Consider the following 55,327-nt stretch of genomic DNA (forward strand, 5'->3'; position numbering starts at 1 on the left):
CTTGGCCGCCAGGGCCGTGGCCTGGGCATCGTCGAAGCCGTCCAGCGCCTCCAGCACCATCTCGCGCAGGTCGGCGTGGCGGGCGGCGCGGCGCAGGGCCACCAGGCCATCGGCGTCCACACCGACATGATCCATGACCGAGGCCAGGGCCGCCACCGTCTCCCGCGTCGGCGCCGCCGTCACCAGCTGCGCCAGGTCGGCGCGCACGGTGGGGCGCCCCAGCCGGCCCAGGGCGCAGACCGCGCCGGTGGCCACCGCCCGGTCGGGATCGGCCCGCAGCCTTTCCAGCGCGTCGATGACCGGGAATTCCGCCTGCCGCACGCAGCGGCAGGCGGCCGCGCGCGCCGCGGCGTCGGCCGTGCCCAGCAGGCGCAGCAGCACCTTGCGATCCAGCGCCACCTCCAGCCGCACGGCGGCGGTCAAGGCCGCCACCTCCACGGGGCCGGCCAGACCCACGCCACCCAGCAAGCCGGCGACGATGGCCGTCGCCTGCGGCCCACCAATGGCGGCCAGCGCCTCCAGCACCGCCACCGGTTCCCGGCCGCTGAGGCCATAGCCGGCCAGCCGCCGCAGACGCAGGCCCAGCAAGGGCACGGCGGCGGTCAGGCGACGGCGCCCAGCCTCCGTGATCAGGGGCAGGGCCTTGCTGAGCGGCGCGTCGGGCAGCCGGGCCAGCAGGGCGGCGTCATCCAGGTCGGCCGGCGCCGGTTCGGCGGGCGGACGCGGGCGCAGGGGCGTGGGCGCATTCACGGCCGCCACCGGACCCAGGACCTGGGCCGGCGCGCCGAACAGATCCATCTGGTTCAGGGCCGTCTCGGCCATCCCCCCGGGTTTGCGCGCCTTCGCCATGGTTCCCTCTCGCCCGACAAGAACAATTCGCGAACACACTAAGCCCGTTCGGGTCCCCCCGTCAATCCGGTCACGATCCGTTCTGGCCTTTCGGCAGATGACTCTCGCGCGACTTAGCGCCCTCCCCCGGTCGTGATAAGAGGGTGGACCTGCAATGTATGGGAGCGCACCGTGGTCGGCCTATCCTGGATCAGCATGGTTACGGGCGCTTGGCGCCCACGTCTGGCGGGTGCCGCCACCCTCATTGGCCTGACCCTGGGCCTGGCGCTGCATCCCGGCGCGGTTCGCGCCGCCAACTGCGACCGCCCGGCCTCGGATGAGGAAACGGTGCAGTGTCTGGGCGCCGACCTGCGCCGCACCGACGCCGAGATCAACCGCGTCTATAACGAGGTACGCGGCAAGTTGGACGATGCCGGCAAGCTGGCCCTGCGGAACGAGCAGCGCGCTTGGTTGAAGCGGCGGGACGAGACCTGCGGCCTGGACAACAAGGAAAGCGACCGGGAGAAGTGGTTCCAGGCCATCCTGACCAACCGCGCCAAGACCGTGTGCGTCGTCCGCTTCACCAACGAGCGCTCGGCCCAGCTGGCGGCGGAACAGGCCGGCCAAGCCCCGGCGCCGGACGCCGCTGCCTCTGGCGACCTTTATGAGATCTGGGCCCGGCCACCCGTCAGCACCGGCAAGTGGTATGTCGAGGCCACCATTGACATGGGCGCCGTGGCCAAGCGGGCGGAAACCGCCCTGTTCTTCGGCGCGGAAAACCGGGAAGCCAGCTTTGGCCCCCTGATCCAGCTGCGCCATGACCGCGCCGGCGAACCCAAGCACGTGTTGGGCTTGGCGGTGGACTTGGATACCGGCTGGCTGTACATGCGCGTGGACGGCGCCTGGAAGGGCGCCGCCCCGGGCCAGACGGGGGGAATGCAGATCCCGGCCCGGCTGCCCACGGTCATGGGCCTGACCTCCAGCGTCACCATGGCCGCCCTGGTCAAGGACGGGTTGATCAGCGTGAACTTCGGCGAGCGGCCCTTCGTCTACGCCGTGCCGGATGGGTACAAGCCGTTGAAATAAGGGTCAGGCCTTCGGCCGCTTCTCCGCGAAGGTGTGTTCGGGCCCGGGGAAGCGGCGGGCCCGGACATCCTCGGCATAGGCCTGGGCGGCGGCGGAAACCTGGCCGGCGAGGTCGGCGTAGCGTTTGACGAACTTGGGCGTGAAGTCGGCGAACAGGCCCAGCATGTCATCCGACACCAGCACCTGGCCGTCGCACGCGGCGCTGGCGCCGATGCCGATGGTGACCACGGGCACCAGTTCCGTCACCTGGCGGGCCAGCGGCTCCACCACCCCTTCGATCACCAGGGAGAAGGCGCCGGCCTCGGCCACGGCCCGGGCATCGCCCAGGATCTTGGCCTGCTCCGCCTCCCCCCGCCCGCGGGCGCGGTAGCCGCCCAGCACGTTCACCGCCTGTGGCGTAAGCCCGACGTGGCCCATGACGGGAATGCCCCGGCGCACCAGGAAGTCGATGGTGGGCGCCATCTCCTCCCCCCTTCCAGCTTCACGGCGCTGGCGCCGGTCTCGGCCAGGATGCGGGCGGCGACGCGGAAGGCTTGCTCCGGGCTTTCCTGGTAGCTGCCGAAGGGCAGGTCCACCACCACGGCGGCCTGGGCGGAACCGCGCACCACGGCGGCGCCATGGGCCACCATCATGTCGACCGTGACGCCCAGGGTGCTGGGCAGGCCGTACAGAACCATGCCCAGGCTATCCCCCACCAGCAGCACGTCGCAGTGCGGGTCCAGCAGGCCGGCCATGGGGGCGGTGTAGGCCGTGAGGCACACCACGGGGGTAGCCCCTTTGCGGGCGGAAATGTCGGGCACGCTCAGGCGTTTCACGGCGGTGGTGGCGCTCATCCCGGTGGCGATCCTCAAGGAAAGGGCGTTTTGCGCCGCATCCCTACACCAAAGCGTCGCGCCGCGCCAATGAATGGCGACGCGTCGCAGCCAGCGCACCACTGCCGCCCTCGTTCCGTTAGCAGAACTTCGCTATGTTAATCTTTTGGCCCGCCGATGATGGCGGGCCCGGACAGAGCCAGGACCAGAAAAGGCGGCGCATGCAGTCGGCGGTGGACGCGAGCAAGGACAAATGGCCCGGCCCCTCGGCGGAGCCCACGGCCGGCGTACCCGTCTCCGGCGGCTTCTGGCGCAAGCTGCTGGCCTTTTCCGGTCCCGGCTACCTGGTGGCCGTGGGCTATATGGACCCCGGCAACTGGGCGACCGACATCGCCGGCGGCTCCCGCTTCGGCTACGCGCTGTTGTCCGTGGTGCTGCTGTCCAGCCTGATGGCCATGCTGCTGCAGGCCCTGTCGGTGCGCCTGGGCGTCGCCAGCGGCCGCGACCTGGCCCAGCTATGCCGGGAACGGTATGGCCCCCGCACCGCCGTCCTGCTGTGGATATTGTGCGAGATCGCCATCATCGCCTGCGACATCGCGGAGGTCATCGGCTCCGCCATCGCGCTGAAGCTGCTGTTCGGCCTGCCCTTGATCGTGGGCGCCTTGATCACCGCCTTCGACAGCCTGCTGATCCTGGCCCTGCAGAACCGGGGCGTGCGCCGGCTGGAGGCCTTCATCCTGGGCCTCATCACCCTGATCGGCCTCTGCTTCCTGGCGGAGGTGGCGTTGAGCCGGCCGGACGTGGGAGCGGTGCTGGCCGGCTTCCTACCCACGGCCGACCTGCTGAGCGACCCGGCCAAGCTGTACGTGGCGGTGGGCATCCTGGGCGCCACCGTCATGCCGCACAATCTCTACCTGCATTCCGCCGTGGTGCGCACCCGCGCCTTTCCCCGGGACGAGGAAGGCCGGCGCGAGGCCATCCGCTTCGCCACGCTGGACAGCACGGTGGCCCTGTTCATCGCCTTCTTCATCAACGCTGGCATCCTGATCCTGGCGGCGGCGGCCTTCCACGGCCAGGCGCTGGTGGAGGATATCGAGGAAGCCTACCGCCTGCTGGCCCCCATGCTGGGCGCGCCGCTGGCCAGCCTGCTGTTCGCGGTGGCGTTGCTGGCGGCGGGCCAGAACTCCACCGTCACCGCCACCCTGGCCGGCCAGGTGGTGATGGAGGGCTTTGTCTCCCTGCGGCTGAAACCGGTGTGGCGCCGGCTGATCACCCGCCTGCTGGCGCTGGTGCCCACCCTGCTGGTGCTGGCCATCGCCGGCGACGCGGCGGCCACCACGCTGCTGATCTTCACCCAGGTGGTGCTGAGCCTGCAGCTGCCCTTCGCCGTCATCCCCCTGGTCCGCTTCTGCGGCGACCGGGGCGTCATGGGACGCCTGGCGGCGCCCCGCTGGCTGCTGGCCCCCGCCTGGGCGGTGGCCGGCATCATCGTCATCCTGAACGGCGTGCTGATCGTTCAAACCGTTACTGGATAAAAGACTAGAACCCGAACAGGCGGCGGAACGCCCCGTCCTGCGCCGCCGGCACGCTGTGCCGGGCCGCCAGCTCGGCCAAGGCCGCGGCCATGGCCGCCATCGGGCTGGACCAATCGTTCATGCGGGTTTGCCGGAACAGCCGGGCGGTGGGATACCAGGGGCTGTCCGCCCGGTCGCGCATCCACCGCCAATCCGGCCGGTTGGAAATGAGCAGCCAAACCGGCTTGCCCAAGGCGCCCGCCAAATGGGCGACCGAGGTATCGACGGCAATCACCAGATCCAGGTTGGCGATGGCCGCCGCGGTCTCGCCGTAGTCGGTCAGGCGTGCGGACAGGTCCGTCACCCGCCCGGCCGGCATTTGCCCCACATCCCCGGCGCGCGGGCCCACCTGCAGGCTGTACCAGCGCACGCCCGGCACCGCCCACAGCGGGTCCAGCGCCGCCAGCTGGTGGATGGACCGATGGCGGTCGCCCCTGTGGCCGGGATTGCCGGCCCAGACCAGCCCCACCCGGGGGCCGGGCGCGCGGATGCCCGCGTCCTCCGCCGCGAACCAGGCGCGCCAGCGGGCCAGGGCGGCGGGCGGCGGCGTCATATAGGGGACCGCCGCCGGCACCGTCGCCAGCGTGGTGCCCAGCATGTAGGGCAGGCTGAGCAAGGGGGCATGCACGTCACAGATCGTCGGCACCTCGTCATCCACCAGCAGCGCGTCGACGCCCGGCACGCTTGCCACCAGATCCGCCAGGCTGCGCGGCGTGCGCAGCACGATGCGGGCCGGCGGGCCAGAGCGCCCCGGTCCGCCCCACCATCGCCGATCGGCATAGCGGCTGAACTGGATCAGGTCGCCCATGCCCTGCTCGGTGTGCAGCGTCAAGGTGCGGCCGGTCAGGTCCTGGCCCGGGCGCCAGGCGCGCTCGGGCATCACGTCCCACAGCCGGGTCTCGTGCCCATCCCGCAGGCGCCACTCATATTCCACCCAGCCTTCCTCCAGCTGGCCCAGCTGCAGGCAGGCCATGCCCAAATTGACATGGGCGGTGACGAAGTTGGGCTTGAGGGCGATGGCCCGGCGCAGCGCGGCCTGTGCCTCCGACACCCGCCCGGCGTCCAGCAGCACGATTCCCAAGGTGTTGTGCATGTCCGCGTTGCTGGGCGCCACCGCCAGCCCACGAACCGCGGCGGCGAGCGCCTCCCCACTGCGGTCCAGCCCGTGCAGGGCGGCGGCCATCACACCCAGCGCCAGCTCGCTGTCAGGCTGCAGCACCAGCGCCTGCCGCGCCATGTCCACCGCCTCCTCCAGGCGGTTCTGGCCCTGCAAGGCGACCGCCAGGCAAACGCGGGCGTCGATCGACTGCGAATCGCGGGCCAGCGCGTCACGCCCCAGCGCCTCCACCTCCTCCCAGCGCTGTCGTTCCACCAGGCAGCCCGATAGGGCGTGGATGGCGTCGGACAGCCCAGGGTCCAGCGCCACGGCCCGCCGGAGGGACTCGATGGCGGCGTCCAGTTCCTTCATGTCGCGCAAGGCCACGCCCAGGCAGGTGTGCGCCAGGGCCAAGTCTGGCTGCAAGCCAAGGGCCCGGCGCGCCATGTCCGCCGCCTCCGCCACCGCGCCATCAGCCTGTAGCGCGATGCCGAGGTTGCACCAGTGCCCGGCGTCCTGGGGCGCCAGTTCCACCGCGCGCCGATAGGCGGTGATGGCGTCCCCCAGCCGCCCAAGGCCGCGCAGGGCGTTCCCCAAATTGCCCTGCGCATCGGCATAATCGGGCGAGAGGCCCAGGGCCTGGGCATAGGCATCCAGCGCCGCCTGGGCATGGCCGGCCGCGAGGTGGGCGTTGCCGATGGCGTTCAGCTCGATGGCCTTGTCCCGCCGCCCGTCCGCCATCGGCGGGCGGGGCGCCATCTCGGCCAGCGGCGGGGCCGGCTGCAATTCCGCGGCCCGGCGGTGGATGGCCATGGCCTCGTCCTGGCGTCCCGCATCGGCCAGGGCGTTCCCCAGATTGGCCAACAGTTGGGCATTGTCCGGCTGGGCCGCCACGGCGGCGCAGTAGGCCTCGATGGCCTCGACCAGCTGGCCCTGGCGATGCAAGGCCGCGCCCAGGTTGGCCAACGCAGGTATGAAATCCGCCCGCGCGGCCAAGGCCCGCCGGAAAGCGTCCACCGCCGCCTCGGCGTAGCCCAGCTGCAGCAGCGCCACGCCCAGGTGGGTCCAAGCCGCCGCGTCATCCGGCGCCGCCGTCACGACGGTGTTGTAATAGGCCGCCGCGTCGGCCCACTGGCCGTCCAGCAGCAATTTCCGGCCGTCGTCGCCCACATCCAGCCCCATTCTCTCAACGCGCCCCAACTTGATGGCATCCTAGAACGAAAAAGGGCGCCGATGTCACCACCGACGCCCCCTTACCCTCGAACGGATAGCGCCCGCACCCAGGCAGGATCAGTCGAACGCCTCGTCCCAGCTGCCGCCGGTGGCGGCCTTACTGTATTCGGTGGCGCGATTTTCGAAGAAGTTGGCGTGTTCCACGCCGTTCAGCATGACGTCCATCCAGGGCAGCGGGTTCTTTTCCACGCGATAGATGGGCTGCAGTTCCAGCTGCACCAGGCGGCGGTCGGCGATCCAGCGGATGTACTGCTTCACGTCCTCGGCCGTCAGGCCCTGCACGCCGCCCATCTCGAACGCCAGGTCGATGAAGGCGTCCTCATGCGCCACGATGGTGGAACAGGCGACGTAGAGTTCCTTCTGGAACGACTCCGTCCAGATGTCCGGGTTCTCGGCGACGAAGGTGCGGAACAGGCGGATGGCGGACTGGGTGTGCAGCGTCTCGTCGCGCACCGACCAGGTCACGATCTGCCCCATGCCCTTCATCTTGTTGAAGCGCGGGAAGTTCATGAGGATGGCGAAGGAGGCGAACAGCTGCAGGCCTTCGGTGAAGGCGCCGAACACCGCCAGGGTCTTGGCGATGTTGGCGGGGTTGTCCACCGTGAATTCCTGCATGTAGTCGTACTTGTCCTTCATCTCCTTGTAATGGAGGAAGGCGGAGTACTCGACCTCGGGCATGCCGATGGTGTCCAGCAGGTGGCTGTAGGCCGCGATGTGGATGGTCTCGATGTTGGAGAAAGCCGAGAGCATCATCTGCACCTCGGTCGGCTGGAACACCGCCGCGTACTTCTTCATGTAGCAGTTGTTCACCTCGACGTCGGCCTGGGTGAAGAACCGGAAAATCTGGGTCAGCAGGTTGCGCTCGCCGTCCGACAGCTTCTGGCGCCAATCCTTCACGTCGTCGGCCAGCGGCACCTCCTCCGGCATCCAGTGCAGGCGCTGCTGCGTCAGCCAGGCCTCATAGGCCCACGGATAACGGAAGGGCTTGTAGACGGGGTTCGGGGTCAAAAGCTGGCTGGGCACGGGCGAAATCCGTTCGTCTATACGTCGTTGGTGAAATAGTCAGAACCAGCCTGACGACTTCGTCAGCGCCTCGAAGGGCGCCATCATCGCCGCCAGGAATTCATCGGCGGTCACTTTGCCGTCGTGGTCGGTGTCCCACTTGTCGAACTTGCGCAGCGACTGGGCGCGCAACTCCTCGCGGGTCACCCGGAAATCGCTGTCGGTGTCGGCCGACATCACCGGATCCAGGCCCACCTGCAGGCGCACGCGGGAGCCCTGGTAGCTCGCGCCGTCGGGCAGCGCCTCCACCGAATCCGGCTGCACCGCGCGCTCCTGGGCACCCAGCAGGGGCGTCACCGGATGCGACCGCGCCCGGAAGGGCTGGCTCAGGCGGTACTTCTCCAGTTCGGCCGAGGTGATGCTGCCATCGTGGTCCAGGTCGAACAGGTCGAAACTCCGGTCCGCGTCGGCGATGACCTCATCCCGGGTCAGCACGCCGTCGTGGTTGGTGTCCGTCTGGTGGAACCAGAGCATCAGCACCGCCTTGTATTGCAGCTGGCTGCCCGAGGGCGGCCCCAGGATCTGCCCCGACGGGCTGACCGGCACCAGTTGCAGGAAGGGATTCACCGGCAGGTCATGCCCCCCGCACCCCGCCAAGCCGAACCCCAGGGCGCCCGCCAAGGCCACCCTGGCCAGTGCCTTCACAACCCGCATGCGACTTCCCCGCCAGCATCAATGGACCGATCCCGGAAGACCGGCCCCTGGAGCCATTGATCGTGGATCAAGGGCTCACTGGCAAGCCAGGCATTCCTCGTAGTTGTTGGTTTCCACGGCCGCCGGGGCGCTGGCTTTCGCTTCCGTCTTCTTGGCCACGACGGCGCCGATGTCGGCCTCCGCGCGCTGGATGGACATGGAGCGAAGATAGTAGAGGCTCTTCACGCCCTTCTTCCAGGCTTGGAAGTGGATCTGGTGCAGGTCGCGCTTATGCACGTCGGCCGGCAGGAAGATGTTCAGGCTCTGCGACTGGCAGATGAAGGGCGTGCGGTCGGCCGCATGCTCGATCAGCCAGCGCTGGTCCAGTTCGAACGCCGTCTTGAAGACGTCGCGCTCCAGATCCGTCAGGAAGTCCAGGTGCTGGACGGAACCGCCGTTCAGCGTGATGGACGACCAGGTGTCCTCGTCGTTGCGACCATAGGTCGCGAGCACCTGCTCCAGGTGCTTGTTACGCACCGAGAACGATCCGGAGAGCGTCTTGTGGTTGAAGGCGTTGGCAGCCGCCGGCTCGATGCCCGGCGAGGCACCGCCGCAGATGATGGAGATGCTGGCGGTGGGCGCGATGGCGATCTTGTTGGAGAAGCGCTCCTCCGAGCCATAGTCGGCGGCGTCCGGGCACGGCCCGCGCTCGCGCCCCAGCTTCAACGACGCCTCGTCGGCCTGACGCTTGATGTGGGCGAACATGCGCTTGTTCCACACCTTGGCCATCACGCCCTCAAGCGGAAGGCCCTGGCTTTGCAGGAAGCTGTGGAAGCCCATGACACCCAGCCCCACCGAGCGCTCGCGCATGGCGGAATAGCGGGCGCGCTCCATGTCGTCCGGCGCCTTGGCGATGAAGTCGCTCATGACGTTGTCGAGGAAGCGCAGCGTGTCCTCGATGAAGGTGGGATGGTCCTGCCACTCCAGGAAATATTCCAGGTTCAGGGACGACAGGCAGCAGACGGCCGTCCGCTCGTTGCCCAGCTGGTCCAGCCCCGTGGGCAGCGTGATCTCGCTGCACAGGTTGGACATCTTCACCGACAAACCCGCCAGCTTGTGGTGTTCCGGCATGGCGCGGTTCACGTGGTCGATGAACAGCAGGTAGGGCTCGCCCGTCTCGATGCGGGCGGTCAGGATGCGGATCCACAAGGACCGGGCGGAAATGCGGCGGATGACCGAGCCGTCCTTGGGGCTGGTCAGCGCCCATTCCTCATCAGCCTCGACCGCGCGCATGAAAGCGTCGGGGATGACCACGCCGTGGTGCAGGTTCAGCGCCTTGCGGTTCGGATCGCCGCCGGTGGGACGGCGCATCTCGATGAATTCCTCGATCTCGGGGTGGGAGACCGGCAGGTAGGTCGCGGCTGAACCGCGGCGCAGGCTGCCCTGGCTGATGGCCAGGGTCAGGCTGTCCATGACGCGGATGAAAGGCACCACGCCGGAGGTCTTGCCGTTGCCGCCGACCTTCTCACCGATGGAGCGCAGGTTGCCCCAGTAGCTGCCGATGCCGCCACCGCGCGAGGCCAGCCAGACGTTCTCATTCCAGAGGTCGACGATGCCCTTCAGGCTGTCGTTGCACTCGTTGAGGAAGCAGCTGATGGGCAGGCCGCGCGAGGTGCCGCCGTTGGACAGCACGGGCGTGGCCGGCATGAACCACAGCTTGGAGATATAGTCGTACAGCCGCTGGGCATGGGCCGCGTCGTCGGCGTAATAGCTGGCCACGCGCGCGAACAGATCCTGGAAGCTTTCACCGGGCAGCAGGTAGCGGTCGGTCAAGGTGGCCTTGCCGAACGCCGTCAACAGATCGTCACGGGAATGATCCACAACGACCGCCGGACGGTTAGCAACTTGAATCCTGCCGAAAACGTCTCCGTCCCGCATGACTTATCCCCAGGCTGTGTATGAATTGCGCTGTGGATAACCGAGGACCGGATACCACATCTAGCGGCAACGAGCGCTGATCCTACCAAATCGTGACAGTACGCCAACGGATTTTTTGTACCTCAGAAGGGCATTTTTCCATTGCGTCGGAAAAGCCCAGGGATACTGCGGCCAGCATGGGGTATCCTGCCCGCCAGCCATGGTTAATGAGGGTGCGGAACCTGCCCGAAAGGGGGCCGCCCGTTGCCCTGGAGGGTCGCCTGATGTTCATCGCGTGCTCCAACCTCATCGTTCCCAACCCCCCTATATCTTGTGCCGGCATCGCGGTGGGGGACATAGATGGTGATGGACGCTTTGATTTCGTCGTCACCTGCGCCGACGCGCCCAACCGCGTGCTGAGCTGGGACGGCGGCGCCTTGGTGGAGCATCCGGCGGGCCCCCTGGCCGACGCCAGCGCCTGCGCCCGGGCGGCCCTGTTCGCCGACATGGATGGCGACGGCCGGGAAGAGCTCTACATCTTGAACGAACCCGTCGCGGCCGGCGCGCTGCCCACGCCGGACCGGCTGTTCGCCTGCTTCGGCAACCGCTGGGTCGACCTGGCCGCGCTGCCGGAAAATTTCGCCGCCGCCAACCGCGCCGCCGGCACGTCGCTGGCCTGCCTGGACCGCCACGGCACCGGCCGTTACAGCATCGTGGTCGGTGGCGAGGGCGTGCCCCTGCAGCTGTTCGAGCTGGACCGCCGCGGCCGCCTGCACGAGGTGGCGGAGGAGGCGGGGCTGGACATCGAGGCTGACGCCCGGCTGCTGCTGGGCTCCTGCCTCACCGGCTCCCTGCCCGACCTGTTCGTCGGCTGCGCCAACGGCCCCAACCTGTTGTTCCGCAACCTTGGCGGCGGCCAGTATGAGGAGATCGCGGACGAGGTGGGGCTGGACGACCCCTTCGCCAACGCCAGCGCCGCCACCATCCTGGACGCCGACGGCGACGGGCTGGTCGACCTGCTGCTGGGCAACATCCAGGGACCGCAGCGCCTGTTCCAGCATCGCGCCGGCGGCGGCTTCGTCGACGTGGCGCCGGCGGAGATGGCGCAGCCGGGTCCGGTGCGCGCCGTCATCGCCGCCGATTTCGACAATGACGGCTATGAGGAGCTGTTCTTCAACATGCACGGCCAGCCCAACCGCCTGTTCGCCTGGCGGGAGGATCGCTGGGTGTCCATCGACGTGGGCGATGCCGCCGAGCCGGAGGGCCTGGGCACCGCCGCCGTGGTGGCCGACATCGACGGCGACGGCCAGCTGGAACTGCTGCTGGGCCATGGCGATGGCGAGGCCCAGCCCCTGTCGCTGTTCCTGGCCTCCCCCACCGGCAACAACTGGCTACGCGTCCTGCCCCTGACAGCCGGCGGCGCGCCGGCGCGCGGCGCCACCGTCTGCCTGACCGCCGGCGGCCGGCGGCAGCTGCGCAGCATCACCAGCGGGTCCGGCGGCCCCTACCAGCGCGAGCCCGTGGCCCATTTCGGCCTGGGTGAGCTGACAGTGGTCGACCTGCTCGACATCACTTGGCCGGACGGCGCCACCCTGCGGGTGGAACAGCCCGACCTCTGCCGCCTGATGGTGGTCCACCATCCCAGCCTGGGGCAGCAGCCGACGTGCTGAACCCTTGGCCTGGCCGTCGTCAGGACGGCGCCACGGCTGGCGCCTGGCGGCGGGTGCGCCCCAGGGTCAGGCCATAGAAACGGGCGAGCATGACGGCATAGGCGCCCCAACCCACGCCATACAGGCCGACGCTGACGGCGTAGCTGGCGGCGATCTCGACCGGATCGGTCAGCCGGCTGAACAGGGGGGTAACGAAGGCGGGCAGCACCGTCAGCAGGCTGAGCGCCGTCAGTCGCACGGACAGGCCGCGGGTGGCGATCCAACCCAGGCGGAAAGAGGCCGCACCGCCCACCGCCAGGGGCACCACCCCCACCATCAGGCGGCCGAAGATGCCCATCATGATCAGCACCAGCGGCAGAGCCACCAGCACGAACAGGCCGCCCGCCACCGATTCCGGCATCTCCATGCCCAACGCCACCAGGGCGCCGTCGAGCAGGCGCAAGGAGGGCAGCAGGAAGACCAGCACCGGCAGGGCGCTGACGATGGCCGCCAGCATCCACCCCAGGTAAGCCAGTTCCCGCCGGCCCAGGCTGGGGCTGAGGAAGCCCACCCCGTCATCCGCCTGCAACACCCAGCGCGCCCACCAGACCTGCATGCGGATGAAGAACCAGGCGTTGAAGATCATGGGCACGAGGTGGAAAGGCAGAACCTCCGCCTCCCACGCCTCCTCCAGCGCGGGGTCCACCGGCCGGGGGTGGGTCAGCGCCAGGATGACATAGAGGACCATCATCACCAGGGCCGGCATGCCGGCGAAACGCACGGTGCGCCCGGGATCGGACAGCACCTCGCGGAACGCGGCCGCCGCCTCATGCCACACCATCGGCTTGCGCCGCACGTCCTCCATAACCACCCAACCCTCGACTACCGTCCCGCCGCCCCGGAGAATGCCGGATCGCGCCGGTCGTGGCGAAGCGTTATGTTGCCGCGCCCCGCCGGTGGCGGCGCCTTTTCCCCAAGGTCTATCCCAATGCCCTCTTCGCTGACCGTCCGCGCCGAGACCTTCCCCATCCGCGGCACCTTCCGCATCTCACGCGGCGCCAAGACCGAGGCGCATGTGGTGGTGGCGGAGGTGACGGATACGGGTGCCACAGGCCGGGGTGAATCCGTGCCCTATGCCCGCTATGGCGAAACGGTGGCCAGTGTGGTGGCGGATCTGGAGGCGATGGCGCCCGCCGTGGCCGACGGCCTGACCCGCGCCGATCTGCAGCGCCAGATGCCGCCGGGGGCGGCGCGCAACGCCCTGGACTGCGCCCTGTGGGACCTGGAGGCCAAGCGGACGGGCGTCCCCGCCTGGCGCCTGGCCGGCCTGGCGTCGGCCCCGGCGCCGCTCGCCACCGCCTTCACCCTGTCGGTGGACACGCCGGCGGCCATGGGCGCCGCCGCCCGCGCCGCCGCCCACTGCCCCCTGCTGAAGCTGAAGCTGACCGGCGAGGGCGACCTGGACCGGGTGGCGGCGGTTCGGGAGAACGCGCCCCACGCCCGCCTGATGGTGGACGCCAACGAGGGCTGGAGCCTGGAGCAGCTGGACCGCTACGCCCCGGCGCTGGCGGCCCTGGGGGTGGAACTGCTGGAACAGCCCCTGCCGGCCGGCCGCGACGCCGACCTCGCGGGGTATCAATGCCCCATCCCCCTGGGCGCCGATGAATTGGTGCACGGGCTGGACAGCCTGAGCGCCCTGATCGGCCGCTACCAGGTGGCCAACATCAAGCTGGACAAGACCGGCGGCCTGACGGAGGCGCTGGCCATGAAGGCGGCCTGCGAGGCGGCGGGCCTTCGTGTCATGGTGGGCTGCATGGTGGCGACCTCGCTGTCCATGGCGCCGGCCCATCTGCTGGCCCAGGGCGCCGCCTTCATCGACCTGGACGGCCCCCTGCTTCTGGCCCGCGACCGAATGCCCGGCATCCGATACGAGGGCGCTGTCGCCGCCCCGCCGCCCCCTGCCTTATGGGGATAGGGAAATCGATGCGCACCAATGGCTTATGAAGGGATACCCTCCCCTTTGGCGTCCTCTGGGCGCCTCTGTCGAACGGCCTCCCCCTGGGGGCCTACGCCCAAGGGCGCACTTCGCTTTTGGCCTAAAAGAGGATTAACTCGGGGCCTGCCAAGTAAAACGTCTGGTTGGGGCCATGTTAAATCGAATTCTGGGCCGGGAACAGGGAGAGCAGCGGGAAGAATTGGCCCGTCTGCGCGCGGAAAACGCCGCCCTGAAAGCGGAAAACGCCTTGCTGAACCGCTTGTCGGCCCCGTCCCCCCTGCTGGCGTTCGTGCAGGATGGTGATCTGCGCTACGTCTGGGCCAAGGGACCCGTCGCGGCCTTCGGCCCCGGCGTGCTGGGCCTGACCGACCTGGACATCCGCAATGGCCGCGGCAAGAACGCCGAGGGTTTCACCACCCTGCACGCCATCAAGGGCCGCATCCTGGAAACCGGCCGGGGCGAGCGGCACATGTTCCGCCTGGAAATCCCGGGGGAGACGGAAAGCCGGCTGTACGACCTGGTGCTGGAACCCCACCGCGAGCCGGATGGCAGCATCACCGGCATCGTCGGCCTGGGCCTGGACATCACGGTGGAAACGGCGCGCCGGGGCGCCGTGGCCTTGGCCGAGGCGCAGGCGGTGAAGGCGGAAGCGGAACGGGCGAACCGCGCCAAGTCGCGCTTCCTGGCCGCCGCCAGCCACGACCTGCGCCAGCCCTTCCAGGCCATGCGCCTGTTCCTGCACCTGCTGGAAACCCGTCTGACCGACGATCCCCAGCGCGACCTGGCGACCAAGCTGACGGAGTCGCTGGACGCCACCGAGGATCTGCTGAACGCCCTGGTCCAGATCTCCGCGCTGGAGGCCGCGACCGTCACGCCCACGCCCACGCGCTTCGCCCTGTCCACGGTCATGGAACGGCTGGCGGGTGAGTTCAGGCCCCTGGCCGCCGCCAACGGCGTCAACCTGCGCTACATCCCCACCACCGCCCAGGTCAACAGCGACCCCGTCCTGCTGGACCGTATGGTGCGCAACCTGATCGTCAATGCCGTGCGCCACACCCGCAAGGGCGGCATTCTCATCGGCTGCCGGCGCCGGGGCACGACGGTGCGGTTGCAGGTATGGGACACCGGCTGCGGCATTCCGGCCGACCAATTGCCCTTCATCTTCGATGAGTTCTATCGCGGCGAGACCGTCGCCGGCACGCCGACGGCCCAAGGCGGGCAAGCCAAGCGCGACGCGCAGCATGGCCTGGGCCTGGGCCTGGCCATCGTCAAGAAGACCGCCACCCTGTTGGGCCTGACGGTCACCGTCATCTCCACCCCCAACCGGGGGTCCGGCTTCACCATCACCTTGCCGCTGGCCGAGCCGGTGCGGGCGCCCGCCCCCCGCCCTGTCCTGGTGGCCGAGGCCCGGCCGGCCGCCGCCACGGCGACCGAGCCGGTCAAGGAACCCCCGCCCGGCACTGTCCCCCGCCCGGTGCAGGATCCGGAGGTGAAGGAGCCTGGAACCGTGGAGCCGCCGGTGAAGGAGCCGTCGAAGGACCAGCCGCCCAGCGGCGTGCTGCCCAGTGGCGTGCTGGTCGCCCTGCTGGAGGATGACCCGCTGCAGTTGGTGGCGCTGGAGGCCATGGTGGAGGATTGGGGCTGTGTGCCCCTGGCCGCGTCCACGCCCGAGGCGCTGTTCGAGGGGCTGAACAAGACGGACGCGGTCCCGCGCCTGGTCATTTCGGACAATCGCCTGCCCGGCAACCGGCGCGGCATGGACGTCATCGCCGAGATCCGCAAGCGCTACGGCGGGGATGTCGGCGGCATGCTGGTGACGGGCGACACCGATCCCCAGTTGATGGAGCAAGCCACCGCCGCCGGCGTCGTGGTCGTGCACAAGCCCATCGCCCCGCCCCGCCTGCAGCGCCTGGTGGTGGACGCCCTGCAGAACGGCACCGGGCAGAACGGCACCGGGCAAGACGGCACGGGCGCCGGCCAAGGCCGCGCGCCCGTGGCGCCCCCTTCCGGGGTCAGTCCCGGAAGTTCTCGTATTGCAGCGGCTGCTCGATCTTGAGGCCTTTCACCAGGCGGATGGCGTCCTGAAGGTCGTCGATCTTCTTGCCGGTGACACGCAGCTCGTCACCCTGGATGGCCGCCTGGACCTTCATCTTGCTGTCCTTGATGGCCTTGACGATGGTCTTGGCCAGTTCCTTGTCGATGCCCTGCTTCACCTTGACCTCCTGGCGGCGGGCGTCGCCGGCGGCGCGCTGGTCGTCGCCCCAGTCCAGGCAGCCCACGTCCAGCTTGCGCCGGGTGAGGTGCACCTTCAGCATTTCCTGCATCTGGGACAGCTTGGGCGCGTCATCGGCCACGATGGTGATGACGTCGTCCTTGTGCTCAATGGTGCACTTGGCGCCCTTGAAATCGAAGCGCTGGCCCAGTTCCCGCACCACGCCCGCCACGGCGTTGTCCACCTCGGCTTTGTCGGTCTTGGAAACGATGTCGAAGGACGGCATGGCAGTCAGGCTCCCGCATGAACGATGATGGAACGGCGCCGCAACGGCGGCGCGCCTACCCCGGTTCTAGCACGCCCCTTTGACGGGGCACACCCCCAGGGCGGCGGCGGGGGCATGCGGCGGCCCGGGGTTCGCCTGGCGCTGGCCAGGGCCGTCATCCGCCCGCAACACCTGCCCATGTTTCTCGAGTCTCCCCCCAAGATTTTGTTGCGATACGGCATGGTGCGGGTCAAACATACCGCATGCGGAAAGGTCCGGGCTTTCCGGGCGCCGCCGCATGCATCGCATGGTTGCGCCGCAGAACGGCGCCGCACGCCAAAGCACGATTCTCAAGCAGTTCATTCGGGCGGATTTAGTCTCATGGATCGCAGGGCCATCCTCCGGCTTGCCGTCGGAATACCGTTCCTGGGCGTCGGCGGCCTTGTCCGCCCGGGACAGGCCGAGCATCTGATCAACGTGGCCGCGCGCCCCATCGCGCCGCGCGTGCCCCGGCTGGTGATGATCGACCCCGGCCACGGCGGCAAGGACCCCGGCGCCATCGGCCATGAAGGCACCTATGAGAAGGACGTGACGCTGGACCTGGCCAAGGAACTGGCCCTGCAGCTGCGCAAGACCCAGGGCCTGAACGCCGGCCTGACGCGGGAAGACGATCATTTCCTGGAGTTGGGGGAGCGGGTGGACGTGGCGCGCGAGGCCAAGGCCGACCTGTTCCTGTCCATCCATGCCGACAGCGCCCCCAACGCCAACGCGCGCGGCCTGTCGGCCTACACCCTGTCGGAAAAAGCGTCGGACGCCTTCTCCCAAGCGCTGGCCGACAAGGAAAACTACGCGGACCGCCTGGGCCTGGACCTGAAGCACACCAAGCCGGTGGTGGCCGACATCCTGATGGATCTGGCCACCCGCCGCACCAAGGCGGCGTCCCTGGCGGCGCGCCAGGGCATCGTGCACGGGGCCGGGCGCGACCTGCGCCTGCTGGAAAACCCCATGCGCTCCGCCAACTTCGTGGTGCTGAAGGCGCCGGACATCCCGTCCGTGCTGGTGGAGACCGGATTCCTGTCCAACCGCCAGGACGAGGCGCTGCTGCGCGACCCCGCGCAGCGCAAACGCATCGCCGGCATCCTCGCGCGGGAATTGGCGACGCTGCTCGCCTCCCCCACTTTCGCCTGATTTCCGCTTTAGCCTGCCGCCGAGAATTTCCGAAAAACAGGGACCAGGGCATCGCTCATGACCTCCGCGACCATCACCGGCCAGCGCCGCCCCGTCACCGGCCCCGTCGTTCTGCTGCTGGCGGGCATGGGCGCGCTTCTGGCCGGGTGCCAGTCCCCGGGCCGCGAATCACCGGAGCTGGCGCGCCAGCGGGCGGAAGCGGCCGCCGAGGCGCCGCCTGTGCCCGACGGCCAGATCGATGAGCAGATTCACCGGCTTTGGAAGGAAAAAAGCCCGGAGATGAACAGCCGCCTGAACGTCACGGTCGACCGGGGCGAGGTGCTGCTGACCGGCAACGCCCGCGACCCTGATATGCGGGTGGACGCGGTGCGCCTGGCCTGGCAGGCCGACGGCGTGCGCAAAGTTTTGAATGAAATCAAGATCGCGGACGAAAGCAGCCTGTCCGACAGCGCCACCGACGCCTGGATCAACACCAAGCTGTGGGCGGCCCTGCTGCTGGATGGGCAGGTCAGGTCCAGCAACTACAGCATCGAAACCGTCAACCAGGTGGTCTACATCATGGGCGTCGCCCGTAGTGGGGTGGAGCTTGAGGCCGTGCTGCAGCACGCTCGCGAGCTGCCCCGCGTCCGCCAGGTTGTGAATTATGTCCGTCGTTGAGCGTGTTGCCGTGGGTGCTGTCCGTCCCTTGGGTCGTTTCCTGGCTCCTCCCGTCCTGGCCCTGACGCTGGCCCTGGCCCCCGCGGCGCCGGCCAGTGCCCAGCCCATTCCCGGGCTGGCCGGCAACCAGACGCTGCCCGACGCCCAGGCCATGGCCAACCGCCAGTTCGTCCAGGCGATGGAAGCCATCAAGAGGGCCGACCAGAGCTATGATTTGCAGGAGCAGACCAAGCTGCTGCTGCAGGCGGACAAGCTGCTGTCCAACATCCTGGTGCAAAGCCCGGAAAGCCCGCTGGCGGTGCAGCTGTCCACCAACCAGTTCGTGGGTGACTTCGACTACAACGACTTCAAGTCGCGCATCCGCAGCCTGGCCTGCAACGACGCACAGTCCACGGGCTGCTTCCTCTACCGTATCGAGGGGCTGATCCAGCCGGTGGACTATCCCATCACCGCCCCGCGCTGGGATTGGCTGTCGCTGGCGGTCGCCCACTACCATCTGGGCGACAAGGATCGCACCAAGCAGATCATCGCCCCCTTCATCGCCGCCTTCCGCCGCGCCCCGCCGGTGACGGACACGGGCCGCGACCTGTTCCTGGGCCGCGCCCTGTCGCTGACGGGCGAGGTGGACATGGCCCTGGACATCACCCGGCGCATCAACGACTGCTCCACCCGCATCTACAACCTGACCGACATCAGCCAGGCGCTGATCTGGAAGGGCGACAAGGGCCAGGCGGGCAAGCTGGTGGAAGAGGCGGCGGAATACGCCCAGGCCAACAACTGCGCCTGGGAACTGGGCCTGGTGGCCGAGGGCTTCTACAAGGCCGGCAACGAGGCCCGCGCCCACACCATGTTCCTGAACACGGTGGAAGAGCAGTTCAGCCGCTTCAAGGACCGCAAGGGCAATTGCTGCGCGCCGGAGCTGGCCGTGGCCGCCGGCGACCTGGGCGACCCCAACCTGGCGCTGGGCCTGCTGCGCACCGTGCAGCAGGAAAGCCCGTGGACCATCCCCGCCGTGCTCGGCCGCCTGGGAGCCCGGGGCGAGATGCAGCTGGCCACCACCTACGCCGAGCAGGTGCAGGACACCGACATCAAGGCGGAAACCTTCGTCCAGCTGATGGCCGACGCGCTGAAGACCGGCGACCGCAAGCAGGCGGAGGCCCTGTCCGGCCGCATCGACAAGCTGCTGTCCGCCGGCACCGACCCCAAGCCCTTGATCCTGGCCCAGCGCGCCCGCGCCGACAAACTGCTGTTCAAGGATCAGCGCTGGCGCAACACCTACCTGGCCGGCCTGTCGGCGGCGGAGCGCAGCAACAGCGGCGACACCCAGCGCAAGGATATCGCCGTGCCCATGCTGGCCGCCCTGGTGGAGATCGAGACCGGCACGCCCATGCTGCAGTGATGATAAAGGCCCCGGCTCTCGCACGGGGCCTTTTCATTTCCCACCAGTCGGAAGGGCGCCCCGCTCACGGGGCCGCGCGCCGCGCCTCGTAAGCTCGCAGATGGGTGGCGGCGAGGGTCAGCAGGGGAAGGTCCAAGCCCAGATCGCGGCCCCGGCGCAGCATGTCACCCACAATGTGCTCACCCTCCGTGGGGCCGCCCTTCTCGATGTCGCGCATCATCGAGGCTGACAGGCCGCTGTCCTCCTTGGTCAGGTGATAGCGGGATTCGGCGTCGCGCTCGGCACTGGGCGGATGGCCGGCGGCGGTGGCGACCCGGGTGCATTCATCCAGCAGGCCGGTGATGAAGGCCAGGCCGTCCGGCGCCTTCAGGATGGCGCCGATGGGGGCCCGCATCAGGGTGGTGCTGCCCGCCAGCGTCGCCAAGAAATAGAACTTTTCCCACATGTCGTGGACGATGTCCGGGCTGTTGACCACGGTGATGGGGCACTTGGCATAGGCCTCGGCCAGCGCCGCCGCCAAGGGCGCCTGGACCGGATGGCGGGCGCCGAAGGTCAGACGGTTGAACGCGTGCAGGTGGCGGATGGTGCCATCCGGGTCCATGGTGATGGTCAGGTGGCATAGGCCCCCCATCACCCGCTCCGCCCCGAAGGCGGCGTCCAGCCGGTCCAGGTGGTTCAGGCCGTTCAGCACCGGCAGGATGCGCGTCTCCGGCCCCACGGCCGGGCGTATGGTCTCGATGGCCGCGTCCAGGTCGTATGCCTTGCACGACAGCAGCACGAGGTCGAAGGGCTTGGTCACGCGGGTTACCGCCTGCACCGGGCTGATGATGTTGCCCTGGGGGCTGACCACCACCAGGCCGTTTTCCATCAGCTGGGCATGGCGCTTGGGCCGCACCAGGAAGGTGACGTTCTCCCCCGCCTGCATCAGGTGGCCGCCGTAGAAGCCGCCGGTGGCGCCGGCGCCCAGGACCAGGACACGCATGGTCATCGCTATCATCCCTTCTCGTTCCCCGGCCTTCGCCGGGCCTACTCTCACTCCGCCAGCCAGCCGGCCGCCCTCAGGCGCGGCAGGGCGGTGCGGCTGACCGGCACCACCATTCCGTCGCTGAGGCGCAGCTGCGCCGCCTGGCCGCGCACCGTGGCCTCCGCCACCGCCGCCCGCGCCACCCAGAAGGAGCGGTGGACCTGCATCCCCAACCCCTCCCCCAGTTCGGCGATGGCGTCGCGCAGGCGCATCAGCACGAGGTCCGAGCCGTCATCGGTGTGGATCCGCAGATAGTGATCCTCCGCCTCCAGCGCCAGAAGCCGGGCCTCGCGCAGGCGCGGGCAGGCGCGGGCCAGGAAGGCCGCCGCCAAGTCGGGGGCCAAGTCGGGGGCCGATTCCACCACCTCCGCATCCGGCGGAGACGCGACCCGGCCGGGCTCGGGCGCCGACGCCGTGGCCGGGGGTCCCTCCGGGTCCCGCCGGCCCAGGATGACGGCGAAGACCATGCTGGTGACGATCACCTGCGGCCAGGTGCGCCAGAAGTGCAGGGTACCCCCCTGGGCGCCCCCCTGGCCGCCCCCCTGGGCGCCCAAGGTCACCTTGGCGCACAGGCTGAACAGCAGGATGATCCACAGCGTGGCGGGCAGCGAGGCGATCAGGGCCGACACCCCGCGCCGCTGCCAGGCGGGCCAGGCGGCGGCGATGGGCCAGCGGCGCAAGGCCGCATGGACCGCGCGCGTCATGGCGGCGATGCCCAGGGCCGACGCGCACCAGAAGACCACACGCGACGGGCCGTCCATGGACAGGAAGGTGCCGTAGGGGCCGAACATGGCCAGCACCAGGGACAGCGCCACGACACCACCCCAACTGCGCACCCAGTCGGGCAGGTCGAAGGCGACGATGCCGGCAAGACTGCCCGGTGGCCGCCTTCCAGCGACCCCGGCGTCCGCCCCCTGCTGCACCCCGCGTTCCGCCGCCAAGACCGGCCTCATCCGTTCGCGCTTCGTGAACGGCCTTTACCAGCCACTCACGAAATCCGTCAAGCGGGCCGCGAAGGTGCCGTTGCCGGTGGGCGGCGGCTTGAGCGAAGGCTAGGCCCATCAACCACTTGGCCACGCCGCCCGGCGCAACATCCTGGAGCCCGCCCCGTCATGGAAATCCTCTCCCGCGTCATCAGCCACACCCCCACCTGGATCTTCGCTCTGTTCGCCTTCCTGGTGTTCATGGGGGCGCGGCGCCTGCGGACCACCGTGCAGCAGACCGGCCGCGTCTGGCTGATCCCCGGCGTCTTCATCATCTGGGGCCTGTATGGCCTGGTCACCCGCCCCGGCCCCCTGGGCCCGGTGCTGCTGGAATGGGCCGTGGGCGCCGGCGTCGGGCTGGGCCTAGCCAGCCTGACGACCGTCCGGGTGGAGGTGGACCGCGAGCGTGGCCTGGTGCGCCAGCCGGGCAGTTGGATGCCCCTGGTCCGCAACCTCTTCCTGTTCGGCTCCCACTACGTCCTGAACGTCCTGGCCGCCGCCCGCCCCGACCTGCGCGACACCGCCATCGCCCTGGACATCGGCGTGTCAGGCTTCAGCGTCGGCTACTTCGCCGGCTGGTCCTGGCGCTTCATCCAGAGCTACCGCCACGCCCCCGACATGGTGCTGGCCGCCGCCTGAGCCGACGCCCAAGGAAAAAGCGGCGGGAGGAGGGCCTCCTGCCGCTTTCGGTGTTCGCGGGCGTGAGATGAAACCTTACCCCACGCTTTTTCCCGTGCAACTGGCGTACAGGGTTTCGACCACTTGGCGGCTGACATCGCGGGTGATGAAGACGATGCGGCTGCGGTGGTCGTCGCTGGGCCAGGCGTCCAGCTGCACCGGGGGGTGGAAAAGGTGCTGGACGCCGTGGATGACGATGGGCTGGTCGCTCTCCACCACGTTCAGCACGCCCTTCACCCGCAGCACGTCGGGGCCGCGCAGGCGGGCCAGCGTCTCCAGGAACCCGACCAGCTCATCCCACACCAGGGGCTGGGTGAAGGTCAGGCAGAAGGCGCCGATGGCCTCGTCATGGCGGTTGGGATCATGGTCATGGTCCTCATGCGCGCAATGGCCGTGATCGTGGTCGCAATCGGCATGGTCATGGCCATCGTGATCATGGTCGTGGTGATGGTGATCATGATGGTGCCCATGGTCGTCATAGGCCTCCGCCCGCAGCCAGCGCTGGACGTCCAGGCTCTTGGTCTCCGGATTGTAGAGGCCGGCGTCGAACAGCAGCACGGGCAGCGCCTCGTCCGTCTGGGCGTCCACCACCAGGGCGGCGGGGTTCAGCTGCTTCAGCCGTTCCTTCAGATACTCCACCGCCTCGGGCGTGGCGATGTCGGTCTTGGTCAGCACCAGCCGGTCGGCCACCGCCGCCTGCTTCAGGCTTTCCTCTTGCGCATCCAGTTGCCCCATGCCGTGGACCGCGTCCACGGTGGTCACCACGCCGTCCAGGCGAAAGCGGGCCGCCACCAGCGGATCGGTCATCAGGGTGTGCAGGATGGGCGCCGGGTCGGCCAAACCGGTGGTCTCGATCACCACCCGGTCGAACTCCGGCACCTCATCGCGCAGGCGGCGCAGGTACAGGTCGCGCAGGGTGTCGGCCAGGTCGCTGCGGATGGTGCAGCAGATGCACCCCGAATCCATCAGCACCGTGTTCTCGTCCGCCTTGGCCACCAGCAGGTGGTCCAGCCCGACCTCGCCGAACTCGTTGATGATGACGGCGGTGCGGGCCATGCGCGGGTCGCGGATGATGCGGGACAGCAGCGTGGTCTTGCCGCTGCCCAGGAAACCGGTCAGGACGGAGATGGGCAGGCGGGCGGCTGAAACAGCGGTCACGGCAGGCGTTCCTTGAAGGTCATCGATGGATCAGGCGGCCGTGGTCAGACCGCCACTTGGCAGGCCGGGCAGAGGCCCAGGACCTCCACCGTCTGGCGCACGGCGCGGAACCCCCGGGCGGCGGCGCCGTTGGTGATGGCGTCGGTCACGGCGGGGTCGTTCAATTCGGTGGCGTCGCCGCAGCGCTCGCACACCAGGAACTGGCCGGCATGGCTCTGGCCCGGCTCCGGGCAGCCGACATAGGCGTTCAGCGATTCGATGCGGTGGACCAGGCCCTGTTCCACCAGGAAGTCCAGGGCGCGATAGACGGTCAGCGGCGCCACGCGTTTGCCGTCCACCGCCATCTCTTCCAGGATGGCGTAGGCGCCCCGCGGCTTGTGGCTGGACCACACCAGTTCCAGCACCCGCTCGCGCAGGGTGGTCAGGCGGGCGCCACGCGCCTCGCACAGGCTGTGCGCCCGGGTCAGGGCATCACCGACGCAGGCCTTGTGGTCATGGGCCTTGTGGTCATGACCCTGGGACAAAGTGCCACTGTGAACATGCGGGCTAGGGCTTTGGGTAGCCACCGACATCGTTGCTAGCCTTTCTCGAACTGCCATTTCAGGCGAACCATAGCACGGAAGGAAGGGTGTCCGGTTCTTCCGCGTAAACCAAATCATGTTACCGTTCGTATCGGCCCCGGAGAATATGGCACCCGGCGGGGCCGAAGCCAGGGCACCACCGCATCGAAGGGAAGCGCGATGCCACATGACACCCTTGCTCCGATCGTCTCCAGGCGCGCGTGCCGTGCCTGCGCGGCGTTGGCCCGCGCGGCGCTGATCATCGGCGCCACCTTGATATGGGGCGGCGCGGTGGCCCGCGCCAGCACCGTGACGCCGCCCGAGCGCGAGGACGCCCCGGTCGCGATGCCGTCGACCCCCGGCACGACGGTGGAGCGGTCGCTGGACTTCACCGCCCATTACGGCCGCGACACGCCCCTGGGCCACCATCGCGTCACGGTGGCCAAGGCGGCCAACGGCGACACGGTCGTGGATGTCGATATCCGTTTCGAGGCCAAGCTGCTGATGATCACGGCCTACCGCTATCATCATGTCAGCCATGAGGTGTGGCATGAGGGCCGTCTCGCGGCGCTGGACAGCAGCACCGACGACAACGGCCAGAAGGACTGGGTGAAAGGCCACGCGGTGGAAGACGGGTTCGCGGTCGAAAGCTCGCACGGGGCGGTGACCGCGCCGGCCGACATCATCCCCACCAGCTATTGGAACCCGGCCCTACTGACGGCGTCGCGCCTGCTGGACACCATCCGGGGCGTGGTCATGGACGTGAAGGTGGATCGGGGGGACAGGAGGTGATCCAGGCCGGCGATGGCACCCTGGCCGCCACGCACTACACGCTGGGCTTCGTCACCAACCCGCCCCCCGCCACCAACAGGGTGGACTTCTGGTACGACGACTCCGGACGTTGGCTCAAGCTGGCCTTTCACGCCCGGGGCCATGACGTCGCCTACGTCCTGCAAGGGTCATCCGGCGCCAGCGCCCTGGTCGCCTCCCCCTCCGGCACGGAAACCGGCCTGCCCGCCCCAGAACGGCGGGACTGAAAGCGCTTGCCGGCTCACCCGGCCCGTCGCTAAATGCCGGGCCATGAGCACGGACACCGCCGCCATGGCCCCGCCCCCCGCCCCCGCTTTGCCCACCGTCCGCACCCCGGCGGAGTTGCGCGCCCGCGTCGCCGCCTGGCGCAAGGAGGGGCTGCGCGTCGGCCTGGTCCCCACCATGGGCGCCCTGCACGAAGGGCACCTGACCCTGGTCAAGCGCGCGCGCGACCTGGCGGACCGCGTGGTGGCCAGCGTGTTCGTGAACCCCACCCAATTCGGGCCCAACGAGGACTTCAGCCGCTATCCCCGGGATGAGGCGGGCGACGCCCGCCTGTTGGCCGGCGCCGGCTGCGACCTGCTCTACGCGCCGGGGGTGGAGGCCATCTATCCGCCGGGCTTCACCACGACGGTGGACGTCGGGCCGGTGGCCGTGCCGCTGGAGGGCCACTTCCGCCCCGGCCATTTCCAGGGCGTCGCCACGGTGGTGACCAAGCTGTTGCTGCAGGCCCTGCCCGACGTCGCCTGCTTCGGGCAGAAGGACTATCAGCAGTTGGCCGTCATCCGCCGCCTGACGGCCGACCTGGACATCCCGGTGCGCATCGAGGGCGTGCCCACGGTGCGCGAGGCCGATGGCCTGGCCCTGTCGTCCCGCAACCGCTACCTTTCGGCGGAGGAACGGCGGCAGGCCGTGACCATCAGCCGGGTGCTGAACCGGCTGCGCGACACCTTGGGCGACGGAAGCCAACCTGTGGCCCCCGCCATCGCCCAGGCGACGGAGGCGCTGACGGCCGCCGGCTTTACCCGCATCGACTATGTCGCCGTGGTCGACGCCGCGACGCTTGCGCCGCTGGAGCGGGTGGACCGCCCCGCCCGCGCCCTGGTCGCCGCCTTCCTGGGCCGTACCCGCCTGATCGACAATTTGGCGCTGGGGCCGGATATCCCTTGAGGACCCTTTATGGCGAAAGCCGACTTGTGGAGGTGGTGACCCAGCCCTCGGCGCGCATGCACGCCAGCACGGCGTCGTGGGCGCGGCCCACGTGCCAGTCGGAAATGGGATAGCCCCGGCCCGCGTCCAGGTCCGCCAGGCGCTCGGGGTCGTTGGCCGCGACGCAGGCGCGCAAGGTCTCGGGAAACCGCTGTTCCTTTTCCCGTACCAGGGCCTGTTGTTGCGCCAGCGAGGGGTGGTCACGGGTCAGCAACGCCATGTCCACGTTCCAGCGCCGGTCACCGGTGTAGGCGCAAGCGGCCAGGCACGTTCCCGTGATCACCAAGCCCATCACCACCAGCCGCCGCATCGCCATCCCCTCACATCGCCGCGATATAGCCCATCGCCAGCAGCCACACCGTGGCCAGCAGCAGGGATAGCACGGTCATGGGCACGCCGCAGCGGGCATGGTCGCGGAAGCCAAGGGTCACGCCAACCGCCGCCGCCCGCTCCACCGTGATGATGTTGGCCAGGCTGCCGGGCAGCAGCAGGTTGCCGGCCAGGGTGGAGAACAGGGCCAGGGCGTACAGCGCCCCCTCCGGCGGGTGGGCCCACACCTTCATCAGCAGCACCACCGCCGGCACGTTGCCGATGCTGTTGCTGGCCAGGACGGAGAAGGCGCCCAGGAAGGGCAGCCGGTCCAGCGCCAGGCCCGACGCCGCCAGCTGGTCCACCAGCTGGCCGGGAAGGCCGGTGTCGGCCAGGGCGCCCGTCAGGATGAACAGGCCGGCGAACAGGGCCAGCAGGTGCCAGTCAACCAGGCCCAGCATGTCGCGGCTGGCGAAGCGGCGGCTGACCAGCATGCAGCCGGCGATGCCCAGCACCGCGACGTCGCGGGGAACGGTGTGGTGAAGGCCACCAGCAGGACCACGACGCCGATCAGCCCCTTGGACAGCTGCCAGGCCCGGGGGGCGTCCGGCGGCGTGGGCGGGGACGGGGCCTGCCCGTCCGACAGCCGCCCCCGCCACATCCGCGCCACCACCCAATAGACGATGACCAGCGACAGGAAGGCGGGTACGCCGCAGGCGAACAGGAAGCGCCAGAATCCCAAGTGGCCCAGCTGGCCGATGAGGATGTTCTGCGGGTTGCCGATCACGGTGGCGGCGGACCCGGCATTGGCGGCCCCCGCCAGGGCGATGAGATAGGGCCGCGCGTCCAGCCCCCGCGCCCGCAGGCCGGCGCACAGCAGCGGCGTCATGGCGAAGACCACCACGTCGTTGGCCAGCAGGGCGGACAGGCCGCCCGCCACCGCCACCACGGCGGCCAGCAGCGCCTCCGGCTTCCACGGCACGTTGGCCAGGCGCCAGGCGCACCAGTCGTAGAAGCCCGACAGCGCGAACTGCGCCGACAGGATCATGAGCCCCAGCAGGATGAACAGGGTGGGGAAGTCGATGGCCTTGATGGCCGCCCCTTCCGTCACCGCACCCGCCACCAGCAGAACGATGGCGCCCAGCATGGCGATGCCGGTGCGGTCCACCTTCAGCCGGGGCAGGTGGCCGATGGCCATGCCCAGGTAGACGACGGCGAAGGTGATGAGGATCAGCAGAGTCATGGGGGCCAGCGCTACAGCGCGGGCGCGTGACCGGCAAGCGGGAAATAGGCCTAGGGAATCAGGTGGATGTGGTTAGGCCGCGACCACGGCGCCCTTCTTGGCCACGGCCAAGGCCGCCATGTCCACCTGCATGCCTTCGCGCGCGGCGAAGCACTGCGCCCATTCCTGCTGCGCCTCCGCCTCGATGGCCTTCATGCGAACGTCATCATGGTCGGGATCGTGGTGGAACAGGCACAGGCGGCCGACGCCGGCGGCCCGGGCCAGGCGCACGCCCTCGCGCCAGGTGGAGTGGCCCCAGCCGCGGCGGCCGGCGAATTCCTCATCGGTGTAGGAACAGTCGTATGCCACCAGATCGGCGCCCTCGATCAGGCCCAGGACATTGGCGTCCATGCAATCGGGGTCATGCTCGGTATCGGTAACGTAGCAGAAGCTGCGTCCGTCATAGTCGATGCGATAACCGGTGCCGCCGCCCGGATGGTTCAGGCGGGCGGTGTGGACGGTGATGCCGTCGCCCAGGTCCAAGGTGGCGCCGGGACGGAAATCCTCAAACACCAGCGAGGCGCGCAGCTTCTGCAGCGGCACGGGGAACAGGCAGGAATCCATGGGCTTTTCCATGACGGACTGGATGCAGTGCGCACCCTGGCAATGGCCCGCCATCACCCGCATGGAGAAGTCGGTGTTGTAGCACGGCTCGAAAAACGGGAAGCCGTTGATGTGGTCGATATGGGTGTGGGTCAGCAGCAGCGTGACATCGTTGATGCCCCGGGCGCGCAAGCTCTTGCCCAGCGACCGCAGGCCGGTGCCGGCATCCAGTACGAGCGTCCGGTCGCCCGCCGTCACCTCGATACAGCTGGTGTTGCCACCATACTCAAGATGACTGGCCATCGGACAGGGGACGGTCCCGCGGACACCCCAGAAGGTAACGGTGAAACCCATAAACCAAAGCCCCGAATTCCATCGCGGCCAAGCTAACCCCACCTTGCACGGCGGTCTGTGACGTGTCGCACAGGAAGGGTGGCGCTTGGGCACAAGTGCACAGGGATTGTCAAGTGATGTTCGCCCCGCGAACGCACAACCACACTTTAAGGGGTACCCTTCCCAGCGGGAAAGCCCCCTTGAAATTCAGGCCCCCCTCACCGTTTCACCGCCGGCGGGGCCGCAGGCGATGGTCCAGCCGCTCATCATCCAGGCCGGCCGGCTCTTGATGGATGGTGATTTCCGCGTTGGCGAAGGCGGCGCGCAGGGATGATTCGATCTCATCCGTGATGTCATGCGCCTCGGTCAGCGTCAAATGGCTGTCCAGCTCCAGATGGAACTCGATGTGCTGGCCCAAGCCGGTGGAACGCGTGCGCAGGTCATGCAGGCCGCGCGACGCCGGATGGGCGTTCACCAGGTCGACGACCCGGGTGCGGTCCACGTCCGGCAACTCCCGGTCCATCAGCACGTCCAGCGCCGTGCGCGAGATGCCGACGGCACCCCAGACCAGGAAGGCGGCGATGCCCAGGCCGAACAGGGGGTCCCAGAACGCCTGGCCCGTCCAGCGGCCCAGCAGCAGCGAGACCATGACGGCGGCGTTCAGCAGCATGTCGCCGCTGTAGTGCAGGCTGTCGGCGCCGATGGCCAGCGAGGCCGTGCGGCGGATGACCCAGCGCTGGAACAGCACCAACACGAAGGTCAGGGCGATGGCGGCGGCCATGACCCACAGGCCCACGGCGATGTCGCCCACCGGCCGCGGTTCGAACAGCCGGCCCAGCAATTCGTAGCCCAGGAACATGGCCGAGCCGACGATGAAGGCGGACTGGACGAGCGCCGCCAGCGGCTCCGCCTTGCCATGGCCGAAACGGAAGGCGGAGTCCGGCGGCTTCAGGGCCCGGGCCACGCTGATTAGGGTGATGACGGAGGCCAGCGCGTCCACGCTGCTGTCGATCAGCGAGGACAGGATGCTGACGGAATTGGTGGCGAGATAGGCGCCGAACTTGCCGGCGATGAGGATGGCGGCCACGGTGACGCTGGCATAGGTGGCGCCGCGACGCCACCTTCCGTCGGCATCGCCCTGCCCCGCGCCGGCGGGCGATTCCGGTTGCACCTTGGCCGATATGTTCATGGGTAGAGGCGTTCCGTCGTCCAGCCCTTGTCCTCAGCGTCCCGAGTATAGACCAGGCGGTCGTGCAGGCGGAACTCCCGATCCTGCCAGAACTCGATGCGCACCGGGGTGACCCGGTAGCCGGACCAGTGCGGCGGGCGGGGAATGTCGCCCTCGCCAAAACGCGCCGTCTCCTCCGCCACGCGACGCTCCAGGGTCGCCCGGCTGTCCAGCGGCTGCGACTGCGCCGACGCCCAGGCGCCGATCTGGCTGCCGCGCGGTCGGACGCTGTAATAGTCGTCGGCCTCCCGGGCCGTCACCGGGCTGACCCGGCCGTCCACCCGCACCTGGCGGCGCAGGCTTTTCCAGTGAAAGCACAGGCCGGCGACGGGATGGGCGGCCAGTTCGCGGCCCTTGCGGCTGAGGGTGTTGGTGTAGAAGACGAAGCCGCCGTCATCCAGGCCCTTCAGCAGCACGATGCGTACCGCCGGAATGCCGTCGGCGCCGATGGTGGCCAGCGACATGGCGTTGGGGTCGTTGGGTTCGGTGCGCGCCGCCTCGTCCAGCCAGGACTGGAACAGCGCGTAAGGGTCGGGTGCGACAACAAAATCCATGGTGGTAATCCGTGTCATAGATATGCCGGAATTGCCGCCCACCATACCTCACACTACATCCTTGTCCACGAAGGACGCCGCATGGACGACCCGCACGCCGTCGTGTGATTTTGGGGTTGGGTGATTGCCCCAGGTCATTGGCGACCGCCCCGTTTCGGGGTAGGCGTGGGTATGGTCGGGGATGCGAGACCGGATTGCGCAAAGCCAGGCCGCCAGGAAAGCGCGGCCACAGGAGAGGAAGAAGGACTAAGAATCATGAAGAAAGTCATCATCGCGTTGATGGCGTCCAGCGTCCTGTTGAGCGCGTGCGACACCACCGGGGGCAAGAACCAGACCGTGGGCATGCTGGGCGGTGCGGCCGCCGGCGGCCTGATCGGTTCCCAGTTCGGCCACGGCGGCGGCAAGCTGGCCATGACCGGCCTGGGCGTCCTGCTGGGCGGTCTGGCGGGCAGCTCCATCGGCAAGCGCATGGACGACGCCGACCGCGCCGCCATGGAACGCAACACGCAGATGGCCTACAGCGCCCCCGTGGGCCAGCCCATCGTCTGGAACAACCCCGACAACGGCCACCAGGTCATCGTGACCCCGGTGAAGGACGGCACGCGGCGCGACGGCGCCTACTGCCGCGAATTCCAGCAGACCATCGTGGTCGGCGGGGAGCGGCAGCAGGGCTACGGCACCGCCTGCCGCCAGCCGGACGGCAGCTGGAAGATCGTCAACGACGAGTGATCCTGGTTTCGGCTCCATGAGCCCCTGGACAAACCCCTGGCCGCGCGCCCGCGACCAGGGGTTTGTTCATAGGGGGCCAGATCTGTGGGGACCGAATCCCCGAAATAGCCGGTCCCCGCATGCTTGAAGCCGCGCGCACGTTGCGCATATTGTGGGGGCAGACCGGCAATAGATAGTGCGACCATGCGCGATCCCTACCAAATCCTTGGCGTCGGCCGCAGCGCCAGCGCTGAGGACATCAAGCAGGCGTATCGCCGCCTCGCCAAGCAGTACCACCCCGACCTGAACCCGGGCCGGGCCGATATCGAGCTGAAGTTCAAGGAAGCCAACGGCGCCTACAGCCTGTTGTCGGACCCGGACAAGCGCGCCCGCTATGACCGGGGCGAGATCGACGCGAGCGGCGCCGAGCGGCCGGACCGCTCCTTCCGCCGCGCCTATGCCGGCGCCGGGCGGTCGGGCGACTTCGATTACGAGGACGACCCCTTCGCCGACATCTTCGGCGCCGCCCGCAAGCGCGGCGGCAGCGGTGTCAAGGCCCGGGGCAGCGACGTGGCCTACTCCGTCACCGTGCCGTTCACCGAGGCCTGCCTGGGCGCCAAACGGCGCCTGAGCCTGTCCACCGGCAAGAGCATCGACATCAATATCCCCCCCGGCACGCAGGATCAGCAGAAGTTGCGCCTGAAGGGCCAGGGCCTGGCCGGCTTGGGCGGTGCCGGGGCCGGCGACGCCATCGTCGAGGTGCACGTCACCCCCCACCCCTACTTCGTTCGGCGGGAGGACGACATCCACCTGGATGTGCCCATCACCCTGCAAGAGGCGCTGCTGGGCGCCACCATCAAGGTGCCGACCCTGGATGGCGCCGTGCAGGTCAAGGTGCCCAAGCCCGCCAATTCCGGCACCACCCTGCGCCTGAAAGGCAAGGGTGTCGCCAACCCCGAGCGGGGCACCCAGGGCGACCAGTATGTGAAACTGACCGTCGTCCTGCCCGACCGGCCGGACGCCGAGTTGCAGGCCTTCATCGAGAAGTGGGGCAAGACCCACGACTACGACGTGCGACGCAAGGCGGGCCTCATATGAGGCCGGCGTAGCGCCAATAGAAGCAGCGCAACCCATATGAAAGGGCGGGGGCCTCATGGCACCCGCCCTTTTCATTTCCCCTATCGATCCACCATGGCCATGGCGCGGTCTCCATACCGGGGCCCAGCGACCTGGTAGGTCTCCAGCGCCGCGTCCAGGCGCGCCACGTCGTCCGCCGACAGCTTCAGGGCATCGGCCGCCAGGTTCTCTTCCAGATACGTGCGGCGCTTGGTGCCCGGGATGGGCACGATGTCCGGCCGCTTCTGCAGCAGCCAGGCGAGCGCCACCTGGCCCGCCGTGGCGCCATAGCCCCGGGCGACGTCGCGCACGAAGTCCGCCAGGCGCATGTTGGCGTCGAAATTGCCGCCTTGGAGCCGGGGATCGTTCTTGGAGCGGTAGTCGCTGTCCGGATACTCCTCCGCCCGCTTGGCGATGCCGGTCAGGAAGCCGCGCCCCAGGGGACTGAACGGCACCATGCCGATGTCCAGCTCCGCCAGCAGGGGCAGCACGTCCCGCTCCAGGTTCCGTTCCCACAGGGAATACTCGCTTTGCAGCGCCGTCACCGGCTGCACCGCATGCGCCCGGCGGATGGTGTCGCACCCGGCCTCCGACAGGCCGAAGTACAGCACCTTGCCCTCCTGGATCAGGTCCCGGACGGTGCCGGCCACATCCTCGATGGGCACGGCGGGATCGACGCGGTGCTGGTACAGCAGATCGATGCGGTCGGTGCGCAGGCGCTTCAGCGACGCCTCCACCACCGCGCGGATATGCGCCGGCCGGCTGTCGGTACCACTCAGCGGGCCTTTGCCCTCACCGATGACGAAGCCGAACTTGGTGGCGATCTGCACCTGGTCGCGGCGGCCCTCCAGGGCCCGGCCCAGCAGTTCCTCGTTGGTGTAGGGGCCGTAGACCTCGGCCGTGTCCAGGAAGGTGCAGCCCAGCTCGATGGCGCGGTGCAGGGTGGCGATGGATTCCGCGTCATCCGGGCTGCCGTAGGCGTGGGTCATGCCCATGCAACCCAGGCCCAGCGATGAAACCTCCAGGCCCTGCCGGCCCAGCGCGCGACGTGTCAGCATATCCAACTCCCGTTTGTCTTCTTGGCGGGCCGCCGGTCACCGGCCGGCGTTGCCCCGGAAAAGATCCAGCGTGCGCTTGCGGGCCAGCTGCGCATCCTCGAGGTTCGAGTCCGGCCGGCCGTCGTTGTTGAAGCCGTGGCCGGAGTTCTCATAGATGTGGACCGGCACATCGGGGTGCGCCTTCTGGAGTGTCTCCGCCACCTGGTCGGCCGGGATGTGCTGGTCCTTGCGGCCGAAGTGGCAGATGACCGGGCACAGGGGCGTGAGGTCCACGAGGCCGGTCACGCCGCCGCCGTAATAGCTGGACACCGCCACCAGGCCCTGGACCTGGGCGGCGGCGCGCCAGGCGACGGTGCCGCCATAGCAATAGCCCACCAGGAAGACCGGACCCTTGGCCTTCAGCGCGTCGACGCAGGCCTGGACATCCGCCACCGGGTTCTCCGCGCCGTTGGCCTGGGCGTACTGGCGGCCGACCGCGAAGCCATGCTCGTCATGCCCGGCGACGAAGCCCTTTTCCTGGCGGTCGAACATGGACGGGGCGATGACCTCGAAGCCCAGGGCGGCCCAGCGGGCCACATCCTCCGCCACGTAGGCGTCCAGGCCGAAAATCTCCTGGATGACGATGACGCCCCCCTGGCGCTCGCCCTCGGGCTCGGCATGCAGCGCGGTGAACTCGAACCCGTCGATGGCGGAGCGCAGCGTGATGGTCGTGGCCATGTCGGCCTCCTGTCTGATGGAAGGACGTGTAGGGAATTAGCGCCCCGGGGGCTGGGCCGCCACCCGCATGCGCTCTTCCGCCGCGAGCTGGGCCGGTGCCACCGGCGGCATGCCTGGCGCGGCGTCGGGGGCCAGCAGGTCGGCCAGGGGTGTTTCCATCGCGGCCCCGGCGTCGTGCCGCACCTGCTCGAAAATGCCGTGAACCTTGCGCTGCCAGGGGGCCTGCAGATGCCCCACGGACAGCAGGTCGCCCCACATACCGAAGTCCAGCGCCAGGTACAGGTCGCTGAGGGTGGCGTCGTGCAGGTCGCGGGTGGCGACCCAGGCGCCGTCGGCGGTGCGGATGGTCCAGTTGGCGGCGCAGAGCTGTTCCAGCATGCCGTCCACCGCCACGGCGCCCACCGGCACCCGGGCGATGACGTCGGCACGCTTCAGGGCGTGGCCGTCGCGGGCGGCCAGCATCAGTTCGCGCAGGATGGCCAGGGCCACCACCAGGCGCTGGGCCGGCGACAGGCCGGCGGGCCCCATCTCGGTGATGCGGCCGGAGCGCCATTCCGGCAGGGCCGCCGTCACCTCCGCCCCGAACAGGATCAGGCACCACACCAGGTACAGCCACAACAGCACGGTGGGCAGCACCGACAGCGCGCCGTAGATGGTGGTGTAGGTGTGGACCTGGCCGATGTAGAGGGCGAAGCCGACCTTCGCCACCTCCATGGCGACGCCGGCCACCACGCCGCCCACCATGGCATCCTGCCAGCGCACCGGCCGGGTGGGGATGGCGAGGTAGGTGAGGCCGAAGAAGGCCGTCTCCAGCAGGCCGGGCAGCACGCGGCGCACCAGTTCCACCACCACCGACCCCTCGGCACCCAGGTAGGAGACGGCGACCGACGACAGCGACAAACTGACGCCCAGCAGCAGGGGCGCCATGGTCAGCACCGCCCAGAAGGACAGCACCCGCACCAGCACCGAGTGCCGCTCGCGGCTGCGCCAGATGGCGTTGTACGCCCCCTCGATGGAGAAGAAGAGCAGGATGGACGTGACCGCCAGGCCCAGCACGCCCACGCCCGTCATGGTGCCGGCGTTGCTGACGAACTCATGCAGGCGGTCGTTCAGGTTCTCCCCCACCTGGGGCACCAGGTTTTCCAGCAGCAGCATCTCCGCCTCGGCCCGCAGCTTCTGGAAGGCCGGGAAGGCCTGGAAAATGGCGAAGCCCACGGTGAACAGCGGCACCACCGCCAGCAGGCTGGTGTAGGTGAGCGAGCCCACCGCCTGCAGGCAATTGTCGCGGTAGAAGCGGCGCACGGCGTAGCTGGTGACCCCGATGAAGGCCAGGACGACGTGCCGCACCGACTGTGGCAGGCGGTCGGTCAGCCGGGCCCAGGCCGTGGATTGGGTTCGCATGTCAGTCATGGGGGCCAGCCCCCACCCAGCCTTCGAAACGTGGAACTGCCAAGGGAAGACCTTTCGCGCGTGTATTCTAGCTGTGCGCAGATATAGGGCGCCCAGCCTTTGACCGCAAAACCGCTTCGTGTAGGATGCGCGCCTAATTTTCCGGAGAGAGACGGATGACCATTTCCACGGCAACCCCCGCCCCTGGGCCCGCCACTGGGACCCTGATGGCCGGCAAGCGCGGCCTGATCATGGGCGTTGCCAATGACCGGTCCATCGCCTGGGGCATCGCCAAGGCGGTCGCCGCCCAGGGGGCCGAGCTGGCCTTCACCTACATGGGCGACGCGCTGGCCAAGCGGGTGAAGCCCCTGGCCGAGCAATTGGGCGTCCCCCACGTCCTGCCCTGCGACGTCACCGACGAAGCCAGCATGGACGCGGTGTTCGCGACCCTGAAGGAACAGTGGGGTACCCTGGACTTCGTGGTGCATGCGATCGGCTTTTCCGACAAGAACGAGCTGGACGGCCTGTACCTGAACACCTCCCGGTCTAACTTCGCGTTGACCATGGATGTTTCCTGCTACTCGTTCACCGCCATCGCCCAGCGGGCGGTGCCGATGATGACCAACGGCGGCAGCCTGCTGACCCTCAGCTATTATGGCGCCGAACGGGTGATGCCGCATTACAATGTGATGGGTGTCGCCAAGGCGGCGCTGGAGGCCAGCGTGCGCTACCTGGCGGCCGACCTGGGCCCCCAGGGCATCCGCGTCAACGCCATCTCCGCCGGTCCCATCAAGACCCTGGCGGCCAGCGGCATCGGCGACTTCCGCGCCATCCTGAAGTGGAACGAGCTGAACGCGCCCCTGAAGCGCAACGTCACCATCGGCGAGGTCGGCAACTCCGCCCTTTACCTGCTGAGCGACCTGGGCAGCGGCGTCACCGGCGAAGTCCACCACGTCGACAGCGGCTACCACACGGTTGGCATGCTGGCGGTGGACAGCGCCGCCGAGACCTCGGCCCTGCTGCAGAGCCTGGTCAAGTCGGAAGGGTAAACGGTCATGGCCGGTAACGGCATCGGAACCCAGTTCCGCTTCACCACCTTCGGCGAAAGCCATGGGGTGGCGCTGGGCTGCGTGGTGGACGGCGTCCCGCCCCTGATGGACCTGGACGAGGCTTGGGTCCAGGCCTTCCTGGACCGGCGCCGGCCGGGGCAGTCGCGCTTCACCACCCAGCGGCGCGAACCGGACACGGTGCGCATCCTGTCCGGCGTGTTCGAGGGCAAGACCTCGGGCACGCCTGTCTGCCTGATGATCGAGAACGAGGACCAGCGGTCCAAGGACTACGGCGACATCAAGGACAAGTTCCGGCCGGGCCATGCCGACTACACCTACTGGGAACGCTACGGCATCCGCGACTATCGCGGCGGCGGTCGCTCCTCCGCGCGCGAGACGGCGGCCCGCGTGGCCGCCGGCGCCGTCGCCCGCCGGGTGCTGGAGGCGGTACCGGGCGGCGTGACCATCCGCGGCGCCCTGGTGCAGGTGGGGCCGCACAAGGTGGACCGCGCGCGTTGGGACTGGAACCAGGTGGACCAGAACCCGCTGTTCTGCCCCGACGCCGTGGCGGCCGAGGAATGGGCCACCTACCTGGACGGCATCCGCAAAAATGGTTCCTCCGTGGGCGCGGTGGTCGAGGTGGTGGCGTCCGGCGTGCCGGCCGGCCTGGGGGAACCCATCTACGACAAGCTGGACAGCGACCTGGCCCGGGCCATGATGACCATCAACGCGGTCAAGGGCGTGGAGATCGGCGCCGGCTTCGCCGCGGCCGAGCTGACGGGCGAGGAAAACGCCGACGAGATGCGGGCGGGTCCGGACGGCAAGCCCGCCTTCCTGTCCAACAACGCCGGCGGCATCCTGGGCGGCCTGTCCACGGGGCAGGACGTGGTCGTCCGCTTCGCCGTGAAGCCCACCAGCAGCATCCTCACCCCCCGCCGCACCCTGGACGTGCATGGGAATGAGACGGACATCCTGACCAAGGGCCGCCACGATCCCTGCGTCGGCATCCGCGCCGTGCCGGTGGGGGAGGCCATGATGGCCTGCGTGCTGGCCGACCATTGGCTACGGCTGCGGGCTTATCGCTAGATTCCCTCGATCGGCGGACGCGGGCGCGTCCCAAGGACGTTTACTGAATTGGCAACGGCCCCGCCTGGACGACAGGCGGGGCCGTTTCGCTTTGGGGCGGACCTTCGCGGGCTTACTTGCCGGCGATGGTGATGGTCAGGGTGTCACTGTAGCTGCCGGCGATCGCCTGGGCATTGGCCGGGACCGTCACGGCGACGGTGGCGGTCTTGCCGAACTGGGCGCTGGAGCGGGTGACGTTCACGGTGCCGGTGCCGGACTGGCCATCATAGATGGTGGTGTAGCTGACGGGCGGGACGGTCGGGCTAGTGCCGCGCAGGCTGCCGCCGTTGGTCGAGGCCACGGTGATGGTGTAGCCAGCGCCGTCATTGCAGGTCTCGACCACGCTGCCGACGGTGACGTTGTTGGAACCAGCCAGGATGTTTAGCTGGGTCTGGGCGTCGGTCACCGCCACGGTGCAGGTCTGGGCCACGGTGCCGCTCAGCTTGATGCTGCCCGAGGTGTCGGCCAGGGCGGGGGCGGCGAACAGGACGGCGGCGATGGCGGCGGCAGCGGCGAAGCGGATCATGACGAAGGTTCCTATCGGTTCGGCTGGGCTTGTTGCCCGTTTGCTTGGTGCTTTCGTTATAAGCAATTCGAATGCCAAGCTTTTCCGAAACACTGGGGGCATTTCATTAACGCGTTGATATTGTTTTGATATATTGGATTAATCCCAACGGGACCTTTGGTCCGCGACAGCGATTCATTGCGATCTGCAATGTTCTTTTTCCCGAATTCCCAACAGAATCAATGCATTAGTATTCGCAATACGCCAGTGTGCGGAGACGAAAAGGGCGCCCCGGCGTGGGGCGCCCTCTCCCGAACTGAGGGACCGTCGCGGCTTACTTGCCGGCGATGGTGATGGTCAGGGTGTCGGCGTAGCTGCCGGCGATCGCCTGGGCGTTGGCCGGGACCGTGACGGAGACGTTGGAGGTCTTGTTGAACTGGGCGCTGGCGCGGGTGACCGCGAAGCTGGCGCCGGAGCCGCTGGTGCCATCGTAGCTGGTGGTGTAGCTGATGGCCTGGGCGCCGGTGGCCGAGGACTTCAGCGTGCCGTTGTTGGAAGAGGCGACGGTGATGGTGTAGCCGGCGCCGTCGTTGCAGTTCTCAACCACGCTGCCGACCGCGACGTTGCTGGAGCCGGCCAGGATGTTCAGGGTGGCGCCGGCATCGGTGACGGCGACGGTGCAGGTCTGGGCGACGGAGCTGTTCAGCTGGATGGTGCCCGAGGCGCCGGCGGCGGCGAAGGCGGGGGCGGCGGCCAGGGAAGCGGCGGCGATCAGGGCGGCGGCGAAACGGATCATGGCGTGGGTTCCTATCGGTTCGGCGGGCGGCTTCAGCGGCCCGGTTGGTTCATGCCTGGTTATAAGCACCCGCCGTGCCACGGCCGGGGCCGAACCGCGTGCCAATCATCAAAACCCAGCAATTCCGGCCCTTTAAGGCAATTCTCCCCCCTTAGCGGTATTTACGCCCTTGGTCGTAAGCCTTGCGAGGTACGCCTTATTGACGCATCCCGCATCGCGCCCTTGGGATAGGGTCGTCCGCAATCATTGCATCATTATTTGCAAAATGCGTTAGGCGAGCCGCAGGGCGGCGGCGGCCGTGGCGCCGGGCCGGCCGTCACCCACCACGCGGCCATCCAGCGCCACCACCGGCCGCACCATGAGGCTGGAGGTGAGGAACACCTCCGTCGCGCGCGACAGATCGGCCGGCGCCAGGGCCCGCTCCTCCCCCCAAGGGCGGCGAGAACCGCCGCGCGCCGGGTCCCGGGAAGGGCGCCGGACGGCAGCGGCGGGGTCACCAGGGCGCCATCCACCACGGCGAACAGCGTGGCGGCCGTGGCGCAGGCCACCTGCCCGGCGGTGTTGAGCAGCACGGCGTCGTCCGCGCCGCGGGCCGACGCCTCATTACGCGCCAGGATTTGGTCCAGGTAGTTCAGGCATTTGACGCCGCTGAGGGGCGAATGCTCATTGCGGCGGGTGACGGTGGCGGTCACCACCCGGGCCGGCGGCAGCGGCGGGCCGGGGGGTGCCGCCGTCACCAGCAGGGTGGGCACCGGCGCGGCCGGGCGCGGCAGGCCACGGGCGCCCGGCCCTGCGCTGACCGTCAGCCGCAGCGAGCCGTCCTTGAGGTCGTTGGCGACGGCCGTGTCGGCCAGCGCGGCCGCCAGGACGGCCGGCGGCGGCAGGGGCAGGCCCAGGACGGTAGCCCCCTGGAACAAACGGCCCAGATGGGCGTCCAGCCGCACCACGACCCCATCCCGCCAGCGCAGGGTCTCAAACAACCCGTCACCCAGCAGGAAGCCCCGGTCGGCCACACCGATGCCGGCGGATGCCGCCGGCAGCAAGGTACCATTCAGCCAGACCAGGCCCGTCATGCCGCCTCGCTTCCCGGTGCTGCCCTGCCCGTCGCTTCAGGCGGTTCCAGGGACGGCCCCAGCGGTGGCCATGCCATGGCCGGATCCAGCGCCGTCAGCAGGGCGCGCGCCTTGACCAGGCTCTCCTCATATTCCGCCGCCGGGTCGCTGTCGGCGACGATGCCGCCGCCGGCCTGCACAACCACCTGCCCCTCCGCCATGGCCAGAGTGCGGATGATGATGCTGCTGTCCATGGCGCCATCCCACCCCAGCCACAGGACGGATCCGCAATAGGGCCCGCGCCGCGCCGGCTCCAGCTCATGAATGATCTCCATGGCGCGGATCTTGGGCGCCCCGGTGATGGAGCCACCGGGGAAGGTGGCGCGCAGCAGATCGACGGCGCCGAAGCCGGGCGCCAGCCGCGCCGTCACGACGCTGACCAGGTGGTGCACGGTGCGATAGCTTTCCAGCCCGCACAACGTGGGCACGGTGACGGAGCCGACCACCGCCGCCCGGGACAGGTCGTTGCGCATCAAATCGACGATCATCAGGTTTTCCGCCCGGTCCTTGGGCGAGGCCAGCAGTTCCGCCGCCAGCGCGGCGTCCCGGGCGGGATCGGGATCGCGCGGTCGCGTGCCCTTAATGGGCCGCGTCTCCACCCGCCCCTCCGCGTCAACCGCCAGGAAGCGTTCGGGCGACATGGACACCACGGCGCGGGCGTCCCCCCTTTTGGGCCCAGATCCAGCAGGGCGGAAAAGGGGGCCGCGGCGCGGGCGCGCAGGCGGAGGTAGAGGTCCAGCGGCGCCACGCCCGCCGCCAGCGTGCCCAGGAAGCGCTGGGTGATGTTGGCCTGGTAAATGTCGCCGGCGGCGATGTAGTCCACCGTGCGGGCCACGGCCGCCTCATGGCTTTCCCGGCTCCAGCCCGCACGCCAGCCGGGGGCGGCCAGCCACGGCCCCTCCCCCGCCGCCACGGGGGCGGCCGGTGCCGCCAGCAGGTCCCGCCATTCCCTAACCCGCTCTGGCGCGTCCGGCCCGGCCAAGCACAGGACCCAGGCGCGGCCGGCGGCGTGGTCGATGGCGACGATGCGATCATAGAAGCCCACGGCCATGTCCGGCAGGGCCACGCCCTCGGCCCGGGGGGCCGGCAGCGCCTCCAGCTGGCCGCCCAGCTCATAGCCCAGGAAGCCCACCGCCCCGCCCCGGAAGGGCGGCAGGTCGGCAGGCGGCGGCGCGTTTCCCAGCCGGTCGCGGCCGGCCTGCAGCAGGGCGGCCAGCGTGCCCAAGGCATCCGCCCCGGCCGGCTGGCCATCCACGGTGACGATGCCGTGCGCGCACTCGACCCAGGCGTGGGGATCGGCGCCGACATAACTGTAGCGGGCGCGCGTGACGTCGGCGGCACCGCCGTCGAGCAGGAAGGGGCGCGGCAAGTGCGCCAGCCGGGCGTAGACCGCCACCGGGTCGGACAGCGGGATTTCCAGCGCGACGATACCGCCGGGCGATGTCGGGTGGGGGGCGGGTTGGGGGGACATCATGAGCGCGGACCTTACCCCGCCCTCCCCCGCTTCGCCAACACCGGCATCGGCCGAAAGGCCGACGGGACGGGCATAGACATGAAGGCACAGAAGGGCATGGGTCCGCCTAAGCGGCCCCACCGCCCGGCCGCCTTGGCAAGCCTCACGCGCTGTGGTGGTATGGCAGCCGGATTTTACGGCTTCCAGGAACCGCGTTCATGCGTTTCATCGTCCGATTGTTCGCCCTCATCGGCCTGTTCGGGGTCCTGCTGACGGCGGGATTGATCCTGTTGGCCATCAAGGCGAAGGACAAGCAGCCCACCCTGCCCCAGTCCGTGGTGCTGGAGTTCAACTTCGAGCGCCCGTTGGCGGAGGCGCCGGGCGAGGATGGCTGGTCCAGCCTTCTCAACAGCCGTCGCGGCAGCGTGCGCGAGGTGATCGACGCGCTGGAACAGGCGGGCCGGGACCCCAAGGTCAAGGGCCTGGTGGCCAAGGTCGGCAACGCCAGCCAGGGCATCGGCACCACGCAGGAACTGCGCGACGCCATCGCCCGCTTCCGCGCCACCGGCCGCTTCGCCTACATCCATGCCGAAAGCTACGGCGACGCCGGCAGCGGCATGACCCCCTATTACCTCGCCAGCGCCTTCGACCAGGTGTGGCTGCAGCCGGTGGGCACGGTGGGCATCACCGGTATCGCCGTCACCCAGACCTTCTTCCGGGGCGCCCTGGACTCCATCGGGGTGCAGCCCCAGATCTCCAAGCGTGCCGACTACAAGACGGCGGCGGAGATGTTCGCCGAGAAGCAGGCCACCCCCGCCAACCGCGAGATGACGGAAAGCCTGGCCGGCGACATCTACGACCAGATGGTGCTGGGCATCGCCGACGGCCGCCACCTGAACCCCGACGCGGTGAAGGCCGCCATCGACCACGCCCCCCTGCTGGACAGCGAGGCGCTGGCGTCCAAGCTGGTGGACAAGCTGGGCTATTTCGATGAGGTCGAGACCGCCGCCAAGGAACGGGCGGGCGGCAAGGCGGCGGGCGCCGACACGGTGGACCTGCTGACCTACGGCAAGATCGCCGGCAGCGCCTTCAATCAAGGCGCCACCGTCGCCCTGATCGTGGGCGAGGGCGAGATCGTGCGCGGCGGCAAGAACGGCGGCGCCTTCAACGACGAGGCGTCGTTCGCCGCCAACCGCATCGCCGACGCCTTCGACACCGCCATCGAGCAGCCCAACGTCAAGGCCATCCTGTTCCGGGTGAACAGCCCGGGCGGCAGCCCCGTGGGCTCCGAAACCGTGCGCCACGCCGTGGACCGGGCGCGCAAGGCCGGCAAGCCCGTCGTCATCTCCATGGGCGACGTGGCGGGGTCCGGCGGCTATTGGGTCGCCATGGACGCCGACCGCATCGTGGCCCTGCCGGGCACCCTGACCGGGTCCATCGGCGTGCTGGGCGGCAAGTTCGTGGCCAAGGGCCTGGCCGACAAGCTGGGCGTGGGCGTGGACCAGGTGACGCGCGGCGCCAACGCCACGATATGGAGCCCGGCCAGCCCCTACACCGACAGCGAGGCCGCCCGCCAGGACGCCATGCTGGACGCCATCTACGCCCAGTTCACGGAGGGCGTGGCCAAGGGCCGCAAGCTGGAGATCGAGAAGGTCCGGGAACTGGCCAAGGGCCGCGTCTACACCGGCCGCCAGGCCAAGGACCTGGGCCTGGTGGATGCCCTGGGCGGCTACGACATCGCCCTGCAGCAGGTGCGGCAGGTGGCGGGCATCCCCGGCAACGCCGATTTGCACATCGTGCAGTTCCCCCGGCCCAAGAGCGGGTACGAAATGGTGCTGGACCTGTTCAACGGCAAGGCGGCGGCGGAGATGGCCAGTGTCGCCCAGGCGCGCGGGGCGGAGAAGGTGCTGGCCGATTACGGCCCCCTGCTGGACATGGTGCAGCCCATGGTCCGCGCCGCCAAGCGGCAGGAACAGGTGCTGATGATGCCGGACCTCAGCGTCAACGGCGACCTCAGCATAAACGGCGCCGCCCGCTGACCCTGACGCAAGACGACCCCCGGCCAGGGCGACCCGGCCGGGGGTTTTCTTTTGGATTGACGGGGCCCCGCTCTGGCAGATGCGACAAATCGTCCCTATCTGACAAACTCACAACGAACAGGCCCCATTGATGGACTTCCTTGCCGATCCCGGCATCTGGCTCGGGCTTTTGACCCTGGTCTCCCTCGAGGTCGTCCTCGGCATCGACAATCTGGTCTTCATCGCCATCGTCGCCGACAAGCTGCCGGCGGAGCAGCGCAACCGCGTGCGGCTGGTGGGGCTGTCGCTGGCGCTGATCATGCGCCTGCTGCTGCTGTTCTCCATCTCCTGGATCGTGACGCTGACCCAGCCGCTGTTCAGCGTGGCCGGCTTCGCCCTGTCGGGACGCGACCTGATCCTGGTGCTGGGCGGCGCCTTCCTGCTGGCCAAGGGCACCATGGAGCTGCATGAGCGGCTGGAAGGGGGTACTGGGCACCAGGCCCCCAAGTCCAGCGCCGCCGCCAACGCCTTCTGGCGGTCGGTGGTGCAAATCGTGCTGCTGGACGCGGTGTTCTCGCTGGACAGCGTCATCACCGCGGTGGGCATGGTGGATGAACTGCCCATCATGGTGGCCGCCGTCTGCATCGCCATGGCCGTCATGCTGGTGGCGTCCAAGCCGCTGATGGCCTTCATCTCCCGCCACCCCACGGTCATCATCCTGGGCCTGGGCTTCCTGCTGATGATCGGCTTCAGCCTGGTGGCGGAGGGCCTGGGCTTGCACATCCCCAAGGGCTATCTCTACGCGGCCATCGGCTTCTCCATCCTGATCGAGGCGGCCAACCAGTTGGGCCGGCGCAAGCGGGCCTTCCCCGACGCCGCCGGACGCGAGGCCCTGCTGCGGGGCTTGCGCGACACACCCGATGGAAGCGTGACGGTCACGGATGCCCAGGGCCAGGTGCGGGTCACCGCCTCAACGGCCGACGCGCTGGCGCTTCTCGATCCGCGCTGAGCGCGCCCCGGCGGCGCGCCCATTGGCGGCGCGTCAGTCGCGCCGGGCGCCGATCAGGAATTCCTTGTTGCCCTCCGGCCCCAGGATGGGGCTGGGGTCCACACCCAGGACGGTCCAGCCGGCGCGGGCGGACAGCCAGGCGACCACGGCGTCGCAGACCTCCTGGTGCAGTTCGGGTTCCCGCACCACGCCACCCTTGCCCACGCGACCCTTGCCCACCTCGAACTGCGGCTTGATCAGGGCCACCAGCCGGCCGCCGGGCCGCACCAGGTCCAAGGCCGCCGGCAGCACGGTGGCGAGGCCGATGAAGCTGGCGTCGCACACCACCATGCCGATGGGGTCGGGAATCTCCTTCGCGGTCAGATGCCGGGCATTGGTCTTTTCCATCACCACCACGCGCGGGTCGGTGCGCAGCTTCCACGCCAGCTGGCCGTGCCCGACATCCACGGCATAGACCTTGGCCGCCCCCCGCGTCAGCAGCACGTCGGTGAAGCCGCCGGTGCTGGCGCCCACGTCGATGGCGGTCACGCCCGTCGGATCGAATCCGAAATGATCCAGGCCATGCACCAGTTTCAGCCCGCCCCGCGATACCCAGGGATGGTCCTGGCCCTTCAGGGTCAGCGGCTTGTCGGCTGGAATGGTCTGGCCCGGCTTGTCGATGCGCAAGGTGTCGGCATAGACCAGGCCGGCCAGCACCAGGGCCTGGGCCCGGGCGCGGCTTTCCACCAGCCCCCGTTCCACCAGGGCCTGGTCCACACGGATCTTTCCAGGTTTTGGGCCGGACTTCTGGGCCTTCCGCGGGCTGTCTTCCGGCATCAGGCGTTGGGCGTCCGCGCCGCCGCTTGGTTCCCCAGCGCCTTGAGCACGGTGTCGACGATGCCGTTGGCGTTGAGGCCGGCCTCGTCATACTGCTTGGCCGGGTTGTCGTGTTCCTGATAGCGGTCGGGCAGCACCATGGGACGGATCTTCAGGCCGCTGTCGAACAGGCCCTCCTCCGCCAGGAACTGCATGACCTGCGCGCCGAAGCCGCCCACCGAGCCTTCCTCGATGGTGATCAGCACCTCGTGCTCAACCGCCAGCCGGCGCACCAGTTCCTTGTCGATCGGCTTGGCAAAGCGCGCGTCCGCCACCGTCGTCGACAGGCCCCGCGCCGCCAGGTCCTCCGCCGCCTTGCACGCCTCTCCCAGGCGGGTGCCCAGGCTGAGGATGGCCACCGTGTTGCCCTCACGCACGATACGGCCCTTGCCGATGGGCAGCACCGCGCCCTTCTCCGGCATCTCCACGCCCACGCCCTCGCCGCGCGGATAGCGCAGCGCGATGGGGCCGGCGTCATAGGCCACGCTGGTCGCCACCATGTGCACCAGCTCCGCCTCGTCCGCCGCCGCCATCACCACCATGTTGGGCAGGCAGCACAGGTAGGCCAGGTCGAACGCGCCCGCGTGCGTGGCGCCGTCCGCCCCCACCAGGCCCGCCCGGTCCATGGCGAAGCGCACCGGCAGATTCTGGATCGACACGTCGTGCACCAGCTGGTCGTAGCCGCGCTGCAGGAAGGTCGAGTAGATGGCCACGAAGGGCTTGTACCCCTCCGTCGCCATGCCCGCCGCGAACGTCACCGCGTGCTGCTCGGCGATGCCCACGTCGAAGGTGCGCGTGGGGAAGGCCTGGCCGAACAGGTCCAGCCCCGTACCCGACGGCATCGCCGCCGTGATCGCCACCACCTTGTCGTCGGCCTTGGCCTCCTTCATCAGGGCCTCGGCGAAAACCCGCGTGTAGGTCGGCGCGTTCGCCTTGGCCTTGGCCTGGGCGCCCGTCACCACGTCGAAGCGGCCCACCGCGTGCAGCTTGTCGGCCGAGGCCTCCGCCGGGGCGTAACCCTTGCCCTTCTGCGTCACCGCGTGGATCAGCACCGGACGGCCGTTCGGCTCATCCCGGATGTTCTCCAGGATGGGCACCAGCTGGTCCAGGTCGTGCCCGTCGATGGGGCCGACGTAGTAGAAGCCCAGCTCCTCGAACAGCGTCCCGCCCATGACCATGCCGCGGGCGTATTCCTCAACCCGACGCGCCGCGTTCTGCAGCGGCCGGGGCAGGTGTTCCGCCACCTGCCGGCCGATGTCCCGCAGGTGCCGGTACTGGCTGCTGCTGACGAGCTTGGCCAGGTAGCCCGACACCGCACCCACAGGCGGGGCGATCGACATGTCGTTGTCGTTCAGGATCACCACCAGGCGCGAGCCCAGGGCGCCCGCGTTGTTCATCGCCTCGTACGCCATGCCGGCGGAGATCGACCCGTCGCCGATCACGGCGATGACGTGGTTGTTCCCGCCCGCCAGGTCGCGCGCCACCGCCATGCCCAGGCCCGCCGAGATGGAGGTGGAGCTGTGCGCGGCGCCAAACGGGTCGTATTCGCTCTCCGACCGGCGGGTGAAGCCCGACAGGCCCCCGCCCGCGCGCAGGGTGCGGATGCGGTCGCGCCGCCCGGTCAGGATCTTGTGCGGATAGGCCTGGTGACCCACGTCCCAGATGATGCGGTCCGCCGGCGTGTCGAACACGTAGTGCAGCGCCACCGTCAATTCCACCACACCCAGGCCGGCACCCAGATGCCCGCCCGTCACCGACACCGCGTCGATGGTCTCGGACCGCAGCTCGTCCGCCACCTGCCGCAGCTGCTCAGGACGCAGCGCGCGCAGGCGCTCAGGCGTCGGACACTGGTCCAACAACGGGGTCTTCGTCGCCATTCATCGGCTCCCAATCAAACTTTCTTCTTAAGACCGCCGATCCACAACGAAGCGCGCCACCGCCTGCAACATCGACGCCCGGCCCTCGAAAATCTCCAGATGCCGCGTGGCTTGGTCGGCCAGCCGGCCGGCCTGGTCGCGGGCCCGATCCAGCCCCAGGATGGACACGAAGGTCGCCTTGCCCGCCGGCTTGTCGCGGCCCACGGACTTGCCGGTCTCAGCCTCCGTCCCTTCCACGTCCAACAGGTCGTCGGCGATCTGGAAGGCCAGTCCCAGGTCGTGGGCGTAGGCCTGCAGGGCATGGAACTGCGGCGGCGAGGCCCGGCCCAGGATGGCGCCGGCCGTGGCGGAGAAGGCGATCAGCTCGCCCGTCTTCATCCGCTGCAGCCGGGTGATGGCGCCGATGTCCAGGGCCTGGCTTTCGGCGATCAGGTCCAGCATCTGGCCGCCGACCATGCCGCGCGGTCCGGACGCCTTGGCCAGGGCCGAGACCAGGGCGCAGCGCACCCGGGGATCCTCGTGCGTCTCGGGATCGGTCATGACCTCGAACGCGGCGGTCAGCAGGGCGTCGCCCGCCAGGATGGCCGTGGCCTCGTCGAACTGGCGGTGCACCGTGGGCCGGCCGCGCCGCAGGCTGGCGTCGTCCATGGCCGGCAGGTCGTCATGGATCAGGGAATAGCAGTGGACGAATTCGACCGCCGCCGCCACGCGCAGGGCGCAGGCCGGGCTGACTCCGAACAGGCGGGCGCTTTCCATGACCAGGAAGGGCCGCAGCCGCTTGCCCCCGCCCAGGCAGCCATAGCGCATGGCCTCGTACAGCTTGGCCTCCGCCATGCTGCTGCGGGGCAGCAGGATATCGATGGCGGTTTCCACCTGTTCGACGGTGTCCGCCATGGCGGCGGTAAGGGTTTTGGGCAGGCTGGGCATCAGGGCACACTCGGGCGAAAGGGTACGGGCTTAATCGATGCGGGCCGGTTCCGTGCCCACCGTTCCGTCACCGCCCAGGGTGATGCGGTCGACCTTTTCCTGGGCCTCCCGCAGCTTCCCCTCGCAATGGCGCTTCAGCAGGGTGCCGCGTTCATAAAAACCGATGGCGTCGTCCAGCTTGGCCTTGCCGTCCTCCAACTGGCGCACGATACGCTCCAGCTCACCCAAGGCGTCCTCGAAACTCATGGCCTTGATATCGGCCGGCAGGGTCAGTTCAGTCATAGGGTGTCCACATCAACGCTTGGAACGGCAAAACGGCAACGGCGCCAGTGGCGCCGTAAATCACAGGCAGGCGACTGTAGGACCGGGCGGCACCCCGCCGCAAGCATCCTGGCCGGGAGGCTGTCCTATCACGGGTGGGGACGTGGCGTCCCGCCCCCTCAAACCTCCATCAGCGTGCCCACATGGGCGGCCACGCAGGACGCCAGCGCCGTCGGATCATAGCCCCCTTCCAGCGAGGAGACCAAGCGGCCCCGGCAATGACGGTCGGCGATGGCCGCAATCTCGGCCGTCGCCCAGGCGAAATCATCCTCGACCAAGGCGAGGTCGGCCAGCGGGTCGGCCCGGTGGGCGTCGAAACCAGCGGAAATAAAGATAAGTTCCGGGGCGAAGGCGTCCAGGGCCGGCAACAGCCGCGACGTCATCCCGGCGCGGAATTCCTCGCCAGTGGAACCCGCACGCAACAGTACGTTCACCACCGTGCCGTAATCCCCCCGGTCGCCCAGGGCCCCGGTGCCGGGGTAGAGCGGCCATTCATGGGTGGAGCCGTAGAACAGGTCGGGGTCATGTTCCGCCAGGGTCTGGCTGCCGTTACCGTGGTGCACGTCGAAATCGACGATGGCGACGCGGCGCAGGCCGTGGGCGAAGCGCGCATGCTCCGCCCCGATGCCGACGTTGTTGAACAGGCAGAACCCCATGGACTGCCCCGGCTCCGCATGGTGCCCGGGCGGACGGATGGCGCAGAAGGCGTTGCGCACCTCGCCCGCCATCACGGCGTCCACGGCGGCGCAGACGGCCCCGGCCGCATGCAGCGCCGCCTCGAACGAACCGGGGGACAGCACGGTGTCGCCGTCCAGCGACACGATGCCGGTGATGGGGGTGGCGGCCTGAAGGCGGGCCACCAGGTCGGGAGTGTGCACCCGCTCGATCTGGTCCAGGGTGGCGCGCGGCGCCTGGCGGCGGTCCAGATATTGGAAACGCTCGGCGTCCAGCGCCCGCAGCACGGCCGACAGCCGGCCGGGGTTTTCCGGATGGCCCGGCCCCGTCTCATGTTCCAGGCAGGACCAATGGGTGAACAACGCCGTCGCCATGGTGACCGTTTCCTCGTATGCCCGCTTATTATTAAGCCGGCATCATCACCGATGCGGCCGGGCGGCCGCCAGTGCCTTGCCGGCGGGCGCTCTCGAAGAATGATCCAGATCAGGCCGGACCAGCCCGGCGTATCGTGAAGGTCAGCACCCCGTCCGCCTCATCGGCGGACAGCAGGGCGTGGCCGGCCGACTGGCAGAAGGCCGGCACGTCGCGCCGGGCGGCCTGGTCGGTGGCCAGCAGCGTCAGGATGTCCCCCGGCGCCATGGCCATCAGGGCCTTGCGCGCCCGCAGGACCGGCAGGGGACAGACCAGGCCCTTGGCATCCAGGCTGCGATCCCCGCTCATCGCGGCGCCCTCACGGCGGCCGCGGCCAGGAACAGCCAGCCCAGGATGAAACTGAAGCCGCCCAAGGGCGCCACCGCCCCCAGCGCGCTGGGCCCCCACCAGCCCAGGCCATAGAGCGCCCCGCCGAAAAGGACCGCCCCCAGCAGGAACAGCCAGCCGGCCAGGGCCGCGAAGGGGCGATGCAGCAGGTGGCCGCCCAGCGCCGCCGCCACCACGACGGCCACATGCATCAGCTGGTACTGGCTGGCTGTCTGCCACAGGCCCACGGCATGGGCGTCGCGTACGGCGGTCAGGCCGTGGACGGCATAGGCGCCGGCCGACACCGCCAGCGCGCCGATGATTCCGGCGATCGCCACCCGCAGCCGGGCATCCGCAGTCAACATTCCCCCACCCCTCCGCATTCAAGACGCTGGGCAGGATATGAGACGGCGGCGCCGGAACCGCAAGCGATCCCTTAAACGCGAACGGGCCACCCCCAGGTAAGGGACGGCCCGCCGCTGAACATCGAGAACTGTCTCAGCGACATGAGGCCGGCCTCGTGTCGCTGTACGCCGCAACCGCAGCCGCCGGAAGTTTCCGGGGAGCGATGGCGGACTGGAAACTGAGGGGGCCTTTGATCAACTAAGATCAAAGGCCACTCAAAGACTTCAGCCGGCCAGCTTGGCGGCGATGCCGGCCACGTGGGCGCCCTGGAAGCGGGCGCCGGCCAGCTCGTTCTCGCTGGGCTGGCGCGAGCCGTCGCCGTTGGCGATGGTGGTGGCGCCGTAGGGGCTGCCGCCGGTCACCTGGGAATTGTCGGTCTGGCCCTGGAAGCTGTAGGGCAGGCCCACGATCACCATGCCCTGGTGCAACAGCGTGGTGTGGAAGGACAGGATGGTGCTTTCCTGGCCGCCATGCTGGGTGGCGGAGGACACGAACACGCTGCCGACCTTGCCGATCAGGGCGCCCTTGAACCAGAGGCCGCCGGTCTGGTCCAGGAAGTTGCGCATCTGCGAGGCCATCATGCCGAAGCGGGTGGGCGTGCCGAAGATGATGGCGTCGTACTGCGGCAGCTCATCCACCGTGGCGATGGGCGCCTCCTGGTCCAGCTTGATGCCGGCCTTCTGCGCGACCTCGACCGGAACCAGTTCCGGCACGCGCTTCACCACCACCTCGGTGCCGGGCACGGACTTGGCGCCCTCGGCCACCGCCTTCGCCATCGTCTCGATGTGGCCATAGCTGCTGTAGTAGAGGACGAGAACCTTGGCCATTGCCATCTCCATCAGTGGGTTTGGGCCGGCGCCTGATGCGTTTCGGACCGCGCGGCGTTGCGATGAAGGGACCATAGCCGTGTTCCGCGTTGCGGATAATCCGGGGACTGGGCATAAAATTGTTCCGCACCCCGCAACAATCCTGGCACCCGCCCCCGAGGACTGACGCATGGACCGTCTGGATGACATGGCCCTGTTCGCCCGTGTGGCGGAAACCCGCAGCTTCACGGTGGCGGCGGCCAAGCTGGGCCTGTCCCGCTCCGCCGCCAGCCGGCGCATGACGGAGCTGGAGGCGCGGCTGGGCGCCCGGCTGCTGAACCGCACCACCCGGCGCATCAGCCTGACGGAGGCGGGGGAAACCTATCTGGTCCGGGTGCAGCAGATCCTGGCCGACGTGGACGAGGCCGACCGCTCCCTCGCCAGTTTGCAGGCGGCGCCGCGCGGCGTCCTGAAGGTTGCCGCCCCCATGAGCTTCGGCATGCAGCACCTGGGGCCGGCCATCGCCGACTTCCTGTCCGCCTTCCCCGACATCGAGGTGGAGATGGACCTGAACGACCGCTTCGTCGACCTGGTGGACGAGGGCTATGATGTGGCGGTGCGCATCGGACAGCTGAAGGACAGCTCACTGGTGGCCAAGCGCATCTGCCCGGCCCGGGTGGTGCATGCCGCCAGCCCGGCCTACCTGACCCGCCGGGGCGTGCCCCGCGCGCCGGAGGATTTGGCCCAGCACGACTGCCTGATCTACACCAACATCCCGCAGGGGGCGCAGTGGCCGTTCCGCGCCACCCCGCTGACCCCCGGGGCGGCGCGCGGCGGCAACCACGACCCCGACGCCGCCACGCGGTTGGTGAAGGTCAACGCCCGCCTGCGCGCCAATAACGGCGACGTGCTGCTGGAGGCCGCCTGCGCCGGCGTCGGCATCGTGGCCCTGCCCACCTTCATCTGCGGCAAGGCCTTGGCGGAGGGGCGGGTGGTGCCCATCCTGCAGGAATGGGCGGTGACGCGCAGCGCCATCAACGCCGTCTTCCCCGCCAACCGCCACCTGTCGTCCAAGGTCCGCGTCTTCGTGGATTTCCTGGCCGACCGCTTCGGTCCCAACCCCTATTGGGACGTGGGCCTGAAGCTGGGGTAGCCTTCAAAGAAAGGCACAACGGAGCGTAGCGACAAGGACGCGACCGCGTCCGCCGGAAGTTTTGGGCCCAAGGCCCTGAACTGAGGATAAGCCAAGCGGGCGGATGCCCGCGCCCGGCGCTTGAGGGAACAATGAACCCATAATTAAAAACGGCGGATCAGGTTTGGGCCCCGGGGGGCATCCATCCTGGTCCGCCGTTTTTTCTCAGTCGGATGGGCAAAAGCCTCGAAACCGCATCCAGGGCGGCCGCTTTGCCGCGATAGATCCGACCGTGTTTCCGGACGTCCCACCATGCCGGGGGTTTCGTTCGGTTCAAAGCGCGGGCTATGCCGCCCGCCTCCTGGAAAGGAAGCGTGCGCCTATGGGCCCGTGGGGTCAAACGCCCATCGGTCATGCCGCACAGCAGCGGCCGCCCGCCCAGGACATACCGGGTTAACAGCCGCCCGACCGCCCCCTTGACCTTTCGCCTGCGGGGTACCCCAACCGCGAACCCGCTATTGCTGCAACCCGCCCATCCGGGCGGTTCATATGCCGCAAAACATCCCCGCTTGACATGGAAAGGGGAGTGGCTACTTAAAGGGTACTGATTTGGTCCGGATTGCCGGGCTGAATTTCGCAACGGGCGCAGGCCCAAGGTACAGGACCCCAAACCCCGTGATCCGGCTGAGCAAATTGACGGACTACGCCGTCGTGGTGATGACCGCGATGATGCAGGGTGATGGCGGCCCGCATACCGCCATCTCGCTGGCGGCGCGTACCGGCCTGCCGGCCCCCACCGTGTCCAAGATCCTGAAGTTGCTGGCCCGCGACGGCCTGATGGCCTCGCACCGGGGGGCGACCGGCGGGTACCGCCTGGCCCGCGCGCCGGACGCCATCAACGTCGCCCAGATCATCGCCGCCATCGACGGCCCCATCGCCCTGACCGACTGTGTCGAGGGCGCGCCCGGGGCCTGCGGGGTGGAAAGCCTGTGCCCCCGCCGGGGCAATTGGGACCGGGTGAACCGCGCCGTCCGCGGCGCGCTGGAAAGCGTCAGCCTGGCCGACATGGCCCGGCCGTCGTTCCCGGCCCCCGTCCTGCCCAAGGCGACGCCGGCCCTGCCGGCCACCGCCGACGCTATTTGATTTCGAGGAAGAGCGAAAACATGGCCGCCACCGAACAGACCGTCGAACAGGTTCGCGCCGTCACAGAGCAGAAGTACAAGTACGGCTTCACGACCGAGATCGAGTCCGACTTGGCGCCCAAGGGCCTGAACGAGGACATCGTCCGCTTCATCTCCGCCAAGAAGGGGGAGCCGGAGTGGCTGCTGGAATGGCGCCTGCAGGCCTACCGCCATTGGCTGACGATGGAAGAACCGACCTGGGCCATGGTCGATTTCCCCAAGATCGACTACCAGGACAGCCATTATTACGCGGCGCCCAAGGCCGCCAAGGACAAGCCCAAGTCCCTGGACGAGGTCGATCCCGAGCTGCTGGCCACCTATGAGAAGCTGGGCATTCCGCTGAAGGAACAGGCTATCCTGGCGGGTGTCGAGGGTGCGGGCGAGATGCCGGCCGTGGCGGTGGACGCCGTGTTCGACAGCGTGTCGGTCGCCACCACCTTCAAGAAGAAGCTGGAGGAGAAGGGCATCATCTTCTGCTCCATCTCCGAAGCCATCCGCGAGCATCCGGAGCTGGTGCGCAAGTACATGGGCTCGGTCGTGCCCTACTCCGACAACTACTACGCCACGCTGAACTGCGCCGTGTTCACCGACGGGTCGTTCGTCTACATCCCCAAGGGCGTGCGCTGCCCCATGGAGCTGTCGACCTACTTCCGCATCAACGCCTCCAACACCGGGCAGTTCGAGCGCACGCTGATCATCGCCGACGAGGGCAGCTACGTCAGCTATCTGGAGGGCTGCACCGCCCCCATGCGCGACGAGAACCAGCTGCACGCCGCCGTGGTGGAGCTGGTGGCCATGGATGACGCCACCATCAAGTATTCCACCGTCCAGAACTGGTACCCCGGCGATGAGAACGGCAAGGGCGGCATCTACAACTTCGTGACCAAGCGCGGCGCCTGCCGGGGCCGGAACTCCAAGATCAGCTGGACGCAGGTGGAGACGGGCTCCGCCATCACCTGGAAGTACCCCAGCTGCATCCTGCAGGGCGACAATTCGGTGGGCGAGTTCTACTCGGTCGCCATCACCAACAACTACCAGCAGGCCGACACCGGCACGAAGATGATCCACATCGGGAAGAACACCCGGTCGACCATCGTGGCCAAGGGCATTTCCGCCGGCAAGGCGCAAAGCACCTATCGCGGCCTGGTGCGCATCCTGCCCAAGGCCGAGGGCGCCCGTAACTACACCCAATGCGACAGCCTGCTTATCGGCGACAAGTGCGGGGCCCACACCGTGCCCTACATCGAGAGCCGCAACCGCACCGCCCGGGTGGAGCATGAGGCCACCACCGCCAAGATCAGCGAGGACCAGCTGTTCTACTGCCGCGCCCGCGGCCTATCCGAAGAGGACGCCGTGGGCCTGATCGTCAACGGCTTCTGCCGGGAGGTCCTGAAGGAGCTGCCCATGGAGTTCGCGGTCGAGGCGCAGAAGCTGGTCGCCATCAGCCTGGAAGGCAGCGTGGGGTAAGGGCGCCGCAACCGCCCCATCGCCCAAAGCTGTACACGACATTCGGTTTCAAGGAACGTTTCAAGATGCTGGAAATCAAGAACCTGCACGCCACCGTCGACGGCAAGGAAATCCTGAAGGGGATCAACCTGACCATCAACCCGGGCGAGGTGCATGCCATCATGGGCCCGAACGGCTCGGGGAAAAGCACCCTGTCCTACGTGTTGTCGGGCCGCGACGGCTATGAGGTGACCGGGGGTTCCGTGACCTTCCAGGGCAAGGACCTGCTGGCCATGGAGGCCGAGGAGCGGGCAGCGGAGGGCGTGTTCCTGGCCTTCCAGTACCCGGTGGAAATCCCCGGCGTGTCCAACACCACCTTCCTCAAGACGGCGCTGAACGCCGTGCGCAAGCACAAGGGCCTGCCCGAGCTGGACGCCATGCAGTTCCTGAAGCTGATCCGCGCCAGGGCCAAGTCCTTGAACATGAACGACGACATGATCAAGCGCGCCGTCAACGTCGGCTTCTCCGGCGGTGAGAAGAAGCGCAACGACATCCTGCAGATGGCCATGCTGGAGCCCAGCTTCGCCATCCTGGACGAGACCGACAGCGGCCTGGACATCGACGCCCTGAA

General features: G+C 68.8%; 55 protein-coding genes and 1 pseudogene (2 of these 56 cut by a window edge). 22 read left to right on the plus strand and 34 right to left on the minus strand.

What is annotated here, in order from left to right; all coding sequences use genetic code 11:
- Positions 1 to 849: the 5' portion of a hypothetical protein gene (locus UAJ10_RS20815; RefSeq protein WP_322917126.1), read on the minus strand. 36 nt of this gene lie to the left of the window's left edge; 849 of the gene's 885 nt are visible here — the first part of the coding sequence; it begins with the start codon at positions 847 to 849; the stop codon falls past the left edge of the window.
- 171 nt (positions 850 to 1,020) lie between these two features.
- On the opposite strand from UAJ10_RS20815, the gene UAJ10_RS20820 reads away from it, so the two are divergent.
- On the plus strand, positions 1,021 to 1,914 hold the full coding sequence (locus UAJ10_RS20820) for a lysozyme inhibitor LprI family protein (protein ID WP_322917127.1): 894 nt from the start codon (positions 1,021 to 1,023) through the stop codon (positions 1,912 to 1,914).
- Positions 1,915 to 1,917: 3 nt separating this feature from the next.
- Here the strand turns inward: UAJ10_RS20820 and panB are convergent.
- Positions 1,918 to 2,747: pseudogene (gene panB / locus UAJ10_RS20825) on the minus strand (3-methyl-2-oxobutanoate hydroxymethyltransferase).
- A 200-nt stretch (positions 2,748 to 2,947) separates the two neighbouring features.
- Here panB and UAJ10_RS20830 point away from each other — a divergent pair.
- Entirely contained in the window at positions 2,948 to 4,261 is a 1,314-nt protein-coding gene (locus UAJ10_RS20830; protein WP_322917128.1) for an Nramp family divalent metal transporter, read from the plus strand.
- A gap of 4 nt (positions 4,262 to 4,265) precedes the next feature.
- On the opposite strand, the gene UAJ10_RS20835 is transcribed toward UAJ10_RS20830, so the two are convergent.
- The 4 genes from UAJ10_RS20835 to UAJ10_RS20850 all read right to left on the minus strand — a co-directional run bounded on the left by UAJ10_RS20835 (position 4,266) and on the right by UAJ10_RS20850 (position 10,262).
- Positions 4,266 to 6,578, minus strand: coding sequence for a tetratricopeptide repeat protein (locus tag UAJ10_RS20835; RefSeq protein ID WP_322917129.1), 2,313 nt, complete (start codon positions 6,576 to 6,578; stop codon positions 4,266 to 4,268).
- Between the two features lie 108 nt (positions 6,579 to 6,686).
- Complete coding sequence (locus UAJ10_RS20840) at positions 6,687 to 7,652, minus strand: ribonucleotide-diphosphate reductase subunit beta (protein WP_322917130.1); 966 nt, start codon at positions 7,650 to 7,652, stop codon at positions 6,687 to 6,689.
- 39 nt (positions 7,653 to 7,691) lie between these two features.
- On the minus strand, positions 7,692 to 8,345 hold the full coding sequence (locus UAJ10_RS20845) for an EF-hand domain-containing protein (RefSeq protein WP_322917131.1): 654 nt from the start codon (positions 8,343 to 8,345) through the stop codon (positions 7,692 to 7,694).
- Positions 8,346 to 8,420: 75 nt separating this feature from the next.
- On the minus strand, positions 8,421 to 10,262 hold the full coding sequence (locus tag UAJ10_RS20850; RefSeq protein ID WP_322917132.1) for a ribonucleoside-diphosphate reductase subunit alpha: 1,842 nt from the start codon (positions 10,260 to 10,262) through the stop codon (positions 8,421 to 8,423).
- Between the two features lie 263 nt (positions 10,263 to 10,525).
- On the opposite strand from UAJ10_RS20850, the gene UAJ10_RS20855 reads away from it, so the two are divergent.
- A complete protein-coding gene (locus UAJ10_RS20855; protein ID WP_322917133.1) occupies positions 10,526 to 11,911 on the plus strand; it encodes a CRTAC1 family protein in 1,386 nt (461 codons plus the stop codon).
- A gap of 19 nt (positions 11,912 to 11,930) precedes the next feature.
- Here the strand turns inward: UAJ10_RS20855 and UAJ10_RS20860 are convergent, their stop codons facing one another.
- Positions 11,931 to 12,746 (minus strand): hypothetical protein, encoded by an 816-nt coding sequence (locus tag UAJ10_RS20860; protein ID WP_322917134.1) that lies wholly within the window; start codon positions 12,744 to 12,746, stop codon positions 11,931 to 11,933.
- Positions 12,747 to 12,878: 132 nt separating this feature from the next.
- On the opposite strand from UAJ10_RS20860, the gene dgcA reads away from it, so the two are divergent.
- Positions 12,879 to 13,865, plus strand: coding sequence for an N-acetyl-D-Glu racemase DgcA (gene dgcA / locus UAJ10_RS20865; RefSeq protein WP_322917135.1), 987 nt, complete (start codon positions 12,879 to 12,881; stop codon positions 13,863 to 13,865).
- Positions 13,866 to 14,037: 172 nt separating this feature from the next.
- A complete protein-coding gene (locus UAJ10_RS20870; RefSeq protein ID WP_322917136.1) occupies positions 14,038 to 15,942 on the plus strand; it encodes an ATP-binding response regulator in 1,905 nt (634 codons plus the stop codon).
- On the opposite strand, the gene UAJ10_RS20875 is transcribed toward UAJ10_RS20870, so the two are convergent.
- Complete coding sequence (locus tag UAJ10_RS20875) at positions 15,899 to 16,384, minus strand: YajQ family cyclic di-GMP-binding protein (RefSeq protein ID WP_040846069.1); 486 nt, start codon at positions 16,382 to 16,384, stop codon at positions 15,899 to 15,901. The two genes, UAJ10_RS20870 and UAJ10_RS20875, sit on opposite strands and share 44 nt — an antisense overlap.
- A gap of 360 nt (positions 16,385 to 16,744) precedes the next feature.
- Between UAJ10_RS20875 and UAJ10_RS20880 the strand changes: the two genes are divergently transcribed.
- From UAJ10_RS20880 to UAJ10_RS20890, 3 genes are read left to right on the plus strand one after another with little or no spacing between them, the layout of a single operon-like run.
- On the plus strand, positions 16,745 to 17,551 hold the full coding sequence (locus UAJ10_RS20880; RefSeq protein WP_322917137.1) for an N-acetylmuramoyl-L-alanine amidase family protein: 807 nt from the start codon (positions 16,745 to 16,747) through the stop codon (positions 17,549 to 17,551).
- 57 nt (positions 17,552 to 17,608) lie between these two features.
- A complete protein-coding gene (locus tag UAJ10_RS20885; protein ID WP_322917138.1) occupies positions 17,609 to 18,208 on the plus strand; it encodes a BON domain-containing protein in 600 nt (199 codons plus the stop codon).
- Complete coding sequence (locus UAJ10_RS20890; RefSeq protein WP_322917139.1) at positions 18,195 to 19,607, plus strand: hypothetical protein; 1,413 nt, start codon at positions 18,195 to 18,197, stop codon at positions 19,605 to 19,607. Before UAJ10_RS20885 ends, UAJ10_RS20890 begins: the two co-directional genes overlap by 14 nt.
- A gap of 64 nt (positions 19,608 to 19,671) precedes the next feature.
- Here the strand turns inward: UAJ10_RS20890 and panE are convergent, their stop codons facing one another.
- Together panE and UAJ10_RS20900 are read right to left on the minus strand one after the other, a co-directional pair.
- Entirely contained in the window at positions 19,672 to 20,595 is a 924-nt protein-coding gene (gene panE, locus UAJ10_RS20895; protein ID WP_322917140.1) for a 2-dehydropantoate 2-reductase, read from the minus strand.
- A 44-nt stretch (positions 20,596 to 20,639) separates the two neighbouring features.
- Complete coding sequence (locus tag UAJ10_RS20900; protein ID WP_322917141.1) at positions 20,640 to 21,584, minus strand: LytTR family DNA-binding domain-containing protein; 945 nt, start codon at positions 21,582 to 21,584, stop codon at positions 20,640 to 20,642.
- A 159-nt stretch (positions 21,585 to 21,743) separates the two neighbouring features.
- Here UAJ10_RS20900 and UAJ10_RS20905 point away from each other — a divergent pair, with 159 nt between their 5' ends.
- On the plus strand, positions 21,744 to 22,253 hold the full coding sequence (locus tag UAJ10_RS20905; protein ID WP_322917142.1) for a DUF6622 family protein: 510 nt from the start codon (positions 21,744 to 21,746) through the stop codon (positions 22,251 to 22,253).
- Between the two features lie 75 nt (positions 22,254 to 22,328).
- Here UAJ10_RS20905 and UAJ10_RS20910 read toward each other — a convergent pair whose 3' ends face one another.
- Positions 22,329 to 23,450 carry a CobW family GTP-binding protein gene (locus tag UAJ10_RS20910; protein WP_322917143.1) on the minus strand — a complete coding sequence of 374 codons (1,122 nt, stop codon included), beginning with the start codon at positions 23,448 to 23,450 and terminating at the stop codon, positions 22,329 to 22,331.
- Between the two features lie 44 nt (positions 23,451 to 23,494).
- Positions 23,495 to 23,974, minus strand: coding sequence for a Fur family transcriptional regulator (locus tag UAJ10_RS20915; protein ID WP_322917144.1), 480 nt, complete (start codon positions 23,972 to 23,974; stop codon positions 23,495 to 23,497).
- Between the two features lie 216 nt (positions 23,975 to 24,190).
- On the opposite strand from UAJ10_RS20915, the gene UAJ10_RS29940 reads away from it, so the two are divergent.
- Genes UAJ10_RS29940 through panC form a run of 3 tightly spaced genes read left to right on the plus strand, consistent with a single transcriptional unit; the run spans position 24,191 to position 25,990 of the window.
- Entirely contained in the window at positions 24,191 to 24,802 is a 612-nt protein-coding gene (locus UAJ10_RS29940) for a DUF6134 family protein (protein WP_416235387.1), read from the plus strand.
- Positions 24,799 to 25,047: a DUF6134 family protein gene (locus UAJ10_RS29945; protein WP_416235388.1), complete on the plus strand. Its 249-nt coding sequence runs from the start codon at positions 24,799 to 24,801 to the stop codon at positions 25,045 to 25,047. Before UAJ10_RS29940 ends, UAJ10_RS29945 begins: the two co-directional genes overlap by 4 nt.
- Before the next feature lie 43 nt (positions 25,048 to 25,090).
- On the plus strand, positions 25,091 to 25,990 hold the full coding sequence (gene panC / locus UAJ10_RS20925; RefSeq protein WP_322917145.1) for a pantoate--beta-alanine ligase: 900 nt from the start codon (positions 25,091 to 25,093) through the stop codon (positions 25,988 to 25,990).
- Between the two features lie 7 nt (positions 25,991 to 25,997).
- On the opposite strand, the gene UAJ10_RS20930 is transcribed toward panC, so the two are convergent.
- From UAJ10_RS20930 to pdxH, 6 genes are all read right to left on the minus strand, one after another.
- Complete coding sequence (locus UAJ10_RS20930) at positions 25,998 to 26,339, minus strand: hypothetical protein (RefSeq protein ID WP_322917146.1); 342 nt, start codon at positions 26,337 to 26,339, stop codon at positions 25,998 to 26,000.
- A 10-nt stretch (positions 26,340 to 26,349) separates the two neighbouring features.
- A complete protein-coding gene (locus UAJ10_RS20935) occupies positions 26,350 to 26,832 on the minus strand; it encodes an SLC13 family permease (RefSeq protein ID WP_322917147.1) in 483 nt (160 codons plus the stop codon).
- Positions 26,742 to 27,581 carry an ArsB/NhaD family transporter gene (locus UAJ10_RS20940; RefSeq protein WP_322917148.1) on the minus strand — a complete coding sequence of 280 codons (840 nt, stop codon included), beginning with the start codon at positions 27,579 to 27,581 and terminating at the stop codon, positions 26,742 to 26,744. The genes UAJ10_RS20935 and UAJ10_RS20940 overlap by 91 nt, the downstream gene beginning before the upstream one ends.
- Positions 27,582 to 27,653: 72 nt before the next feature.
- Complete coding sequence (locus tag UAJ10_RS20945) at positions 27,654 to 28,517, minus strand: MBL fold metallo-hydrolase (RefSeq protein WP_322917149.1); 864 nt, start codon at positions 28,515 to 28,517, stop codon at positions 27,654 to 27,656.
- A gap of 205 nt (positions 28,518 to 28,722) precedes the next feature.
- On the minus strand, positions 28,723 to 29,685 hold the full coding sequence (locus tag UAJ10_RS20950; protein ID WP_322917150.1) for a cation diffusion facilitator family transporter: 963 nt from the start codon (positions 29,683 to 29,685) through the stop codon (positions 28,723 to 28,725).
- Positions 29,682 to 30,278 (minus strand): pyridoxamine 5'-phosphate oxidase, encoded by a 597-nt coding sequence (gene pdxH, locus UAJ10_RS20955; protein WP_322917151.1) that lies wholly within the window; start codon positions 30,276 to 30,278, stop codon positions 29,682 to 29,684. The genes UAJ10_RS20950 and pdxH overlap by 4 nt, the downstream gene beginning before the upstream one ends.
- A 255-nt stretch (positions 30,279 to 30,533) precedes the next feature.
- On the opposite strand from pdxH, the gene UAJ10_RS20960 reads away from it, so the two are divergent.
- Together UAJ10_RS20960 and UAJ10_RS20965 are read left to right on the plus strand one after the other, a co-directional pair.
- A complete protein-coding gene (locus UAJ10_RS20960; protein WP_322917152.1) occupies positions 30,534 to 31,007 on the plus strand; it encodes an RT0821/Lpp0805 family surface protein in 474 nt (157 codons plus the stop codon).
- 183 nt (positions 31,008 to 31,190) lie between these two features.
- Positions 31,191 to 32,084 carry a DnaJ C-terminal domain-containing protein gene (locus UAJ10_RS20965; protein ID WP_322917153.1) on the plus strand — a complete coding sequence of 298 codons (894 nt, stop codon included), beginning with the start codon at positions 31,191 to 31,193 and terminating at the stop codon, positions 32,082 to 32,084.
- Positions 32,085 to 32,164: 80 nt separating this feature from the next.
- Here UAJ10_RS20965 and UAJ10_RS20970 read toward each other — a convergent pair whose 3' ends face one another.
- The 3 genes from UAJ10_RS20970 to UAJ10_RS20980 are packed head-to-tail and all read right to left on the minus strand — an operon-like array spanning position 32,165 to position 35,287.
- Positions 32,165 to 33,160: an aldo/keto reductase gene (locus UAJ10_RS20970; protein ID WP_322917154.1), complete on the minus strand. Its 996-nt coding sequence runs from the start codon at positions 33,158 to 33,160 to the stop codon at positions 32,165 to 32,167.
- 36 nt (positions 33,161 to 33,196) lie between these two features.
- Complete coding sequence (locus UAJ10_RS20975; protein WP_322917155.1) at positions 33,197 to 33,877, minus strand: dienelactone hydrolase family protein; 681 nt, start codon at positions 33,875 to 33,877, stop codon at positions 33,197 to 33,199.
- A 36-nt stretch (positions 33,878 to 33,913) separates the two neighbouring features.
- Positions 33,914 to 35,287, minus strand: coding sequence for a YihY family inner membrane protein (locus UAJ10_RS20980; protein WP_322917156.1), 1,374 nt, complete (start codon positions 35,285 to 35,287; stop codon positions 33,914 to 33,916).
- 155 nt (positions 35,288 to 35,442) lie between these two features.
- Between UAJ10_RS20980 and fabI the strand changes: the two genes are divergently transcribed.
- Together fabI and aroC are read left to right on the plus strand one after the other, a co-directional pair.
- Positions 35,443 to 36,315, plus strand: coding sequence for an enoyl-ACP reductase FabI (gene fabI / locus UAJ10_RS20985; RefSeq protein WP_281292049.1), 873 nt, complete (start codon positions 35,443 to 35,445; stop codon positions 36,313 to 36,315).
- A 6-nt stretch (positions 36,316 to 36,321) separates the two neighbouring features.
- A complete protein-coding gene (aroC, locus tag UAJ10_RS20990) occupies positions 36,322 to 37,401 on the plus strand; it encodes a chorismate synthase (protein WP_322917157.1) in 1,080 nt (359 codons plus the stop codon).
- A gap of 112 nt (positions 37,402 to 37,513) precedes the next feature.
- Here aroC and UAJ10_RS20995 read toward each other — a convergent pair whose 3' ends face one another.
- The 5 genes from UAJ10_RS20995 to UAJ10_RS21015 form a co-directional block, all read right to left on the minus strand.
- Entirely contained in the window at positions 37,514 to 37,966 is a 453-nt protein-coding gene (locus tag UAJ10_RS20995) for a hypothetical protein (RefSeq protein WP_322917158.1), read from the minus strand.
- 313 nt (positions 37,967 to 38,279) lie between these two features.
- On the minus strand, positions 38,280 to 38,741 hold the full coding sequence (locus UAJ10_RS21000) for a Csu type fimbrial protein (RefSeq protein WP_322917159.1): 462 nt from the start codon (positions 38,739 to 38,741) through the stop codon (positions 38,280 to 38,282).
- Between the two features lie 254 nt (positions 38,742 to 38,995).
- Positions 38,996 to 39,814, minus strand: coding sequence for an aminotransferase class IV (locus UAJ10_RS21005; protein WP_322917160.1), 819 nt, complete (start codon positions 39,812 to 39,814; stop codon positions 38,996 to 38,998).
- On the minus strand, positions 39,811 to 40,452 hold the full coding sequence (locus tag UAJ10_RS21010) for an anthranilate synthase component I family protein (RefSeq protein WP_322917161.1): 642 nt from the start codon (positions 40,450 to 40,452) through the stop codon (positions 39,811 to 39,813). Before UAJ10_RS21010 ends, UAJ10_RS21005 begins: the two co-directional genes overlap by 4 nt.
- Positions 40,341 to 41,327 carry a chorismate-binding protein gene (locus tag UAJ10_RS21015; RefSeq protein ID WP_322917162.1) on the minus strand — a complete coding sequence of 329 codons (987 nt, stop codon included), beginning with the start codon at positions 41,325 to 41,327 and terminating at the stop codon, positions 40,341 to 40,343. Before UAJ10_RS21015 ends, UAJ10_RS21010 begins: the two co-directional genes overlap by 112 nt.
- A 197-nt stretch (positions 41,328 to 41,524) precedes the next feature.
- Between UAJ10_RS21015 and sppA the strand changes: the two genes are divergently transcribed.
- Positions 41,525 to 43,345, plus strand: a complete 1,821-nt coding sequence (sppA, locus tag UAJ10_RS21020; protein WP_322917163.1) for a signal peptide peptidase SppA — start codon at positions 41,525 to 41,527, stop codon at positions 43,343 to 43,345.
- A 130-nt stretch (positions 43,346 to 43,475) separates the two neighbouring features.
- Complete coding sequence (locus tag UAJ10_RS21025) at positions 43,476 to 44,333, plus strand: TerC family protein (protein ID WP_322917164.1); 858 nt, start codon at positions 43,476 to 43,478, stop codon at positions 44,331 to 44,333.
- Between the two features lie 33 nt (positions 44,334 to 44,366).
- On the opposite strand, the gene UAJ10_RS21030 is transcribed toward UAJ10_RS21025, so the two are convergent.
- From UAJ10_RS21030 to wrbA, 8 genes are all read right to left on the minus strand, one after another.
- Positions 44,367 to 45,149 (minus strand): TlyA family RNA methyltransferase, encoded by a 783-nt coding sequence (locus UAJ10_RS21030; protein ID WP_322917165.1) that lies wholly within the window; start codon positions 45,147 to 45,149, stop codon positions 44,367 to 44,369.
- Entirely contained in the window at positions 45,149 to 47,065 is a 1,917-nt protein-coding gene (dxs, locus tag UAJ10_RS21035; RefSeq protein ID WP_322917166.1) for a 1-deoxy-D-xylulose-5-phosphate synthase, read from the minus strand. Before dxs ends, UAJ10_RS21030 begins: the two co-directional genes overlap by 1 nt.
- Before the next feature lie 27 nt (positions 47,066 to 47,092).
- Entirely contained in the window at positions 47,093 to 47,992 is a 900-nt protein-coding gene (locus UAJ10_RS21040; protein WP_322917167.1) for a polyprenyl synthetase family protein, read from the minus strand.
- 30 nt (positions 47,993 to 48,022) lie between these two features.
- A complete protein-coding gene (locus UAJ10_RS21045; RefSeq protein WP_040845047.1) occupies positions 48,023 to 48,274 on the minus strand; it encodes an exodeoxyribonuclease VII small subunit in 252 nt (83 codons plus the stop codon).
- 158 nt (positions 48,275 to 48,432) lie between these two features.
- Positions 48,433 to 49,362 (minus strand): histone deacetylase family protein, encoded by a 930-nt coding sequence (locus tag UAJ10_RS21050; RefSeq protein ID WP_322917168.1) that lies wholly within the window; start codon positions 49,360 to 49,362, stop codon positions 48,433 to 48,435.
- 109 nt (positions 49,363 to 49,471) lie between these two features.
- Positions 49,472 to 49,708 (minus strand): sulfurtransferase TusA family protein, encoded by a 237-nt coding sequence (locus UAJ10_RS21055; RefSeq protein ID WP_322917169.1) that lies wholly within the window; start codon positions 49,706 to 49,708, stop codon positions 49,472 to 49,474.
- A complete protein-coding gene (locus UAJ10_RS21060) occupies positions 49,705 to 50,091 on the minus strand; it encodes a DUF423 domain-containing protein (protein WP_322917170.1) in 387 nt (128 codons plus the stop codon). Before UAJ10_RS21060 ends, UAJ10_RS21055 begins: the two co-directional genes overlap by 4 nt.
- Positions 50,092 to 50,355: 264 nt before the next feature.
- A complete protein-coding gene (wrbA, locus tag UAJ10_RS21065; RefSeq protein WP_322917171.1) occupies positions 50,356 to 50,958 on the minus strand; it encodes an NAD(P)H:quinone oxidoreductase in 603 nt (200 codons plus the stop codon).
- Between the two features lie 169 nt (positions 50,959 to 51,127).
- Here wrbA and UAJ10_RS21070 point away from each other — a divergent pair, with 169 nt between their 5' ends.
- From UAJ10_RS21070 to sufC, 4 genes are all read left to right on the plus strand, one after another.
- Positions 51,128 to 52,090, plus strand: a complete 963-nt coding sequence (locus UAJ10_RS21070) for a LysR family transcriptional regulator (protein ID WP_322917172.1) — start codon at positions 51,128 to 51,130, stop codon at positions 52,088 to 52,090.
- 654 nt (positions 52,091 to 52,744) lie between these two features.
- Positions 52,745 to 53,212, plus strand: a complete 468-nt coding sequence (locus tag UAJ10_RS21075) for an SUF system Fe-S cluster assembly regulator (protein ID WP_322917173.1) — start codon at positions 52,745 to 52,747, stop codon at positions 53,210 to 53,212.
- Between the two features lie 20 nt (positions 53,213 to 53,232).
- Positions 53,233 to 54,717: a Fe-S cluster assembly protein SufB gene (gene sufB, locus UAJ10_RS21080; protein ID WP_322917174.1), complete on the plus strand. Its 1,485-nt coding sequence runs from the start codon at positions 53,233 to 53,235 to the stop codon at positions 54,715 to 54,717.
- A 65-nt stretch (positions 54,718 to 54,782) separates the two neighbouring features.
- On the plus strand, positions 54,783 to 55,327 hold the 5' portion of the coding sequence (gene sufC, locus UAJ10_RS21085) for a Fe-S cluster assembly ATPase SufC (protein ID WP_322917175.1). It continues 208 nt past the right edge of the window; the window shows 545 of its 753 coding nt (coding positions 1-545); it begins with the start codon at positions 54,783 to 54,785; the stop codon falls past the right edge of the window.

The organism is Nitrospirillum guaranorum, from assembly GCF_034653275.1.
Lineage (GTDB): Bacteria > Pseudomonadota > Alphaproteobacteria > Azospirillales > Azospirillaceae > Nitrospirillum.

Coding starts and splice junctions, on each gene's coding strand:
- UAJ10_RS20830 (WP_322917128.1), top strand. CDS start 2,948: ATGCAGTCGGCGGTGGACGCGAGCAAGGACAAATGGCCCGGCCCCTCG.
- UAJ10_RS20835 (WP_322917129.1), bottom strand. CDS start 6,578: ATGGGGCTGGATGTGGGCGACGACGGCCGGAAATTGCTGCTGGACGGC.
- UAJ10_RS20845 (WP_322917131.1), bottom strand. CDS start 8,345: ATGCGGGTTGTGAAGGCACTGGCCAGGGTGGCCTTGGCGGGCGCCCTG.
- UAJ10_RS20850 (WP_322917132.1), bottom strand. CDS start 10,262: ATGCGGGACGGAGACGTTTTCGGCAGGATTCAAGTTGCTAACCGTCCG.
- UAJ10_RS20855 (WP_322917133.1), top strand. CDS start 10,526: ATGTTCATCGCGTGCTCCAACCTCATCGTTCCCAACCCCCCTATATCT.
- dgcA (WP_322917135.1), top strand. CDS start 12,879: ATGCCCTCTTCGCTGACCGTCCGCGCCGAGACCTTCCCCATCCGCGGC.
- UAJ10_RS20870 (WP_322917136.1), top strand. CDS start 14,038: ATGTTAAATCGAATTCTGGGCCGGGAACAGGGAGAGCAGCGGGAAGAA.
- UAJ10_RS20875 (WP_040846069.1), bottom strand. CDS start 16,384: ATGCCGTCCTTCGACATCGTTTCCAAGACCGACAAAGCCGAGGTGGAC.
- UAJ10_RS20880 (WP_322917137.1), top strand. CDS start 16,745: ATGGATCGCAGGGCCATCCTCCGGCTTGCCGTCGGAATACCGTTCCTG.
- UAJ10_RS20885 (WP_322917138.1), top strand. CDS start 17,609: ATGACCTCCGCGACCATCACCGGCCAGCGCCGCCCCGTCACCGGCCCC.
- UAJ10_RS20890 (WP_322917139.1), top strand. CDS start 18,195: ATGTCCGTCGTTGAGCGTGTTGCCGTGGGTGCTGTCCGTCCCTTGGGT.
- panE (WP_322917140.1), bottom strand. CDS start 20,595: ATGACCATGCGTGTCCTGGTCCTGGGCGCCGGCGCCACCGGCGGCTTC.
- UAJ10_RS20900 (WP_322917141.1), bottom strand. CDS start 21,584: ATGAGGCCGGTCTTGGCGGCGGAACGCGGGGTGCAGCAGGGGGCGGAC.
- UAJ10_RS20905 (WP_322917142.1), top strand. CDS start 21,744: ATGGAAATCCTCTCCCGCGTCATCAGCCACACCCCCACCTGGATCTTC.
- UAJ10_RS29940 (WP_416235387.1), top strand. CDS start 24,191: ATGCCACATGACACCCTTGCTCCGATCGTCTCCAGGCGCGCGTGCCGT.
- panC (WP_322917145.1), top strand. CDS start 25,091: ATGAGCACGGACACCGCCGCCATGGCCCCGCCCCCCGCCCCCGCTTTG.
- UAJ10_RS20930 (WP_322917146.1), bottom strand. CDS start 26,339: ATGCGGCGGCTGGTGGTGATGGGCTTGGTGATCACGGGAACGTGCCTG.
- UAJ10_RS20935 (WP_322917147.1), bottom strand. CDS start 26,832: ATGCTGGTCAGCCGCCGCTTCGCCAGCCGCGACATGCTGGGCCTGGTT.
- UAJ10_RS20940 (WP_322917148.1), bottom strand. CDS start 27,581: ATGACTCTGCTGATCCTCATCACCTTCGCCGTCGTCTACCTGGGCATG.
- UAJ10_RS20945 (WP_322917149.1), bottom strand. CDS start 28,517: ATGGGTTTCACCGTTACCTTCTGGGGTGTCCGCGGGACCGTCCCCTGT.
- UAJ10_RS20950 (WP_322917150.1), bottom strand. CDS start 29,685: ATGAACATATCGGCCAAGGTGCAACCGGAATCGCCCGCCGGCGCGGGG.
- pdxH (WP_322917151.1), bottom strand. CDS start 30,278: ATGGATTTTGTTGTCGCACCCGACCCTTACGCGCTGTTCCAGTCCTGG.
- UAJ10_RS20960 (WP_322917152.1), top strand. CDS start 30,534: ATGAAGAAAGTCATCATCGCGTTGATGGCGTCCAGCGTCCTGTTGAGC.
- UAJ10_RS20965 (WP_322917153.1), top strand. CDS start 31,191: ATGCGCGATCCCTACCAAATCCTTGGCGTCGGCCGCAGCGCCAGCGCT.
- UAJ10_RS20970 (WP_322917154.1), bottom strand. CDS start 33,160: ATGCTGACACGTCGCGCGCTGGGCCGGCAGGGCCTGGAGGTTTCATCG.
- UAJ10_RS20975 (WP_322917155.1), bottom strand. CDS start 33,877: ATGGCCACGACCATCACGCTGCGCTCCGCCATCGACGGGTTCGAGTTC.
- UAJ10_RS20980 (WP_322917156.1), bottom strand. CDS start 35,287: ATGACTGACATGCGAACCCAATCCACGGCCTGGGCCCGGCTGACCGAC.
- fabI (WP_281292049.1), top strand. CDS start 35,443: ATGACCATTTCCACGGCAACCCCCGCCCCTGGGCCCGCCACTGGGACC.
- aroC (WP_322917157.1), top strand. CDS start 36,322: ATGGCCGGTAACGGCATCGGAACCCAGTTCCGCTTCACCACCTTCGGC.
- UAJ10_RS20995 (WP_322917158.1), bottom strand. CDS start 37,966: ATGATCCGCTTCGCCGCTGCCGCCGCCATCGCCGCCGTCCTGTTCGCC.
- UAJ10_RS21000 (WP_322917159.1), bottom strand. CDS start 38,741: ATGATCCGTTTCGCCGCCGCCCTGATCGCCGCCGCTTCCCTGGCCGCC.
- UAJ10_RS21005 (WP_322917160.1), bottom strand. CDS start 39,814: ATGACGGGCCTGGTCTGGCTGAATGGTACCTTGCTGCCGGCGGCATCC.
- UAJ10_RS21015 (WP_322917162.1), bottom strand. CDS start 41,327: ATGATGTCCCCCCAACCCGCCCCCCACCCGACATCGCCCGGCGGTATC.
- sppA (WP_322917163.1), top strand. CDS start 41,525: ATGCGTTTCATCGTCCGATTGTTCGCCCTCATCGGCCTGTTCGGGGTC.
- UAJ10_RS21025 (WP_322917164.1), top strand. CDS start 43,476: ATGGACTTCCTTGCCGATCCCGGCATCTGGCTCGGGCTTTTGACCCTG.
- UAJ10_RS21030 (WP_322917165.1), bottom strand. CDS start 45,149: ATGCCGGAAGACAGCCCGCGGAAGGCCCAGAAGTCCGGCCCAAAACCT.
- dxs (WP_322917166.1), bottom strand. CDS start 47,065: ATGGCGACGAAGACCCCGTTGTTGGACCAGTGTCCGACGCCTGAGCGC.
- UAJ10_RS21040 (WP_322917167.1), bottom strand. CDS start 47,992: ATGCCCAGCCTGCCCAAAACCCTTACCGCCGCCATGGCGGACACCGTC.
- UAJ10_RS21045 (WP_040845047.1), bottom strand. CDS start 48,274: ATGACTGAACTGACCCTGCCGGCCGATATCAAGGCCATGAGTTTCGAG.
- UAJ10_RS21050 (WP_322917168.1), bottom strand. CDS start 49,362: ATGGCGACGGCGTTGTTCACCCATTGGTCCTGCCTGGAACATGAGACG.
- UAJ10_RS21055 (WP_322917169.1), bottom strand. CDS start 49,708: ATGAGCGGGGATCGCAGCCTGGATGCCAAGGGCCTGGTCTGTCCCCTG.
- UAJ10_RS21060 (WP_322917170.1), bottom strand. CDS start 50,091: ATGTTGACTGCGGATGCCCGGCTGCGGGTGGCGATCGCCGGAATCATC.
- wrbA (WP_322917171.1), bottom strand. CDS start 50,958: ATGGCCAAGGTTCTCGTCCTCTACTACAGCAGCTATGGCCACATCGAG.
- UAJ10_RS21070 (WP_322917172.1), top strand. CDS start 51,128: ATGGACCGTCTGGATGACATGGCCCTGTTCGCCCGTGTGGCGGAAACC.
- sufB (WP_322917174.1), top strand. CDS start 53,233: ATGGCCGCCACCGAACAGACCGTCGAACAGGTTCGCGCCGTCACAGAG.